The organism is Polaribacter glomeratus (assembly GCF_002954665.1).
Classification (GTDB): domain Bacteria; phylum Bacteroidota; class Bacteroidia; order Flavobacteriales; family Flavobacteriaceae; genus Polaribacter; species Polaribacter glomeratus.
This window is the reverse complement of record NZ_MSCM01000001.1, coordinates 138,526-196,196: the sequence shown is the minus strand read 5'-3', so window position 1 is coordinate 196,196 and position 57,671 is coordinate 138,526. Positions and strand designations below refer to the sequence as shown.

The 57,671-nt window shown below is 31.4% G+C and carries 53 protein-coding genes and 1 tRNA gene (2 of these 54 only partly in view); 36 read left to right on the top strand and 18 right to left on the bottom strand.

Annotated features, from left to right (window positions below):
• Positions 1–277, bottom strand: the beginning of a protein-coding gene (locus tag BTO16_RS00830) for a DUF2851 family protein (RefSeq protein ID WP_105019798.1). Its footprint begins 995 nt before the window's first position; the window shows 277 of its 1,272 coding nt (coding positions 1–277); its start codon is at positions 275–277; its stop codon lies beyond the left edge, outside the window.
• Between the two features lie 109 nt (positions 278–386).
• Between BTO16_RS00830 and BTO16_RS00825 the strand changes: the two genes are divergently transcribed.
• The 10 genes from BTO16_RS00825 to BTO16_RS17755 all read left to right on the top strand — a co-directional run bounded on the left by BTO16_RS00825 (position 387) and on the right by BTO16_RS17755 (position 9,412).
• Positions 387–1,019 carry an NAD(P)H-dependent oxidoreductase gene (locus BTO16_RS00825; RefSeq protein WP_105019797.1) on the top strand — a complete coding sequence of 211 codons (633 nt, stop codon included), beginning with the start codon at positions 387–389 and terminating at the stop codon, positions 1,017–1,019.
• Between the two features lie 99 nt (positions 1,020–1,118).
• Positions 1,119–2,585, top strand: coding sequence for an aminoacyl-histidine dipeptidase (locus BTO16_RS00820; RefSeq protein WP_105019796.1), 1,467 nt, complete (start codon positions 1,119–1,121; stop codon positions 2,583–2,585).
• A gap of 184 nt (positions 2,586–2,769) precedes the next feature.
• Positions 2,770–3,534: a ParA family protein gene (locus BTO16_RS00815; RefSeq protein ID WP_105019795.1), complete on the top strand. Its 765-nt coding sequence runs from the start codon at positions 2,770–2,772 to the stop codon at positions 3,532–3,534.
• On the top strand, positions 3,535–4,419 hold the full coding sequence (locus tag BTO16_RS00810) for a ParB/RepB/Spo0J family partition protein (protein WP_105019794.1): 885 nt from the start codon (positions 3,535–3,537) through the stop codon (positions 4,417–4,419).
• Positions 4,420–5,016, top strand: coding sequence for a DUF5683 domain-containing protein (locus tag BTO16_RS00805; RefSeq protein ID WP_105019793.1), 597 nt, complete (start codon positions 4,420–4,422; stop codon positions 5,014–5,016).
• Position 5,017: 1 nt separating this feature from the next.
• Positions 5,018–5,719 (top strand): 4-hydroxy-tetrahydrodipicolinate reductase, encoded by a 702-nt coding sequence (gene dapB / locus BTO16_RS00800; RefSeq protein ID WP_105019792.1) that lies wholly within the window; start codon positions 5,018–5,020, stop codon positions 5,717–5,719.
• An 81-nt stretch (positions 5,720–5,800) separates the two neighbouring features.
• Entirely contained in the window at positions 5,801–7,501 is a 1,701-nt protein-coding gene (gene lepB / locus BTO16_RS00795; RefSeq protein ID WP_105019791.1) for a signal peptidase I, read from the top strand.
• A gap of 90 nt (positions 7,502–7,591) precedes the next feature.
• The gene (locus BTO16_RS00790) at positions 7,592–8,188 is read left to right on the top strand and encodes a WbqC family protein (protein ID WP_105019790.1); all 597 of its coding nucleotides are present in this window, start codon (positions 7,592–7,594) and stop codon (positions 8,186–8,188) included.
• A gap of 223 nt (positions 8,189–8,411) precedes the next feature.
• Positions 8,412–8,987: a Crp/Fnr family transcriptional regulator gene (locus BTO16_RS00785; protein ID WP_105019789.1), complete on the top strand. Its 576-nt coding sequence runs from the start codon at positions 8,412–8,414 to the stop codon at positions 8,985–8,987.
• A 119-nt stretch (positions 8,988–9,106) separates the two neighbouring features.
• Positions 9,107–9,412 carry a DUF6122 family protein gene (locus BTO16_RS17755; protein ID WP_105019788.1) on the top strand — a complete coding sequence of 102 codons (306 nt, stop codon included), beginning with the start codon at positions 9,107–9,109 and terminating at the stop codon, positions 9,410–9,412.
• On the opposite strand, the gene BTO16_RS00775 is transcribed toward BTO16_RS17755, so the two are convergent.
• From BTO16_RS00775 to BTO16_RS00755, 5 genes are all read right to left on the bottom strand, one after another.
• Positions 9,403–10,890: a lipopolysaccharide biosynthesis protein gene (locus tag BTO16_RS00775; RefSeq protein ID WP_105019787.1), complete on the bottom strand. Its 1,488-nt coding sequence runs from the start codon at positions 10,888–10,890 to the stop codon at positions 9,403–9,405. The genes BTO16_RS17755 and BTO16_RS00775 overlap by 10 nt on opposite strands.
• Before the next feature lie 5 nt (positions 10,891–10,895).
• Positions 10,896–12,155 carry a glycosyltransferase family 4 protein gene (locus BTO16_RS00770; protein ID WP_105019786.1) on the bottom strand — a complete coding sequence of 420 codons (1,260 nt, stop codon included), beginning with the start codon at positions 12,153–12,155 and terminating at the stop codon, positions 10,896–10,898.
• The gene (locus BTO16_RS00765; RefSeq protein WP_105019785.1) at positions 12,152–13,342 is read right to left on the bottom strand and encodes a glycosyltransferase family 4 protein; all 1,191 of its coding nucleotides are present in this window, start codon (positions 13,340–13,342) and stop codon (positions 12,152–12,154) included. Before BTO16_RS00765 ends, BTO16_RS00770 begins: the two co-directional genes overlap by 4 nt.
• Positions 13,339–15,759 carry a YfhO family protein gene (locus BTO16_RS00760; RefSeq protein WP_407675508.1) on the bottom strand — a complete coding sequence of 807 codons (2,421 nt, stop codon included), beginning with the start codon at positions 15,757–15,759 and terminating at the stop codon, positions 13,339–13,341. Before BTO16_RS00760 ends, BTO16_RS00765 begins: the two co-directional genes overlap by 4 nt.
• An 85-nt stretch (positions 15,760–15,844) precedes the next feature.
• Positions 15,845–16,099 (bottom strand): DUF4834 family protein, encoded by a 255-nt coding sequence (locus BTO16_RS00755; protein WP_105019783.1) that lies wholly within the window; start codon positions 16,097–16,099, stop codon positions 15,845–15,847.
• A gap of 175 nt (positions 16,100–16,274) precedes the next feature.
• On the opposite strand from BTO16_RS00755, the gene BTO16_RS00750 reads away from it, so the two are divergent.
• The 6 genes from BTO16_RS00750 to BTO16_RS00725 all read left to right on the top strand — a co-directional run bounded on the left by BTO16_RS00750 (position 16,275) and on the right by BTO16_RS00725 (position 22,190).
• On the top strand, positions 16,275–17,288 hold the full coding sequence (locus tag BTO16_RS00750) for a transporter (protein WP_105019782.1): 1,014 nt from the start codon (positions 16,275–16,277) through the stop codon (positions 17,286–17,288).
• Between the two features lie 15 nt (positions 17,289–17,303).
• Positions 17,304–18,425, top strand: coding sequence for a GTP cyclohydrolase (locus BTO16_RS00745; protein WP_105019781.1), 1,122 nt, complete (start codon positions 17,304–17,306; stop codon positions 18,423–18,425).
• Between the two features lie 58 nt (positions 18,426–18,483).
• Complete coding sequence (locus tag BTO16_RS00740; RefSeq protein ID WP_105019780.1) at positions 18,484–19,212, top strand: 16S rRNA (uracil(1498)-N(3))-methyltransferase; 729 nt, start codon at positions 18,484–18,486, stop codon at positions 19,210–19,212.
• A 43-nt stretch (positions 19,213–19,255) separates the two neighbouring features.
• On the top strand, positions 19,256–19,897 hold the full coding sequence (locus tag BTO16_RS00735) for a DUF4159 domain-containing protein (protein WP_105019779.1): 642 nt from the start codon (positions 19,256–19,258) through the stop codon (positions 19,895–19,897).
• 278 nt (positions 19,898–20,175) lie between these two features.
• The gene (locus tag BTO16_RS00730) at positions 20,176–21,096 is read left to right on the top strand and encodes a bile acid:sodium symporter family protein (RefSeq protein WP_105019778.1); all 921 of its coding nucleotides are present in this window, start codon (positions 20,176–20,178) and stop codon (positions 21,094–21,096) included.
• A gap of 2 nt (positions 21,097–21,098) precedes the next feature.
• Positions 21,099–22,190, top strand: coding sequence for a lysophospholipid acyltransferase family protein (locus BTO16_RS00725; protein WP_105021459.1), 1,092 nt, complete (start codon positions 21,099–21,101; stop codon positions 22,188–22,190).
• Between the two features lie 121 nt (positions 22,191–22,311).
• Here BTO16_RS00725 and BTO16_RS00720 read toward each other — a convergent pair whose 3' ends face one another.
• From BTO16_RS00720 to BTO16_RS00705, 4 genes are all read right to left on the bottom strand, one after another.
• Entirely contained in the window at positions 22,312–25,230 is a 2,919-nt protein-coding gene (locus BTO16_RS00720) for a glycoside hydrolase family 3 N-terminal domain-containing protein (RefSeq protein WP_105021458.1), read from the bottom strand.
• Between the two features lie 132 nt (positions 25,231–25,362).
• Complete coding sequence (locus tag BTO16_RS00715; protein WP_105019777.1) at positions 25,363–25,848, bottom strand: ABC transporter ATPase; 486 nt, start codon at positions 25,846–25,848, stop codon at positions 25,363–25,365.
• Between the two features lie 83 nt (positions 25,849–25,931).
• Positions 25,932–26,759 carry a 3'-5' exonuclease gene (locus BTO16_RS00710; RefSeq protein WP_105019776.1) on the bottom strand — a complete coding sequence of 276 codons (828 nt, stop codon included), beginning with the start codon at positions 26,757–26,759 and terminating at the stop codon, positions 25,932–25,934.
• 66 nt (positions 26,760–26,825) lie between these two features.
• Positions 26,826–27,680, bottom strand: coding sequence for a PPK2 family polyphosphate kinase (locus tag BTO16_RS00705; protein ID WP_105019775.1), 855 nt, complete (start codon positions 27,678–27,680; stop codon positions 26,826–26,828).
• Between the two features lie 164 nt (positions 27,681–27,844).
• Here BTO16_RS00705 and BTO16_RS17520 point away from each other — a divergent pair, with 164 nt between their 5' ends.
• From BTO16_RS17520 to BTO16_RS00690, 4 genes are read left to right on the top strand one after another with little or no spacing between them, the layout of a single operon-like run.
• Complete coding sequence (locus BTO16_RS17520) at positions 27,845–28,018, top strand: hypothetical protein (RefSeq protein ID WP_170064390.1); 174 nt, start codon at positions 27,845–27,847, stop codon at positions 28,016–28,018.
• Positions 28,008–28,784 (top strand): SGNH/GDSL hydrolase family protein, encoded by a 777-nt coding sequence (locus BTO16_RS00700; RefSeq protein WP_105019774.1) that lies wholly within the window; start codon positions 28,008–28,010, stop codon positions 28,782–28,784. The genes BTO16_RS17520 and BTO16_RS00700 overlap by 11 nt, the downstream gene beginning before the upstream one ends.
• On the top strand, positions 28,781–29,281 hold the full coding sequence (locus tag BTO16_RS00695; protein WP_105019773.1) for a cupin domain-containing protein: 501 nt from the start codon (positions 28,781–28,783) through the stop codon (positions 29,279–29,281). The genes BTO16_RS00700 and BTO16_RS00695 overlap by 4 nt, the downstream gene beginning before the upstream one ends.
• A 52-nt stretch (positions 29,282–29,333) precedes the next feature.
• Positions 29,334–30,392 (top strand): flavin monoamine oxidase family protein, encoded by a 1,059-nt coding sequence (locus BTO16_RS00690; protein ID WP_105019772.1) that lies wholly within the window; start codon positions 29,334–29,336, stop codon positions 30,390–30,392.
• A gap of 145 nt (positions 30,393–30,537) precedes the next feature.
• Here BTO16_RS00690 and BTO16_RS00685 read toward each other — a convergent pair whose 3' ends face one another.
• Genes BTO16_RS00685 through BTO16_RS00675 form a run of 3 tightly spaced genes read right to left on the bottom strand, consistent with a single transcriptional unit; the run spans position 30,538 to position 31,763 of the window.
• The gene (locus tag BTO16_RS00685) at positions 30,538–30,795 is read right to left on the bottom strand and encodes a DUF6952 family protein (protein ID WP_105019771.1); all 258 of its coding nucleotides are present in this window, start codon (positions 30,793–30,795) and stop codon (positions 30,538–30,540) included.
• Positions 30,796–30,797: 2 nt separating this feature from the next.
• Positions 30,798–31,106: a thioredoxin family protein gene (locus BTO16_RS00680; RefSeq protein ID WP_105019770.1), complete on the bottom strand. Its 309-nt coding sequence runs from the start codon at positions 31,104–31,106 to the stop codon at positions 30,798–30,800.
• Between the two features lie 9 nt (positions 31,107–31,115).
• Complete coding sequence (locus tag BTO16_RS00675; protein WP_105019769.1) at positions 31,116–31,763, bottom strand: peroxiredoxin; 648 nt, start codon at positions 31,761–31,763, stop codon at positions 31,116–31,118.
• A 293-nt stretch (positions 31,764–32,056) separates the two neighbouring features.
• Between BTO16_RS00675 and katG the strand changes: the two genes are divergently transcribed.
• On the top strand, positions 32,057–34,243 hold the full coding sequence (gene katG / locus BTO16_RS00670; RefSeq protein ID WP_105019768.1) for a catalase/peroxidase HPI: 2,187 nt from the start codon (positions 32,057–32,059) through the stop codon (positions 34,241–34,243).
• Positions 34,244–34,424: 181 nt separating this feature from the next.
• Here the strand turns inward: katG and BTO16_RS00665 are convergent, their stop codons facing one another.
• From BTO16_RS00665 to BTO16_RS00650, 4 genes are all read right to left on the bottom strand, one after another.
• Complete coding sequence (locus BTO16_RS00665) at positions 34,425–35,588, bottom strand: sigma-54-dependent transcriptional regulator (protein ID WP_105019767.1); 1,164 nt, start codon at positions 35,586–35,588, stop codon at positions 34,425–34,427.
• A gap of 80 nt (positions 35,589–35,668) precedes the next feature.
• On the bottom strand, positions 35,669–36,562 hold the full coding sequence (locus tag BTO16_RS00660) for a mechanosensitive ion channel family protein (RefSeq protein ID WP_105019766.1): 894 nt from the start codon (positions 36,560–36,562) through the stop codon (positions 35,669–35,671).
• On the bottom strand, positions 36,563–37,888 hold the full coding sequence (locus BTO16_RS00655) for an ABC transporter permease (RefSeq protein WP_105019765.1): 1,326 nt from the start codon (positions 37,886–37,888) through the stop codon (positions 36,563–36,565). It lies immediately after the preceding gene.
• Positions 37,889–37,890: 2 nt separating this feature from the next.
• Positions 37,891–38,820 carry an ABC transporter ATP-binding protein gene (locus BTO16_RS00650; protein ID WP_105019764.1) on the bottom strand — a complete coding sequence of 310 codons (930 nt, stop codon included), beginning with the start codon at positions 38,818–38,820 and terminating at the stop codon, positions 37,891–37,893.
• A 177-nt stretch (positions 38,821–38,997) separates the two neighbouring features.
• Between BTO16_RS00650 and BTO16_RS00645 the strand changes: the two genes are divergently transcribed.
• The 6 genes from BTO16_RS00645 to BTO16_RS00620 all read left to right on the top strand — a co-directional run bounded on the left by BTO16_RS00645 (position 38,998) and on the right by BTO16_RS00620 (position 46,724).
• On the top strand, positions 38,998–39,453 hold the full coding sequence (locus tag BTO16_RS00645) for a MarR family winged helix-turn-helix transcriptional regulator (RefSeq protein ID WP_105019763.1): 456 nt from the start codon (positions 38,998–39,000) through the stop codon (positions 39,451–39,453).
• 26 nt (positions 39,454–39,479) lie between these two features.
• Positions 39,480–41,885 carry a 3-hydroxyacyl-CoA dehydrogenase/enoyl-CoA hydratase family protein gene (locus BTO16_RS00640; RefSeq protein WP_105019762.1) on the top strand — a complete coding sequence of 802 codons (2,406 nt, stop codon included), beginning with the start codon at positions 39,480–39,482 and terminating at the stop codon, positions 41,883–41,885.
• A gap of 92 nt (positions 41,886–41,977) precedes the next feature.
• Positions 41,978–43,168 (top strand): acetyl-CoA C-acyltransferase, encoded by a 1,191-nt coding sequence (locus tag BTO16_RS00635; protein WP_105019761.1) that lies wholly within the window; start codon positions 41,978–41,980, stop codon positions 43,166–43,168.
• 25 nt (positions 43,169–43,193) lie between these two features.
• Positions 43,194–45,002, top strand: coding sequence for an acyl-CoA dehydrogenase family protein (locus BTO16_RS00630; RefSeq protein ID WP_105019760.1), 1,809 nt, complete (start codon positions 43,194–43,196; stop codon positions 45,000–45,002).
• A gap of 134 nt (positions 45,003–45,136) precedes the next feature.
• The gene (locus BTO16_RS00625) at positions 45,137–46,105 is read left to right on the top strand and encodes a M20/M25/M40 family metallo-hydrolase (RefSeq protein WP_105019759.1); all 969 of its coding nucleotides are present in this window, start codon (positions 45,137–45,139) and stop codon (positions 46,103–46,105) included.
• 172 nt (positions 46,106–46,277) lie between these two features.
• Entirely contained in the window at positions 46,278–46,724 is a 447-nt protein-coding gene (locus BTO16_RS00620) for a KTSC domain-containing protein (protein WP_105019758.1), read from the top strand.
• Positions 46,725–46,858: 134 nt separating this feature from the next.
• On the opposite strand, the gene trxB is transcribed toward BTO16_RS00620, so the two are convergent.
• Positions 46,859–47,806 (bottom strand): thioredoxin-disulfide reductase, encoded by a 948-nt coding sequence (trxB, locus tag BTO16_RS00615; protein WP_105019757.1) that lies wholly within the window; start codon positions 47,804–47,806, stop codon positions 46,859–46,861.
• Positions 47,807–47,999: 193 nt separating this feature from the next.
• Between trxB and BTO16_RS00610 the strand changes: the two genes are divergently transcribed.
• The 9 genes from BTO16_RS00610 to BTO16_RS00570 all read left to right on the top strand — a co-directional run.
• Positions 48,000–48,074, top strand: a tRNA-Pro gene (locus BTO16_RS00610).
• 230 nt (positions 48,075–48,304) lie between these two features.
• Positions 48,305–49,012: a Crp/Fnr family transcriptional regulator gene (locus BTO16_RS00605; RefSeq protein WP_105019756.1), complete on the top strand. Its 708-nt coding sequence runs from the start codon at positions 48,305–48,307 to the stop codon at positions 49,010–49,012.
• Between the two features lie 292 nt (positions 49,013–49,304).
• Positions 49,305–49,712, top strand: a complete 408-nt coding sequence (locus tag BTO16_RS00600; protein ID WP_105019755.1) for a PepSY-like domain-containing protein — start codon at positions 49,305–49,307, stop codon at positions 49,710–49,712.
• 86 nt (positions 49,713–49,798) lie between these two features.
• Positions 49,799–51,106, top strand: coding sequence for an aspartate aminotransferase family protein (locus BTO16_RS00595; RefSeq protein ID WP_105019754.1), 1,308 nt, complete (start codon positions 49,799–49,801; stop codon positions 51,104–51,106).
• A 5-nt stretch (positions 51,107–51,111) separates the two neighbouring features.
• Positions 51,112–52,053, top strand: coding sequence for a carbon-nitrogen hydrolase family protein (locus BTO16_RS00590; RefSeq protein WP_105019753.1), 942 nt, complete (start codon positions 51,112–51,114; stop codon positions 52,051–52,053).
• 15 nt (positions 52,054–52,068) lie between these two features.
• Positions 52,069–52,479, top strand: a complete 411-nt coding sequence (locus BTO16_RS00585; RefSeq protein WP_105019752.1) for a VOC family protein — start codon at positions 52,069–52,071, stop codon at positions 52,477–52,479.
• A 180-nt stretch (positions 52,480–52,659) separates the two neighbouring features.
• Positions 52,660–55,407, top strand: coding sequence for an aminotransferase class I/II-fold pyridoxal phosphate-dependent enzyme (locus BTO16_RS00580; protein ID WP_105019751.1), 2,748 nt, complete (start codon positions 52,660–52,662; stop codon positions 55,405–55,407).
• A 24-nt stretch (positions 55,408–55,431) separates the two neighbouring features.
• A complete protein-coding gene (locus tag BTO16_RS00575; RefSeq protein ID WP_105019750.1) occupies positions 55,432–56,964 on the top strand; it encodes a biotin carboxylase in 1,533 nt (510 codons plus the stop codon).
• Positions 56,965–57,046: 82 nt separating this feature from the next.
• Positions 57,047–57,671 carry the 5' portion of a C45 family autoproteolytic acyltransferase/hydolase gene (locus BTO16_RS00570; RefSeq protein WP_105019749.1) on the top strand. 398 nt of this gene lie beyond the right edge of the window, so the window shows 625 of its 1,023 coding nt (coding positions 1–625); it begins with the start codon at positions 57,047–57,049; its stop codon lies beyond the right edge, outside the window.

Below are 57,671 nucleotides of genomic sequence, written 5' to 3'. Positions count from 1 at the left end.
CATCATGTTCCCAAACCACATGTAAAATTACAGCATCAAAATTTGGGTCCTCTTCATGATTGTGCAAATACCAATCAGAAGATTTAATGTGCATTTCCACATTTCCTATCCAAAGTTGATCTTCTATTTTTAGTTGGGAATTTAAAAAATCAGGTCCAGAATTATTGTTGTGAATTCCTGATTTTAAAATAACTATTTCTTGGTTCTCTGTTGTATATAAATCATTTTTTAAAAATAGTTTATACTGCCAGATATAGTATAAAAATTCTTCTGTCATGCTTTTTTGTTTAAAGTTACAAAAAAATTTATTTCCTCATAAATTTTACCAATACAAATAGAATTTAAGTTGTAATTATTCATTTATTTTTGCAGTCTAAAATAATAAAATGAATTTAATAGAAAGTTTACAATGGCGATATGCAGTTAAAAAGTTTGACGAACATAAAGCACTTTCAAAAACACAAATACATACTTTAAAAGAAGCTTTTAATTTAACAGCTACTTCATACGGTTTACAGCCTTTAAAATTGGTTATCGTAAAGAATAAAGATATTCAAAAAGAGTTAGTTACACATTCTTGGAAACAGCAGCAGGTATTAGGTGCATCTCATCTTTTAATAATTTGTATTCCTACAAAATATTCATCTGTAGAAGTAGAAAATTACTTTAATTTAGTAAAGAAAATTAGAGAAACTCCAGATACTGTAATCAATCCATTTAAAAAGTTTTTAACTGCAGAAATTGATAAAAAAACACAAGAAGAATTATTGGTTTGGAATAAGAATCAAGCTTATTTAGCTATAGGTAATTTATTAACGGTTTGTGCTGCAGAAAAAATAGATTCTTGTCCGATGGAAGGGTTTGTTCCTGAAAAATATGATGAAATATTAAAGCTAGGTGCTCATAATTTAACTTCAACATTGGTTTTACCTGTTGGTTTTAGAGCTGATGATGATTATATGAAAGACCTTAAAAAGGTTCGTAAAAACATCGAAGATGTAGTTATAGAAATTAATTAAGCAACTACTTAAATTTAAAAAGCCTTCTTTTACGAGAAGGCTTTTTTTTGGGCTTCAAAAATTGTACTTTTACACCACTAATTTTAAGAAAAAATCATCATGAGTCAAGATATAAGAAACCAAGAACCAAAAGCAGTTTGGAGCCATTTCGCAGATTTAAATGCAGTTCCGCGTCCTTCAAAAAAAGAAGAAATAGTTATCCAATTTATGGTTGATTTTGGCAAAAAACTACATCTTGAAACTTTTGTTGATAAAGTTGGCAATGTAATCATCAAAAAGCACGCAACTGCCGGAATGGAAGACCGAAAAACAATTGTAATGCAAGGTCATTTAGATATGGTGCATCAAAAAAATTCTGATACCGATTTTGATTTTGATAAAGAAGGAATTAAAATGTTTGTTGATGGTGATTGGATTAAAGCACAAGGCACAACTTTAGGAGCAGATAATGGTTTAGGAGTTGCTGCAATTATGGCAGTTTTATCATCCACAGAAATTGCACACCCAACAATTGAGGCTTTATTTACAATTGATGAAGAAACAGGTATGACTGGCGCAATGGGTTTAGAAGGTGGCGTTTTAGAAGGCGAAATCTTACTAAATTTAGACACCGAAGAAGATGATGAAATAGGAATAGGCTGTGCTGGTGGCGTTGATGTTACTGCAACTAGAACGTATTTAGAAGATGAAACACCAGAAAATTCAACTGCTTTTTTAATAACTGTTAAGGGTTTGAATGGCGGGCATTCTGGAATGGATATTATTAAAGGTTTAGGAAATGCCAACAAAATTATGAACCGTATTTTATTTGACGGTTTTGCTAATTTTGGATTACGAATTGCGGATATAAATGGAGGTAGTTTGCGTAATGCAATTCCTAGAGAAAGTGTTGCAACGGTTGTTATAGACACAATTTCTAAAGAACCATTCCTTTTTGAAACAAACGAACTTATTAACAATATAAAAGAAGAGTTTTTAACACTAGAAGCTAACTTAACTATTGAAATTCAGGAAGTTATATCACCAAAAAAAGTAATGGATTTGGGTGTTCAAGAAGGATTTACAAAAGCAATTTACGCTGCTCTAAATGGCGTTTATAGAATGAGTCCAGATGTTGAAGGCTTAGTTGAAACATCAAATAATATTGCAAGAATTATTGTAAAAGATGGCGCTATTAAAGTGGGTTGTTTAACACGATCCTCATCAGAAACTAATAAATGGGATTTAGCAAACTCTCTACGCGCTTGTTTTGAATTGGCTGGTTTTGATGTTGAATTTTCAGGAACATATCCTGGTTGGTTGCCTAATATGAATTCTGAAATCTTAAAAATTGTTGCTACTATTTATAGCGATTTATTTAAAGAAGATGCAAGAGTTGCAGCATGTCACGCAGGATTAGAATGCGGAATTTTAGGACAAAATTACCCAAAAATAGATATGATTTCCTTTGGACCAACGATTAGAGGAGCACATTCTCCAGACGAAAGAGCACAAATTTCATCAACCCAAAAATTCTGGAAATTATTGCTTGAAATTCTAAAAAACATCCCAAAAAAGAATGCTTAAACAATACCTAAAACCTAGATATAGAGCACAAAGTTTTATAGTATAAAATTGTTTAAAAACTTTAACAGCACTAAGTTACTTTACTTATTTTCAGAATTTTATAAAATTATATTTTTGTTAACATCTTTCACTTTATTAAAAGATAATAAATTGTAATTTTACTCCTTATAAATATCATTTTTTAATGGGGAAAATAATTGCGATTGCAAATCAAAAAGGTGGTGTAGGTAAAACTACAACAAGTATAAATTTAGCAGCTTCTTTAGGTGTTTTAGAAAAGAAAGTGCTTTTAATAGATGCTGATCCTCAGGCAAATGCGTCATCTGGTTTAGGTATAGATGTTGATGGAGTAGAAATTGGAACGTATCAAGTTTTAGAACATACGGCTTCTGCAAAAGATGTTATTGTAAAAACAACCTCGCCTAATGTAGATTTAATTCCGGCTCATATAGATTTAGTTGCTATAGAAATAGAATTGGTAGACAAGCAGGATAGAGAATATATGCTTAGAAAAGCATTGGTAGATATTAAAGATGAATACGATTATATTTTAATTGATTGTGCACCATCATTAGGTTTAATAACATTAAACTCTTTGGTTGCAGCAGATTCTGTAATTATACCTATTCAATGCGAGTATTTTGCCTTAGAAGGTCTAGGAAAATTATTAAATACGATAAAAAGTATTCAAAGAATTCATAATGCAGACTTAGATATTGAAGGTTTGTTGTTAACGATGTTCGATTCGCGTTTGCGTTTATCAAATCAAGTGGTTGACGAAGTTAGAAAACATTTTTCTAGCATGGTTTTTGACACAATTATTAGAAGAAATACACGTTTAGGAGAAGCACCAAGTTATGGTGAAAGCATTATTGCTTACGACGCAACCAGTAAAGGTGCTGTAAACTACCTAAATTTAGCACAAGAAATTATAAAAAAGCATAAGTAAATGGCAAAAGCAACCAAGAAACAAGCTTTAGGAAGAGGATTATCTGCTTTATTACAAGAGTCATCAAATATTAATTCTGCATCAGATAAAAATGCTGATAAAGTTGTAGGTAGTATTATTGAGATTGAATTAAGTTCAATTGATATGAACCCTTTTCAACCAAGAACTTATTTTGATGAAGAGTCTTTGCGCGAATTAGCAAGTTCTATTAAAGAACTAGGTGTAATTCAGCCAATTACAGTAAGAAAATTAGAAGGAAATAAATTTCAATTAGTTTCTGGTGAGCGTCGTTTTAGAGCATCAAAATTAATAGGAAGCACAACAATACCGGCGTATATTAGGCTTGCCAACGACCAAGAAATGCTAGAAATGGCTTTGGTTGAAAACATACAACGTAAAAACTTAGATCCTATTGAAGTGGCACTTTCTTACCAACGTTTAATTGATGAAATTAAGTTAACACAAGAAGATTTAAGCATACGCGTTGGTAAAAAACGTTCTACAGTTACTAATTACTTGCGCTTATTAAAATTAGATCCAATTTTACAAACTGGTATGCGCGATGGTTTTATTTCTATGGGTCATGGACGTGCAATGATAAATGTTGATAATACAGAAGATCAATTAGCAATTTACGAAAAGATTTTACGAGAAAAATTATCTGTTAGACAAACAGAAGATTTAGTAAAAAACTTAAAATCTGGCGCAATTGCAAAACCCAAAAAGAAAATTACACCTGCATACATAAAAGATAGTTTAAAAGATATTGGCGATTACTTTGGCAATAAAATAGATATTAGTGTTGGTGCTAATGGTAAAGGGAAAATATCAATTCCTTTTAATTCCGAAGAAGATTTCAACCGAATAAAAAACTTATTAAAATAAGTGTTTTTAAATAAAAACATATTAATTATTACGCTCGCAATTTATTCTGCGAGTCTTTTTGGGCAAAAAGATTCTACAGACATAACAGTTAAAGACCTTACTATTAAAGGAGATATAAATATTGCTCAAGGAGTTTACGATCCTTTATCGCCTTCTAAAGCTGCATTTTATTCAGCAATTTTTCCAGGAATGGGTCAAGTATATAATAAAAAATACTGGAAAGCGCCTATAGTTTGGGCGGCTTTAGCTGTACCTACTTATTATTATCAAATAAATAATAGCGATTATAAACGTTATAGAACCGCTTACAAATTAAGAAAAAATGGCTTGCAAGACGAGTTTACTTCGGATGCTGGAATATCTTCTGTTTCTATACAAACCTTAGAAACTGCACAAAAGCAATTAAGAGAAAATAGAGATATGTCTTTATTATCTGGCGTTATTATTTACATATTGCAAATTGTTGAAGCAAGCGTAAATGCTCATTTACTTCAATTTAATACAGATGATAATATTTCTTTTAAACCAGCACTAATCATGAATCCAATTAGATATGAAGCTCCTTCTGTTGGATTGGTAATAAAATATAATTTTTAAAATGAAAATTGCACTTTTAGGATACGGAAGAATGGGGAAAGAGATTGAAAAAATTGCAATCTCTAGAGGTCATGAAATAGTAATTAGAAAAGATGTTGATGATGATATTGAGATTTCTTTAGCAGATGTTGCTATCGATTTTAGCGTTCCTACTTCTGCTTTTAAAAACATTTCTAATTGTTTAAACAACAATGTTCCTGTAATTTCTGGAACTACAGGTTGGCTAGATAACTATAAAGAAGCTGTTGCTTTGTGTACAGAAAAAAAAGGTGCTTTTATTTATGCATCCAACTTTAGTTTAGGTGTAAATATCTTTTTTGAATTGAACAAACAACTAGCTAAAATGATGCAAACTATAGAAGGTTATACTATTTCTATGGAAGAAATTCATCATACCTTAAAATTAGATGCGCCAAGCGGAACAGCAATTACTCTAGCAGAGGGAATTATAGAAAATTCGTCTAAAAATAATTGGGAATTAGCAGAAAAAACATCCGAAGAAAATATCGCAATTGTGGCAAAAAGGATTCCAGATGTACCAGGCACACATACTGTTTGGTATGCGTCTGAAGTTGATACTATAGAAATTAAACATACAGCTCACAGCAGAAAAGGATTTGCCCTAGGCGCTGTTATTGCTGCAGAATGGATTGTAAATAAAACAGGTGTTTTTTCGATGAAAGATGTGTTAAACATCCGTTAAATACTGTAACATTTTTTCCTGTTTTACGCCCTATAGAACAGTAAAGACAAATCCTTTTAAAGGATTTTAAAAAATATCATTATGACATATACTCAATGGTTTATCTTTTTTTTAGCAGTTCAAGTACTGCATTTTTTGGGAACTTGGAAACTCTATGTAAAAGCTGGTAGAAAAGCTTGGGAAGCTGCGATACCCATTTACAACGGAATTGTTTTAATGAAAATTATAAACAGACCAAAATGGTGGATTATCCTTTTATTTATTCCGATTGTAAACCTATTAATGTTTCCTGTTATTTGGATAGAAACTATTAGAACTTTTGGCTTTTACAAAAAACTAGATTCCCTTTTGGCAATTGTAACTTTAGGTTTGTATATTTTTTATATCAATTATGCAACAGATGCAGCCTACCATGCAGACAGAAGTACAAAACCACGTTCTGAACTTGGCGAATGGGTTAGTTCTATTGCTTTTGCAATTATTGCTGCAACATTAGTACACACCTATTTTATGCAACCATTTACAATACCAACATCGTCTTTAGAAAAATCTTTACTAGTTGGTGATTACTTGTTTGTAAGCAAATTTCATTACGGCGCAAGAGTGCCATCTACAGTAATTGCTGCGCCAATGGTGCATGATTCTTTGCCTTTTACAGGCACAGCTTCGTATCTTAAAAAACCTCAATTGCCTTATACACGTTTGCCTGGTTTGCAAAAAATTAAAAACAACGATATTGTTTGTTTTAATTGGCCTGCAGATTCTTTAGCAACCATGTGGGGCGATTATTCTGGTAAATTCACGTATAAACCTGTTGATAAAAAAACAAATTACGTAAAACGTTGTGTTGGTATTGCTGGCGATTCTCTTGAAATGAGAAATGGCCATTTTTATATTAATGGTAAAAAGAACGTTTTACCTTACAGAGCTAAATTGCAGTTTTATTATACTTTTGAATGTAAAGAACCAATTGATCAAAGCACCTATCCAAAGTTTTTATTAAGCAAAGAAAGAACAGGAGTTTATAAAATTTTATCTGAATATTGGAACAATGACAAAGTTCAAGAAGCTATAAAGCAGAACGGGAGCTTGTCTAAAATTGGTGAAGACTCTTTATATACAGAAGTTGCAGGTGGCGTAAACCCGCAATTTGCACAACGATTAAAAATGATTAATGTTGATACTAAAATCAATATTAATTTAACCGATGAAGAAGTTGTATTATTAGAAAAATATCCACTTACTGTTTCTGTTAAAAAAATAAATCACGCGCCCGATAATGCTATTTTTCCGCATGTAGAAAAATTAAAATGGAGTCAAGATAATTTTGGACCAATTTATATTCCTAAAAAAGGAGCTACTGTAAAATTAGATGCAGAATCTCTTCCTTTTTACAAGCAAATAATTAAAAATTACGAATACAACGATTTGGTTGCCAACGGCGATGATATTTTTATCAACGGCAAAAAAGTAGATTCATACACTTTTAAACAAGATTATTTTTATTTGATAGGAGATAATAGACACAACTCTTTAGACGCTCGTTATTGGGGTTATGTGCCTTTTGATCATGTTTTAGGGAAACCAGTAATGATTTGGTTTAGTTGGGATGCAAATGCGCCTAGTTTTACTGCTAAGTTAAAATCTATAAGATGGAATAGAATGTTTACAACTGTTGGCGGAGATGGAGAACCTGTTTCTTACAGATATTTCGTTTTAGCAATTATTGCTCTTTATATTGGCTGGAGTTTTTACAAAGGAAAAAAGAAGGTTAAAAAATAGTCTTCAATAACCGTTTTCAGTAGCAGTTAACAATAGTGTTTAGCGGTTAGGTACTGAAAACGGTGATTGTTGACTCAATACTCATAAAAAATGTCATTATTTATACCCACTTTCTTCTCTCCTATTGCTCAATATTCAGAGATTGTAAAAGCAGGTGAAATTGTTTTTGAAATGGACGATAATTTTCAGAAACAAAGCTACAGAAATCGTTGCTACATATATAATAGTAATGGTAAACAACTACTTACTGTTCCTGTAAAACATCTATCAAAAGATAACAGAAAAAAAACTAAAGATGCATTGGTTGAAAACGATTTTCCTTGGCAAGACCAACATTTTAAATCTTTACAAATAGCTTATAGAACTTCGCCTTTTTTTGAGTTTTTTGTAGATGACATTGCGCCTATTTTTGAAAAAAAATATACTTACTTACAAGATTTAAATATAGATACTTTTTTATTTTTAACAGATGCACTGCAGATAGAAACTAGCTTTTCTAAAACTGATGAGTACTTGGTTGAAACAACAGAAAAAGACTTTAGATTCTTAGCCGAAATAAAACAACAACCTAAAAAATTAGTGGATAATTACATACAAATGTTTGATGACAGACATGGTTTTATACCTAATTTGTCAATTTTAGACCTTTTATTTATGGAAGGACCTAATGCGATTAGTTACCTGTAATAATTTCTATTCAGTTAAATCCTTACACAAAAAAGTATTTTAAAGTTATTACTTGTTTTAAAAAATAATATTAAGTGATTTTTTTTAACCTTTTTTGTTTTACAACGGAATACTTTATCAGTTGTATAAAATTATTTTTTTGGTGCTTATTTTTTTTATTGAAAGCTAACAATTTGCTATTCAAAGTTTTTTTTATTATTTTTAAGAAAATTCTCCCTAAATAATGATAATACTAGAATGCTTCATTAATAATTTTCATCCCTTATCAGAACAATCCTATCAAAAAGTCCTTTCGCTCGCTAAACTATTAAAATTTTCTAATAAAGATATTTTAACAAAATATGGTGAAACACCCAAAAATCTCTTTATTCTTAAAAGGGGTGTTGTTAGATCTTATTATACAGATAATAATGGCAAAGAATACATCCGCAGTTTATTTACAACTTTTAGCGCCAGCGGTTCTTTAGGAGCTCTAATAACAAATAAACCATCTGAACTTACCTATGATTGTTTAACGGATTGTGAATTGTATGCTATAAATTATAAAGAATTAAAAAAGCTTGCACTACAAGATAAAGATGTATCCTACATGTATGCAAATGCATTAGAAAGTATCTTTCTTATATTTGAGTCGCGACTCTACGATTTATCCGTTTTAAATGCGACAGAAAGGTATTTAAAGCTTAAAACACAAATACCAGAAATAGAAAATATTATTCCACAGTATCATATTGCTTCGTATTTAAATATTTCTGCAGTACAACTAAGTAGAATTAGAAAAGAAATTTATTCTAAATAAAATTTCTTAACATATGTAAATTTTTAACATTGCAATAAGCGTTAATTTTACTTCAAGAATTTACCCCCATAAATTCAAATTTCCATAAAAAAGGTTTATCTTAGGATAAGCCTTTTTTTATGTCCAAATTTATAGTCCATTATTCACTCCACTTTATCATTCCGTTTTTAATAGCGTATGTCTTTTTTAGAAAAAACTGGAAAACTGTTTATCTAATTTTTATATGCTCTATGTTAGTCGATTTAGATCATTTACTAGCCAATCCTATTTTTCAAAAAAATAGATGTAGTATTAATTTTCATCCGCTTCATTCTTATGTTGCAATAGGCATTTATTTTGCGGGTATTTTATTTAAAAAAACAAGAATACTAGCTTTTGCATTATTGTTTCATATGCTTACAGATTTTATAGATTGCTATTTATAAAACTGATTAAAAAGCTTTGTTATCTCTGTAGAAATATTAAGTTTAATAATTAAAAACAAGTAGATTAAAGTAATTAAAATACTTTTTAAAATGATATTTATAATTGGATGAATTGGCAAATCGTATAAATAAATATTACTTACAGAAAAATCCCAAAAGGTAAATACTAAATACAAAATAGCAATTACTAAAATCATGGTAAATGACTTATCTGTAAAAGGTGTCATTGAGAACTTTCTTTTCACAAAAAATATTTTGCCTGTATTTGCTGCAAATATTACAATTAAAGTAGCTAGTGCCAAACCGTCTGTGCCCATGTCTAACTCATAATAGAAGAGTTTATTTAAGAAATACACAGAAACGGCCATAATTAAACTATACGGCAATGTAATTTTATAGTATTTAGAATTATTAATAATTGCACCGTTATTACCTAAAAAACCATTGTACATTTTAAGTAATGAAATCATAAAAACAACCCAAGCACCACCAGCATATTGAACAGGAAGTAAGCTAAATAACTCATTTATATTTGCATTTATAATCACGAAGAAAAAACCACTAATAATCAATAAATTAATAGAGCTTTTCTTATACAAGGATGCAACTTCTGTGTGATTTTCTTCATTTAAAGTTTTAGAAGTTAACGGTTGTAAAATATTTAACATCGCTCTGCTTGGCGCTTCTATAAAAGACCCAATAAAAACTGCAACCGCATAATAAGCAGCTGTTTCTAATGATTCTTTACCCGGAATCATAAATTTATCGATGTCTAATATAATTGCTCCAGCACTGCCTGCCATAATAATGTATATCGAAAAACGTAAGACTTCTTTAAAATTATTTGGTCTTTGAAAAGTAAATTTTGGTAAATACAATTTAAACGCATAGAACATCATTAATAACATTCTTAAAAAATACGAAGCCGTTAAATAGTATATAAATTCGGCTTTTGTAATCCATTCTAAATAGACAGCAAACAGCAGAATCATTACCGCAACTCTGTTGTATAATTCCTTTAAAATATTACCAAAAACGGTTTGAAAATGCACTTTTGCCCAAGCGTAAAAGACTTCGAAATACGCACAGGTAAAAGCAACTAAATAAATTACAAATGTGTAATCTTTTATTATTGGATTTTTCTCTGATATATAACTGCTTATTTGTTCGTAAAAGAGGTCTCCAAAAAAACCTATCGGAATTGCAATTAATAAAGGCAAAAACAAAACCGACGATAAAAATTTATCTTTATCTATTTTGGTGAAGTAACTTGAGAAAAATTTTACAATTGTATGATGAATTCCTAGTGCAATTAAAGGCATTAATAAATTAGAGGTTGCTAACAAAAAGGTAACCAAACCATAATATTCGTCTTCTAAAAAACGAGTGTATAAAACCAAGGTATTGATACCGCCAACTGCAAAACCTAAATAAATAAAAAGGGTATTTTTAAAAGATTGTTTTAATACAATTCCCATTTAATTTATAGATTTTTAATGATTTCAGACAACCTTTTAGTCAGTTCTTTTCTATGAAATTGTTCAATGTTTTTAGAATTGACCTGTAAATTTCCTGTTTTATATTGCTGATATAAATTACGAATTTCCCTTGTTAATTTCACTTCATTATCAAAACCAATAACAATACCCGCATTTGTATCTTTTAATATTTCTGATAAATCTCCCGTTTCTGGACCCATAGCTAAAATAGGTCTTTTAGCAGTTAAGTATTCAAATAGTTTTCCTGTTAAAATACCTTCGGATTTCTCAACATTCGGAATTAACAGCAACAAAACTTGTGCTTTTTTCTGAAACTCTATCGCCTCTCTGTGAGAAACATAACCAATAAAATCTGTGTTTCCTTCTAAATTATTTAATGTAATTTCTTGTTTTACATCCGCAGAAATATCACCAATAAAATTGAGTTTTAAATCATTTTTAAAATCAGTATTTTCGAAACATAAACTCTTTAGAACTTTAAATAATAACTTTGGATTACTTTGTTTTGGCAGCAGACCAATATACGAAATAGAGAATTTTTTATCTAATGTTATTGAAGCTTCCGTTAGTACTTCATCATCAAAACCATTGGTAATTACCTCTACTCTAGTTGCCTTTTTGTCAAAATCCTTTTTTAAAGAATTACTAACGGTTAAAATACAATCCGCATTTTTAAAAACCAAATTTTCTAACTTTTCGTGCTGCTTTTTAGCAAAAGATAATTGCTTAAACTCTTCATTATAATACAAATTAGACCAAGGATCTCTAAAATCTGCAATCCATTTTATATTATGTTTTTGTTTTAACTTCTGCGCAATTAAGTGCATGCTGTGCGGCGGACCCGTAGAAATTACAACATCAACTTTGTTTTCTTTTAAATACTGATGCAAAAATGTTACAGAAGAATTTACCCAAAATATTTTTGGATCAGGAATGAAAAAATTACCTCTTATAAATGATAAAAAACCATTATTTACAGCATTTGATACATCACTTTTTTGTGCTTCTTTTTTCTTCCAAAAAAACAAATCAGTAGGTTCCCAAATGGGCTGTTTTAGAATTTTTATAGCAGGAGAAACTTCATCTAGTAAGGTTTTATCTTCTTTTGGATACTTTGCATTATCAACCGTATACACTATTGGTTCAACATCAAAATTTTGTAAATATTTTACAAATTTTAACCAACGCTGAACACCAGAACCACCTGCTGGAGGCCAATAATATGTAATTATTAATACTTTCAATTTAGAAGATTATCATATAAATGTAAGAGTTTTTTTGATGTTTGTTCCCAAGAAAATTCATTTCTAACAAAATTCTTTCCGTTTTCGCCTAATTCAGTTCTAAGTTTTTCATCAGAAAATAGTTTTACTATTTTATCAGAAAAATCTTCCACATCCTTTTCTTGATGCACCAAACCCGAGTTAGTTCTTTCTATCAATCTTTTTTGAGCAATTGCATCGCTTACCAGCAACGGTTTTCCTAAACTCATATATTGAAAAATTTTATTTGCATAGGCAACATCATGTTGTAAATTTCTATGCAAAGGAGAAATACAAACAGCACTAGAAAGTATGTAAGACTGAAAAAGAGCAACGTCTTGCCATCCTTCAAAATCTACAAAATCTTGTAATTTTGAATCTTCAACTTGCTGTTTTAAAACAACATCTGTAGTGTTTTTACCAACGATAACTAATTTTATATTCGGAATTTTATCCTTCAATTTTTCTACTGATGAAATTGCAGTTTGCAAGCCTCTTCTAATATGTGTGTCACCCAAATACAAAATCACAAACTTATTTTTGTACTTTTCTATAACTGATACATCAACCGTATATGCTTCAAAAAAAGAGGCTCTAATGGTATTTGGCACTAAAATAAACTTCGCTTTTTCTGATGGTAATCTCGTTTGTAATGTTTCTATAAATTCTGGTGAAACTGAAATAACTTTTGTTGCCTTTTTAATAAATCCCTCTTCTTTCTGTTTCCATTTTTTAGGAGAAATAATATACTTTCCTGGAAACTTTTGCAAGTGAGGATACAATTTCATCACTTCGGGCATATTATCATGCAAATCTAGAACTACAGGCAAATTAAGCTTTTTATTCGCATTAAAAACTGCTTGAGCAATTCTGATATCATGAATATGTAAAGCTTCAATTTTTGTTTCCTTTATAAATTGTTGAATTTTTTGCTGCATCAAAAAAGTATAAAAAGGAACTGTGTACGCGAGCGCCGAAAGTTTGTACTCTAATTTAGTAGAATTGTACCTTTTAACCTGAATTCCGTTTATAATTTCTGATACTTTTTCATCTGCATATTTTAAACAGAAAAGAAAAACTTGATGACCAGCATTTACTAGAGAAACTGCCTCATTTTCCACTCTTGGATCTGGAGGAAAAGGAGCATCAAGTATCATTCCTATTTTCATGCTATTTTTTTCTTCTTCTTTTTACTATAAACAAATGCTACTGACGAAACTAAAATCAAAATAATGTATGAAAACAATGATATAAGGCCGCCTTGCTGAATTACTTTAGGTTCAAATTTAAATGTAATTTTATGATCTCCTGCCGGAATTTTCATTCCTCTTAACACATAATTTACTCTAAAATGTGGTGTTAATTTACCATCAACATAAGCGTTCCAACCGTCTTTATAGTAAATTTCAGAAAAAACAGCAAATTGTTCTTTTGTAGATTTTGATTGATAAATTAATTCTGTGACGTTATATTTTGTTAATTTAATTGTAGCGGTTGAATCCTTCTCAAAAATAAAATTACTATTTTCTGATAATTTACTTTTATCTAAAACAGCGGTTGTTTTTGTATTTAAAGAATCTAACGCTTTCATTTCTTCGTTCGCAGAATTTACTAAATTTATCTGTTCTACAAACCAAGCATTACCATTTGCATCAGGATTTTGCTGTGCTTGCAATTCATTGTTATCATCAGCAATAATAAAATACTTGGTATTTAACATATCTAATGTTTCCAAATTATTGGCTGCAATTTGATAATCGAATAACTCCTGATAACGTCCCATTTTAGCAGCATGATACCCACCAATAGATTGATGAAAATAACTAGTTGCACCATCTTGCATTGGATCTGTCGTAAAATTAACTACTCTAAAATGTGATTTATCCTGTAAGATTAAATTGTCTGCTTTAGATGCTTTAAACGGTTTTTCTACTTTTCTAGATGCTTTAAAGTCTGTAGCATTTACATACCTCTTGTTAATTGGTATTAAATCTAACAAAATAAAAACAGCTAAAATTGTAATTGCATATTTTTGTTTTAATCTATTAAATAAATAGAATCTTAAAGTAATTGCGGCCACTAAAACCAACGCCAATGAACGCAAAGTATCACTCAATAACATTGCTTTTCTATCTGCAATTACGGCATCTACAAGACCTGGAAAATCACGATAATTAGTATCTCTTAAACCTTGAAATGTTGAAAAACTATGCGCCAATAAAAACCCAAGCACTATTAATCCTCCAAAAACAAAAGCTGCTTTTTCTAACGATTTTCTTTTCTTTTTTACAGCAACATTAGTTGAAAAGAATTCTTTTAATGCTAAAATACCTAGAATTGGCACACACAATTCGGCAATAACTTGTATAGAAGAAACTGCTCTAAACTTATTATATAATGGAATATAATCTATAAAAAAATTGGTTAATCCTTCAAAATTTCTGCCCCAACTTAACAAAATTGAAAACACTGTTGCTGCAACTAACCACTGTTTTAATCTTCCTTTTACTAAGAAAATTCCTAAGAAAAAAAGAAAAAACAGGACTGCGCCAATATATGCAGGCGCTTCTACAATTGGTTGATCTCCCCAATATGTTAAAACCTGTTTAGAATAATCATCAGCAACTTTTTTACCTGCTTTTGCTTCTATTAATTTATAAAAATTAGAACTTTTATTTAATTCCTCTACAGTTCCGCCGCCCATAAAACGCGGAATGAATAAATTAAACGTTTCTAATTTTGCGTAACTAAATTGTGTAATATACTCTTTATCGAGACCTTTTGTAGCTATTTTTTCTGTTCCATCTACGTTTATGGTTAATTCAGATTTTCCTCTTGTGCTAAAATCTGTGTACTCTTTCATCGCCATAAGACGAGATGAATTTGCACCAATTCCTAAAATAACGGCCGCTACTATTACAGCAGACTGCTTTAAGAAAACTAGTAATTTCTTTTCTTTTGTAGCATTTATAAATTCTACGATTCCTAAAATTAACAAACAAAAGCCAAGATAATAGGTCATTTGAATATGATTTGCATAGATTTCTAGCGCCATTGCAACACCTGTAACAAAAAAACCAAGCACGTATTTTTTCTGAAAAACCCATAAAACACCTGCTAAAACTAAAGGCATGTATGCAATTGCGTGTGCTTTTGCATTATGACCCGGAATAAAAATGATAATTAAATAGGTAGAAAATCCAAAGGAAAGCGCGCCTAGAATTGCCAATCTCCATTTTACTTTTAAAGCCAACATCAATATAAAAAAACTTAAAAAATACAAAAATGTATAATCGGCTGGTCTTGGTAAAAAACGAAGTGCTTTGTCTAAAACACGCACAAAATCGTTAGGGTAATAAGCACTTATTTGGTAAGCTGGCATTCCACTAAAAGAAGCACCCGTCCAATAAGGTTCTGTGTTTTTATCAGCTCTAAAGTCGTTAATTTCTTTAACCATTCCTTGAAACTGTGTAATATCTGATTGTGCTATTTTTTGTCCTTTTAAAACAGGATAAAAATAAATTAAAGATGCTATAATAAATATCGCTATTGCAATACAATAAGGTAAAATTTTCTTAGCCTTCACTTTTATTATTTTAATTTAAGGAATAAGTTTTAGTATTTTATAGAGAGACATTATTAAACCAAACACATTAAATGCTTGAAAGAGCTTAATCTATCTCTTCAAAATCTACGTATTCGCCTACAGTATCTTTACCCTGTTGGTCTTTTCTTGGTGCTTTATCTATAATTGTTTCACCTTCCCTTACACCGCTTTTAGGTTGCTGATAGCCAAACTGTTGCTCAGCTTTTTTTTGTATCGTTTCGGCTGCCTTTTTAATTAAAAAAGGTGCTAACAAACGTGCTAAAAATGTAAAAACATAATAAAACACTAATAAATAAAGGATAGTCTTTAGTAAACCCATCTGAAATATTTGTTTAAAAAATCAATCAAAAGTAACAATTTGATAACAATTGTAACGATAAGAAACTATAAAACTTTTACAAAAGTAAAAAAGTATGCATTACTTTTAAAAACAGCATTTTTGTTCTATGTTTGTTTAACATATTATTTTTAAATATAAAATATTTTTTTGGCTGATGAAAAACCGTAAACTGACACTTTTCTTTTTGTTATTTCTAATTGGTTTTTCTTCTATTTACAGTCAGTATACAGAAGTTATAAACTCTAACAAACCAGGGTTTTCAGAGAGTCCGTATAGTGTAGGAACTGGTGTTTATCAATTTGAGAGTAATCTGTTTTTAAGAAATACATCCATAGAACCTACTTTTTCGATTCCTGAATCTATGGGGTTTGATCTGCTATTTAGAACTAGTTTTTTGTTAGAAAGACTAGAATTAAATCTGCAAATGAGTTATCAAAAAGACAAAGTTGCCTTTAAAAATGTTTTTACATCAGATTATGCTACAACTGGATTTCGCGATTTTACAATAGGTGCTAAATATTTAGTTTTTCAGCAAGAATATGATGATAAGAGTAAGGAAGTTAGAAGTTGGAAAAAAAGAATGGCTTTTGATACCAAGAGATTAATCCCGTCCGTGGCAATTTACGCAGGACTAAATACCGATTTTGTAAATGATATTTATAAAACAGGTAGCATGTCTCCTAAAGCAGGAATTTTATTGCAAAATAATTTAAGCACCGATTTTAATGTAATTACCAACTTTTACTATGACAAAATTGGCACAGATTTTTCTGAATTCTCATATATAGTAACAGGAACCTATACCTTTAGTGATCGATGGTCTGCCTTTTTTGAAAACCAGACTATATTTCTAAAACATCAAAATAATACAAATTTAGGAACCGGTTTAGCTTATTTATTTACCAAAGATTTACAAATAAACACTTCTGCAAGAGTACTTAGCGAAGGGCAAGCTCAAGGGTTTTATGGCAGTGTTGGGGTTTCTTATAGAATTAATAGACATCAAGATTCTTTTAAAGAAATTAACGAAAGTGGAGATATTGTAAAAGACACACCAATTTCTCGCTACAATAAGAAAGAAAACGGTTTTTTTAAGAGACTTTTTAGTATTTTTACGAAAAAGGGTTCCAAAAATTCTAGTAGAAATCGAAGAAAAAGGAATAATTAACCCCCAAAAAAATTTATGATTACTTTAAAACAAGTTACTACCAAAATAGAAATGAAGCAATTTGTATTGTTTCCTTTTTCGTTATATAAGAAAAATAAATTCTGGGTTCCGCCAATTATAAAGGAAGAAATAGATAATTTTAATCCGAAGAAAAATCCAGTTTTTAAAAGTGCGGATGCTCAATTTTTTTTAGCATACAAAGACAAACAAATTGTTGGCCGCGTAGCTGCAATTATAAACTGGTCTGAAGTTAATACACAACATATTAAAAAAATACGTTTTGGATGGTTTGATATGATTGACGATATAGAGGTTAGTAAAATCTTATTAGATAAAGTATTTGAAATAGGGCAAAAAAATAATCTCGAATTTATAGAAGGCCCTGTTGGATTTAATAATTTAGACAAAACTGGAGTTTTAATTGAAGGTTTTGACCAATTAGGAACCATGATTACATGGTACAATCATCCTTATTACAAAGATCATTTAGAGCAATTAGGTTTTGTTAAAGAAAAAGAATATCTCGAAAATAAGTTTAAATTTCAGAATGTTGATGCCGCATATTATGATCGAGTAAGTAAAATATTAAGAGCACGTTTTAAATTAAAAGCACTTGATTTTAAAAGAACAAAAGATATTTTGCCTCTGGTAGATGAAATGTTTGACGTTTTTGATAAAACCTATTCAAAACTATCTACTTATGTGCCAATTACGCCTGAACAGGTAACTTATTTTAAGAAAAAATATATTTCTTTCATCAACCCTGAATATATAAAATTTGTGATGGACGAAAACAATAAACTTATAGCCTTTGCAATTGTAATGCCCTCTTTTTCAGAAGCTTTACAGAGAGCAAAAGGTAAATTATTTCCACTAGGAATCTTACGGATGTTAAAAGCTAAAAGATACGCAAAAGATGTAACTTTTTATTTAATTGGTGTACATCCAGATTATCAGAACAAAGGAGTTACAGCAATTATTTTTGATCAATACACAAAAACTTTCACTAAAAAAGGAATTGTAAACTGTATTAGGACTCCTGAACTAGAGGACAATGAATCAATTAAGAAGATTTGGGCGGATTTTAATCCTGTAACTCATAAAAGAAGAAGAACGTATCGAAAGGATATTTCATAGATATTAGATACTGAAACTTAACTTTTAACCTTGAACATTCAACTTTTAATATTGAAAAATGCAACTATTTTACAATCCTCAAATTACTAAAGATACCACACAAATTACTTTTGATAAAATTGAGAGCAAACATATTGTGCGTGTTTTAAGAAAAAAAGAAAAGGACATTTTACATATTACCAATGGATTCGGTTTTTTATTTGAAGTAAAAATTATAATTGCCAGTGATAAAAAGTGTGTTGCAGAAATTATTTCAGCCGAAAAAAAGCCAAAACCTTGGCCATACTATGTGCACATTGCAATTGCACCTACAAAAAATAACGACCGAATTGAGTGGTTTCTAGAAAAGGCAACAGAAATTGGTATTGATGAAATTACACCTATTATTTGCAGCAACTCAGAACGTAGATATGTAAAAATAGATCGTTTTGAAAAAATTATTCAGGCTGCAATGAAGCAGTCTTTAAAATTTACACTTCCAAAAATTAATGAACCTGTAAAATTTAATGACTTTATCAATCAAACCTTTGACGGGACGATTTGTATTGCGCATTGCGAACCTTTAGACAAAAGCGCAACCCAAAAAGAAAAGAAAGTATTAAAATCTGTTGTAAATCCATCAGAAAAAACAACCATTCTTATTGGTCCGGAAGGTGATTTTTCTACTCAAGAAATCACAAAGGCTTTAGAAAAAAAATGGATTCCTATTTCTTTAGGTGAAAGTAGATTACGTACAGAAACTGCTGGTTTAGTTGCTATACAAAACATATCTTTTATCAATCAGTAAAATCATTTTTTACTATCTTGCTTAAAATTCTTTTTAAAAATTTATGAAGCAATTTTTAACCTTATTTATATTCTCATTCTTTTTGTTTACACAGGCACAAGACGTTGCCATTTTAAAATACAATGGTGGCGGAGATTGGTACGCAAATCCAACTGCGATTCCTAATTTAGTTGCCTTTGCAAATACCACTATTAAAACTACTATTTCTAAAAACCCACAAACAGTTAGTGCAGAAAGCGAGGATATTTTTAACTTCCCAATGTTGTTTATGACGGGTCACGGAAATGTGTTTTTTTCTGATGAAGAAGCTACAAACCTAAAAAATTATTTAATTTCTGGCGGATTTCTTCATATTTCAGACAATTATGGTTTGGATAAATTTATAAGACCCGAACTTAAAAAAGTGTTTCCTGAATTAGAATTGCAAGAAATACCAAGCAATCATCCTATTTATAACCAGACTTTTAAATTTCCAGAAGGAATGCCTAAAATTCATGAACATGATAAAAAAAATGCGCAAGGTTTTGGGTTGTTTTACGAAGGTAGATTGATTATTTTTTACGATTATGAAACTGATTTAAGTGATGGTTGGGAAGATGAAATAATACATAATAATCCTAAAGAAGTTCGTGAAAAAGCCTTAAAAATGGGCGCAAATATTATTGAATATGCATTTACGAATTAACTTTCTTTGTTTTAAAACAAGATATTTTTGAAACAAGAAACATAAGTGATAAAAGTATCTTTTGAAACAGTAAACAAGATTTGATTTTACGTCGAATTCATGAATTAAAAAAAATAATTTTATGTTGCCTAATAAACTAAATTTATCTGTTTGCAATTTATAGAACTAATATTAGTCTGAGCTTGTCGAACACTTTTTATTAATATTATAAAATAAATTACATAGATTTTTATTGAAAAACAAAATAATCTATACTTTCTAACTTTAAACCACAAACTTTGAACCGAACAGCAAACGAAATAAATATAGACGATATTAAAATAAACTTTGACGAAAGCGGTTTATGGGTTTTAAATATCGCTATTGCTATTATTATGTTTGGTGTGGCTTTAGGTATAACTATAGACGATTTTAAACGCTTATTAAAAAATCCTAAAATATTAATGGTGGGTGTTTTATCGCAATTTATTTTGTTGCCTGCTTTTACTTTTTTAGCGATAATAATTTTAGAACCTCACCCAAGTTTTGCTTTAGGAATGATGATGATTGCTGCTTGTCCTGGTGGAAATGTATCTAACTTTTTTAGTAAAATGGCTGATGGAAATGCAGCGCTTTCTGTTAGCTTAACCGCTTTTGCAACGCTAATTTGTATTTTTATGACGCCTCTTAATTTACAGTTTTGGGGAAGTTTGTATGAACCTACCAACGAAATTTTAAAAACGGTTTCTTTAAATCCTTTTGATTTATTTAAACTAGTTTCTTTAATTTTAGGAATTCCGTTAATAGCAGGAATGCTCATCAAACATTATCATTCAGAAATGGCGATTAAAATTGAAAAATTACTAAAACCAATTTCTATGACTGTTTTTATTGTCCTAATTTTTGTAGCTTTTTCTCAAAATTTAGAAGTATTTGTAAGTTATATTCACCATGTTTTATTCTTAGTTATTTTTCATAATGTTTTTGCTTTTATTCTTGGGTATTACACCGCTAAAAGCTTCGGATTAAACAACCAAGATTGCAAAACAATTTCAATGGAAACCGGAATTCAGAATGGTGGTTTAGGCTTACTTTTAATATTTGGTTTTTTTGACGGATTAGGCGGTATGGCTTTATTAGCTGCTTTTTGGGGTATTTGGGATGTGTTTTCAGGAATGGCGTTAGCTACATATTGGGGACGAAAAACAAAAACAAACTAAATATGTTGCAAAAAATTTGGTACAACTTTTTTCGGCTTTTAGTAAAAACAGGGTTATTTTTTTACAGCAAAAAAATAAAGGTCTCTGGTACCGAAAATATTCCTAAAAAAGGTGCTATTTTATTTTGTGCAAATCATCCTGATGGTATGATAGATCCCTTGATGATTACCACCAATTGCCCAAGAATAAGTTACTATTTAGTTAGAGCAGCCGCTTTTAACAACCCTCTTATTAAGAAATTTTTAGAAAGTTTAAACTTAATGCCTGTTTATAGGATAAGAGATGGTCTTAGCGAAGTAGGAAAAAATAAAGAAATTTTTGAAAACTGTTTTGAGCTATTTAAAAAAGGAAAAACATTACTCATTTATCCTGAAGCAAGTCATAATAGAAAGCGCACAATAAGAACTTTAAGTAAAGGGTTTACTCGAATTGTTTTTGGTACTTTAGACAAATATCCAAACTTAGAAATTACTATAATTCCGGTTGGATTAACCTATCAAAACGCTTCTTTTTATCCGTCTAAAGTGTCTATAAATTATGGAAAACCTATTGCTGCAAAAGAATATTACAATAGTAATGAACTTAATTATTCGGTTAATAAATTAAAAAACGAGGTTAGTAATCAGTTAAAAAAACTAAGCGTTCATATTGCTGATGATGAAAAATATACTTCGATTTTATCAAAATTAAACAGTTTAAATATCGACTTTACAAATGTAGATTTGGTAAATAAAATGATTGCTGAAAATAATTATAGTAATCAGAATAAAAGGAAAAGGAACTTTTTAAAACCTTTGTATTATATCATAATTTTAAATAGTTTTTTACCAATGCTAATTTGGAAAAGAATTGCTAAAAAAATTGATGAAGTTGAATTTGTAGATACTTTTAGGTTCGCAATAAACATCGTTACTTTTCCTGTTTTCTATGGTTTACAAACTTGGATTCTAAGTCTCATTTTCAATTGGGAAATTGCTGTTATTTATTTAATTTCTTCACTTTTATTGATTTTAATATATTCTAAATTATCACCAACAAATACAGAAAATGAGAAATATATGCAAATGATAGCAAGAAGATTTAGCGCTGATTAATAAACGTACTTAAAAAGAACAAAGTAATCTTATTAAATTATAAGATTGCCACAGTTTACAAAAAAGTAAACTTCACAAATACATAGTTAAAATAGATTTGGTAAAAAGCAAAAAACGGCTTCTAATCTAAAATAGCATCTTGTATTGTTTTCTGGATTTTTGTTCGCACATTGCTTCTAATTAACGCTCTGTTATTTGCATTAGGATATACTCTGTTGGATAAAAAAACATAAACAATTCCGCTTTTAGGATCTGCCCAAGTATAGGTGCCTGTAAAACCAGAATGTCCAAAACTTTCATCAGAAACACAACCGCAGGTAGCCGTTGCACCACTATTTAGTTCAGGTTTATCAAAACCTAAACCTCTTCTTACTTTTTGATTAGAATAGTATCGATGATTAAATTTATCTACAGTTTCTTCTTTTAAATAACGTCTGCCACCATAAGATCCTTTTTGCAAATACATTTGCATAATTTTTGCAACATCGTTTGCATTGGCAAATAAACCTGCATGCCCACCAACACCGCCCATCATAGCAGCACCCATATCGTGCACATAACCATGCACTAATTGATTTCTGTAATAGTCGTCTATTTCTGTTGGTACAATTTCAGCTTTATTAAATTTTTCTAAAGGCAGATACGTCATTCTATCTGCTCCTAAAGATTTGTAAAACTCTTCATCTACCAATTTATTTAAAGGTTTATGATACGCAGTTTCTAAAACTTCTTTAAAAATATAATATCCTAAATCGCTATATTTATAGCCTTTTTTGTCTCTTTGATCTGCATCTTTTATGTGCTTATAAATACTGTCTTTATAAGAATTTTTGATATATAAATTATCAGCAACTTTTACATCAAAAACAGTAGATTGCTTATCACCATAAAATAATGGCAAATTTTTATGCGTAGAACTGTCTTGTGTGTCTTTATAAAAAGGAATCCAAGCTTTTAATTTGCCATAATGAGAAAGAATTTCCATTACAGAAACTCCTGATTTATTAGAATTATTAAAACTTGGTAAAATATCTTTTACGCTGGCAGATAATGAGATTACTTTCTCTTCTTCTGCTTTCATAATTAAAGGTAAAGAAGCTAAAATTTTGGTTAAGGAAGCCAAATCGTACACATCAGAATTTTTTACCTTTAACGATTTTTTATCAGTATGATGTCCATAACTTTTTTGATAAACAACCTTACCATTTCTTGCTACTAAGACTTGAAAACCTGGCGCCATTTTATCCTTTAAAATAGTATCTGCATATCGATCTATCTCTGCTAATTTTTTGGATGATAAACCTGCTTCTTCCGGAATTGTATATTCAAACCTACCTAAGCTATTGGTATGAATACCAAAACCTACTCTAAATTCTTTACCAATAGAAACTGGTAATTTCCCTTTGGCTTCGAATGCTCCAAAAATTAGTTGTGCAGACAATTCTTGTGCTAGCTTACTATTCTGATACGAAACAATTACACCTTCTATTTTCGTAAATGTTTTTAATTGCAATAAACTATAAGGACTAGTAAAAACATCTAAAATAACATTATTTTGACGTGCAATTTCTTGCAACCAAACCAGTTCTTTTTCTTTAAATTTATAACTTTTCCAGGGATTTAAATTTGATTTATGAAAACCTATAATTACTTGATTATATGGTTTTAATTTTAAGATTAATTTATCTAAATTATCATCAGAAATGGCATCAACCTTTGTGTAATTTTTAAGCATATCTAAAAAATAGTCTCCAGAATCATCTCCTAAATTAACATAGGCAATTTTTTTGTTTTCTAAATTAGCTAAAGGTATATTTTGCTTATTATCTTTTATAACGGTAAGCGAATTTTTTACCAATTTTCTGTGTAACAATTCATCATCAATCGTGTTTAAATCTTCTTGTAAATTTTTTAGAACAATAGGTTTGTAGGTATTTAAACCCATCCAGTATTTTGCTTTTAAAATTTTACGAACAGAAAAATCTATTTGTGCTATACTTAAAGTGTTTAATTCTATTGCTTTTTTTATCAAATTTGTGGTTGCTGGTACATTTTGCGGAATTAACAACAAATCGTTTCCTGCTTGAATGGCCGCCAAATCAATTTCTGCGGATGTTGCATAATTTGCAGCACCCTTCATGTTTAAACCATCGGTAATTATTAAACCATTAAAACCTAATTCATATTTTAACAAATTGGTTACTACATTTTTGGATAATGAAGTTGGCAAAGCTACGTTTGGCTCTAAACTTGGTATGCTTAAATGCGCCGTCATCACACTCCCTATTCCTGCATCAAAAACCTTTCTGAAAGGATATAATTCAACGGAATCTAAACGTGCCTTATCAAAATTTAAAACAGGTAATGTATGATGCGAATCTGTTGCAGTATCGCCATGACCTGGAAAATGTTTTGCATTTGCCATTACACCATATTTTTGCATACCTTGTGTAAAAGCGATCGCTTTCTGTGTAACATTTTCTTTGTTTTCTCCAAAAGAGCGATTCCCAATAATAGGATTATCAGGATTTGTATTAATATCTACAACGGGCGCAAAATTAATATGAATTCCCAATCGATTGCAATGTTTTCCTAAATGCTCACCAAATTTTTCTATCAAGGTATTATCTTGAATTGCGCCTAAAGTCATGTTCCAAGGAAAACGATAGGTGTTTTGTAAACGCATGTCTAAACCCCATTCACCGTCAAAACCAATCATTAACGGCACTTTAGAAGCCGCTTGATATTTATTTGTGAGTGCTGCTTGCTTTTCTGGAGTTCCTTGCATAAAAATTAAATTACCTACATGATATTTTGTAATCAATTCAGTAATAAAATCTTCGTGTTTTTGATCTAAATTAGAATAGGCTTGCACCATAAATAACTGACCTATTTTTTCATCAATAGTCATTTTATTTAAAATAGTATTTACCCAAATTTCTTGGGCTTCAAAATCTTTTGTAATTAAAGGATCTACTCCTTGAGCCGATATTTTAAAAACAAAACCTATTAAAAAGACAAATAATAACTCTTTCTTCATGTTAATTTTTGAATATTTTTTTGGGCGTTTTAACAGGCTTTCCATTATATCTTTTTTTTCTCAAAAAAAGGATGCCATTTCAATCCCTAACGCAGCTTATTTGTTAACTTATAATTTAATTTAGAACAATTTTTATACCAAGAACCTCTTGTGCCAACTTTGTTTTGCAGGTACTTCCCAGTTGTTTTCAAAATCTTCTTTAGTATTTACCATATTATTAAAAACAATTGTTTCTAAAGAAATCTTCTTGTCTTTTGCAAATTGCTGAAAATCAGATAATTTTACTAAATTAATAGTTTCATTATCTTTAAAGGTGATGTTCATTTTATTCATTAAATCTAGCTGTAATTCTTTTTCTAATTGCTGCACAAAACGTACAGAACTATCAATTGAGCAACCAGAAACTGTATTAAAACTTTCATCTACGGCCAATACTAAAAACTGATTGTATTTAATAGTAAATGAGCCTTTTAAATTATCTCCATGTCGCGTCCAAGAATTGATAAATTCTTCTGCTTTCGCCGAAATAATTTCTATTTCTTTTTGATTAAATTCTCTTTCCGCTTGGTAAATCCAAACGCGAGAATTGTTGGGTAAATTTTTATATTCTGTAAACATATTTTTTAGTTTATGAGATTATTAGGTATTTTTGATTCTTAGACCTCTACTTCTGTACCTCTAATTTACTAACCGTCTCAAATTTATCTTAAATTAAACTTCTGCTGCAAAGCCTGTAATTTTTCTGCATCGGTCATCGTGTCTTTTGGTGCAGACATTCTTTCTTTTATTTCTCTTAACACCTTTTTTGTGTACAATGGAAAATCTGCATTCTGAATCCAATTATTATAACCAGGATTTTCAATAAAGACTTCTTCTACTGTTCTTCCTTTGTATTTACCGAATGAAAAAATTTCTTGTTTTTCGTCATTCATCAGAATAAAACCAGCGAAATCTGCTCTTTCTCCGTGCGTTGAAAATTCACTTAAAGCATCTACAGAATTCTCTAAATCTGGGTATTTATCTAATTGTGCTAACAAAATTTCATACGTCGCATTTGTGTCTGCTTCTGCTCCGTGAGCACCTTCTAATTCTTTTCCGCAATAAAATTGATATCCTGCACCTAAAGTTCGTTGCTCTTTTTTATGAAAAATTACTTGCACATCTATGGCTTTTCTGTTTTTCATATCAAAATCAATTCCTGCGCGCATTAACTCTTCTGCTAATAAAGGAATATCAAATCTATTGGAGTTAAAACCTGCTAAATCGCAACCTGCAACCATTTCATTTACTTTTTGTGCAAGCTCTTTAAAAGTGGGTTCTGTAGCCACTTGTTCGTTTGTAATTCCGTGAATTTCTGAGGATTCTTTCGGAATTTCCATTTCAGGATTTACCAACCAAGTTTTACTTTCTTTATTTCCGTTTGGAAATACCTTTAAAATTGCTATTTCTACAATTCTATCGGTTGCAATATTTACGCCTGTTGTTTCTAAATCGAAAAACACGATTGGTTTACTAAGTTTTAAGTTCATTTTTTTAATTTAACCTCCCAACTGCGCTCGAGGAGACATAATTGTCAATTCGAGCGCAGCCAAGAACTATTCTTTATTCAATTGTGCTTTAAAATCATCTAATTGCGCTACTAATTTTGCTGATAATGTTGGTTCTGTAAAATTATATTTCTCTAATTCTTTTACTAAAATTTTTGCTAAAATAATTCTTGCTGAATCTTTGTCATCCGCAGGAATTATAAACCAAGGCGCATTTTCTTTAGAGGTTCTGTTTAATAAATCTTCATAACAGAATTGATATTTATCCCATAATTTACGCTCTTTTAAGTCATCCTCAGAAAATTTCCAGTTTTTACTTGGCAAATTTAATCTTCTCAACAACCTGTTTTTTTGCGCTGGTTTTGATAAATTTAAAAAGAATTTTAGAATGATAGTTCCGTTTTTAGCCAAATGATTTTCAAAATCATTAATTCTTTCCATTCTGTTTTCATAAAAAGCAGCATCTAAATCATCCAAACTTTTTACAGCTGGGATGTTCTCACCAAAGACATATTCTGGATGCACTCTTGTAACAAGCACATTTTCATAATGCGTTCTGTTAAAAACGCCCATTTTTCCTTTTGCTGGCAAAGCTATATAATGTCTCCACAAAAAATCGTGTTTCAACTCTAAATCTGTTGGTACTTTAAAACTGTGCACCTCTACTCCACGTGCATTTACATCTTTAAAAACCTCTCTAATCAAGCTATCTTTACCCGATGTATCCATTCCTTGCAAACAAATTAATGCAGCATATTTACCCTCTGCATACATGGCATCTTGCAGTTTACTTAACTTCTTTCTACTTTTTTTAAGGTCTTTTTTTGCGTCTTTAATAACTTCTTTGGTCGAAAATTCTTTCAAAGAAATCGCATCCACAACTTTATATTTTTCTAAACTCATCATCAAACTAATTAATCTTTAAAGGTAAAAAAAATAGTCTGGTTTCCATTGGTTTTAGACAAGCATTTCTGATCTAAAATGATAAATTTATCATAATTTTTTAAAATTACTTAATTCCTTTTTTGGGATAAAATTCCTTAATTTTGCGGTATAACAAATATAAAATGCCCAAAAAAGGAAAAGCTAAAAACACGCTAAATAAAGCGAAGCATACAAAGTTAATGACTCAAAAAATCAACAGAGTAAAGTTAGAAAAACAGCAAACTAAAGACCGGTTAAAAGCACTAATAAAAAAAGTAAACGAGCAAAAAAAAGAGCAAAACAGCGATGAACTTTAAGTATTATGCAGGTGTACTTATTTCGATTCCGCTTTTACCTTTGATGTATTTTCAAGGAAAAAATATTAGAAAAAGCGTACCTCAGCTTCCCGAAGCTAAAGAACCTAAAGGTTTTGTAAATGGTAATTTTAATAAAACCATAAACATACTCTCAATTGGCGAAAGTACTATTGCAGGTGTTGGTGTTGATTATCATAAAAACGGATTTACAGGTACTTTAGCAACTACGCTTTCTACTGCATTAAAAAGCAATATAAATTGGCGCGTTTATGCAAAAAGTGGGTACACCGTAAAACAAGTTTGCTCAAAAATTATTCCTAAAATAGAAGAAACTACTGCGGATATTATTGTGATTGGAATGGGTGGAAATGATGCTTTTACATTAAACTCTCCAAAAAAATGGATTTCAGACATCAATAAACTTATTGATTTATTGCAGCATAAATACCCAAAAACGCCTATTATTTTCACAAACATGCCACCTATAAAAGAGTTTCCTGCTTTTACAAAAACTATAAAATTTGTGATTGGTAATTTAGTAGAAATATTAGGTAAAGAACTAAATAACAACATCAAAAATAAAGAAAATGTATTTTATTATGATGAGATTATTACCTTAAAAGAATGGAGCAAAAAGCATTCTGTAACTGATAGTAATCCTAAAACATATTTTAGTGATGGCGTTCATCCATCGTTATTAACGTATCAAATTTGGGGTAAGGAAATTGGAGAATTTATTGTAAACACAAAAGAAATCAAATTATGAAAGCAACAGAAATTATAAATCATTTTAATTTAACTTCACATCCTGAAGGCGGATATTATAAAGAAACCTATAGAAGTAAAGATGAAATTCTATCAGAAGATTTAGGAGAAAAATTTGAAGGAAATAGAAATTATTGCACCAGTATTTATTTTTTACTGACTGCGGATAAATTCTCTGCTTTTCATAAAATAAATCAAGATGAAATTTGGCATTTTTACACAGGAACTACTTTAAAATTACACATGATTTCACCAGAAGGAATTTACAGCTTTATACTGATTGGAAACGATTTTAGTAAAGGAGAAATTCCACAATTTACAGTTCCTGCTCATCATTATTTTGCCGCAGAAGTCTTAGAAAAAAACTCTTTTTCATTTACAGGATGTACCGTTTCTCCTGGTTTTGACTTTAGAGATTTTGTACTTCCTAGTTGCGAAGCTCTTTCAAAAGAGTTTCCAAAACACGCGAAAATTATTGCAAAATTAACGCATCATTAAAATAGAATTTCCCTTTTACAACTATTAATTTTTATCATTAGATTTTGCTAAAATGAAGAAAAAAATACTGATTATTGGCGGTGGCCTTTCTGGAATTTATTTAGGGTATCTGCTTAAAAAAGAAGGCTTTTCAATAAAAATAGTGGAAGCAAATGATAGAATCGGAGGAAGAATTTACACAAAAAACAGTCATACTACAAACGTTGAACTGGGCGCAACTTGGCTCTGGAGGTATAACCCAGAATTGTTAAAGGTATGCAGCAGTTTAGATATTTCTTTATTTGAACAAAACATGAATGGTGATGCTTTATTTGAAGCAATGAGAACCAGCGCACCTCAGCGTTTTCAAGTTCCCAAAAACCAAGAAATTAGCTATCGAATTGTTGGTGGAACCTTTGAAATCTTAAACAAACTAAAGGCAACTTTTACAGAGGATGAACTTGAACTAAACCAAAAAGTAATACAAATTGACGATAAAGAAACTTCTCTAAAAGTAACTACTGAAACTTCAAGTTTTATTGCGGATTTTGTAATTTCTACAATTCCGCCTCAAGTATTAGTAAATAGCGTTCATTTTTCTTCGGATTTAGATTCCGGTTTTAAACAAATTGCAAATAACACACATACTTGGATGAAGGATTCCGTAAAATTTGCACTCGTTTATAAAACTCCTTTTTGGAAAGAAAAAGGATTGTCTGGGGTTGGTTTTAGCAATGTTGGTCCGTTTACAGAAATGTACGATCATTCAGATTTTGAGAACACTCATTTTGCCTTAATGGGATTTTTAAATAGCAGTTTAGCGAATGAAACTAGAGAATACAGAGAAGAAAAAGTTAACGAACAACTCTTTAAATTTTTTGGTGAAGACGGAAAAAAATATCTTTCGTATGAAGAGAAAATTTGGAATGAAGATCGATTGGTAAATTATAAAAATGATCGTTTTATAACTCCGCATTTTAATAATGGGCACGCGATCTATCAGCAAGAATTTTTAAACGGAAAATTAATAGTTGCTGGTTCAGAAACTTCACCAAAATATGGTGGTTATATGGAAGGCGCCATTTATAGAGGAAACCAAGTTTTAGAACAATTGAAAAACAAATTTCTATAAAATTAATTTTAAGTATCCTTAAGTTTTGTCTTCTCGAGCAAAGTTAAGTAGTTAAAAAAATCAACTTTTCTCAAAAAGACATTATTCGTAAATAAAAAAATCCTAAGCTTTCACTTAGGATTTAAATATACTATTTGTAAAGAAACTATTTATCAATAGAACCTAAAACACGTTTCATAAAAAGATTTAATGCTTCTTTTTTAGGTGTACCTTCTTTAATCATTTTATCAACTTCTAAAGCACCATACATATTAGAAATTAGCTCACCAATAACATCTAATTCTTCATCTTTTAAAGACGGAACTTCCGTTAATGCTTCTAGCGTTTCTATGGTTTCTAAAAGATAATCTTGATCATTTTCTTCAATAAAAGAAGTTAAATGTTTTATAACTGGTAATTTCATGATTAAATAACTTCTTTTACTAAATCGATTAAAACATCAAACTTATTGGTTTGCGTTTGATTTACTAATTTACCATCTACAAAAGTTGCAAAAGTTGGCAAATTACTAACATCAGCAAATTTTCTGCTTTCAGGAAATTTCTCTGCATCCGCAATAACAAAAGATACTCCTTCATTTTCTGAAGCCAATTTTTTAAATTTTGGTTTCATAATTCGGCAGTTTCCACACCAAGTAGCAGAATATTGCACCACTACTGTTTTGTTATCAGAAATTATTTGTGCTAAATTATCTTGACTTAATTCTTGAACCATCCTTACTAATTAGTTTAAATGAGCAGCTAAATATTCAGCTGTTCCTTTGGCATTTGGCGCCATTGCTGTTTTTCCTTCTTCCCAATTTGCAGGACAAACTTCTCCATGAGTTTGCACATGTGCATACGCATCAATTAAACGTAAAAATTCGTTTACATTTCTACCTACTGGCATATGATTAATTCCTTCATGAAAAACAGTTCCTTCTTCATCAATTAAATATGTAGCTCTATACGTTACATTATCACCTTCAACTAAAACAGTTCCTGTTTCTTCATCGTACGTTTCATCTGTAATATCTAAAATACCTAAAATTGAAGATAAGTTTCTATTGCTATCTGCTAAAATAGGATACGTTACACCTTCAATTCCGCCATTTTCTTTAGCGGTACTTAACCATGCAAAATGCACTTCTGCAGTATCACAAGAAGCACCGATTACAACCGTATTTCTTTTTTCAAATTCGCCTAGTGCTGCTTGAAAAGCATGTAATTCTGTAGGACATACAAATGTAAAATCTTTAGGGTACCAGAATAATAACACTTTCTTTTTGTTATTAATTGCTTCTTCTAACACATTTAATTTAAATGTATCGCCCATTTCATTCATTGCATTTACATTTAAATTTGGAAATTTTTTACCAACTGCTGTTGCCATTTTATATAAATTTTATAATTATTAATATTCTGCTTTCACTGATGCAAAGATAAAACGAATCAAAAAAAAAAGTAAAAATGTTTATGATAACTTTTTATATTATTATCAACTTTACTTATAGCTAAGGTCCGTAAAAATAGATACACACTATTTATTCTAATTGATCCAAAAAAGACGTAACTTTAAAAACAATTCAATAATAAGTTTTAACTATTTTATAATAAAAACTATAGATAAAAATTATTCAATAAGTAGTTGTAGGTTTGTACTTCAATCATTAAAATCAATTTATCATGGAAAAACACAGCGATAGCAATAAATGCCCATTTATGGGAGGAACTCAAAAACATACAGCCGGTAACGGAACAAAAAACCGAGATTGGTGGCCAAATGAATTAAAGTTGAATATTCTTCGTCAAAATGGTGCAGCATCAAACCCAATGGATAAAGATTTTGAGTATGCAACTGCTTTTAATAGCATCAATTTTGCCGAATTAAAACAAGATGTCATCGACTTAATGACAACATCTCAAGATTGGTGGCCAGCAGATTATGGAAATTACGGCCCTTTTATGGTTCGTATGGCTTGGCATAGTGCAGGAACTTATAGAGTTGGAGATGGGCGTGGAGGCGCAGCTTCTGGTTCGCAACGTTTTGCGCCAATAAATAGTTGGCCAGATAATGGTAATTTAGATAAAGCGCGTTTATTACTTTGGCCTGTTAAAAAGAAATACGGTGCTAAATTATCTTGGGCAGATTTAATGATTCTTGCCGGTACTTATGCTATGGAATCTATGGGATTGAAAACGTTTGGTTTTGCTGGCGGACGTGAAGATGTTTGGGAACCAGAACAAGATATTTATTGGGGTTCTGAAACAGAATGGTTAGGAAATGATGCACGTTATGAAGACGGAAATTTAGAAAGCGATTTAGGTGCTGCTCATATGGGATTAATTTATGTAAATCCCGAAGGGCCAAACGGAAATCCAGACCCGATGGGTTCTGCAAAAGATATTAGAGAAACATTTGGCAGAATGGCTATGAATGATGAAGAAACAGTAGCTCTAACCGCTGGAGGACATACTTTTGGTAAAGCACACGGTGCTGCAAATCCTGATAAATTTGTTGGGGTAGAACCTGCTGGTGCTCCTATTGAACAAATGAGTATGGGTTGGAAAAACGCATATAAATCTGGTGTTTTAGATGATGCAATTACAAGCGGAATTGAAGGTGCTTGGACGCCAAACCCAACCACTTGGGATGCTGATTATTTTGATGTTTTACTAAATTATGACTGGGAATTAACTAAAAGCCCTGCTGGCGCACATCAATGGAAACCAACAGCAGCTTCTAACGCTAAAAAAGCACCGAAAGCTGGTGATGCAAATGGTACACAAGATTTAATGATGACTACCGCGGATATGGCTTTAAAAGTAGATCCTGAATATTTAAAAATTTCTAAACGTTTTCATAAAGACCATAAAGCTTTTGAAGATGCTTTTGCAAGAGCATGGTACAAATTAACACATAGAGATATGGGACCCATTTCTCGTTATTTAGGTCCAGAAGTTGCGAAAGAAGAATTGCTTTGGCAAGATCCAATTCCTGCAGGAACAGCGCTTTCTGATAAAGAAGTTTCTATTTTAAAAGAAGCTATTTCGAATTCTAACTTATCAATTTCTCAATTAGTAACTACTGCTTGGGCTTCTGCTTCTACATTTAGAGGATCTGATATGAGAGGTGGCGCAAATGGAGGAAGAATACGTTTAGAACCACAAAAAAAATGGGCAGTAAATAATCCGTATGAATTAAATAAAGTAATCACTATTTTTGAAGGAATTCAGAAAGATTTTAATGGCACCGTTTCTATGGCCGATTTAATTGTTTTAGGCGGATCTGTTGGCGTTGAAAAAGCTGTAAAAAATGCAGGTTATTCTATTTCTGTTCCGTTTACTTCTGGCAGAGGAGATGCTTCTCAAGAGCAAACAGATTTAGTTTCTTTTGGCTATTTAGAACCAAGAGCCGATGGTTTTAGAAATTTTATTAAGAAAGATTTAAAATTAGCTGCAGAAGAATTATTAATTGACAAAGCGCAATTATTAACACTTTCTATTCCTGAAATGACTGTTTTAGTTGGTGGATTAAGAATGCTAGGAGCAAATTATGATGCTTCTAAATATGGTGTTTTTACAGAGAATGTTGGCACGCTATCGAATGACTTTTTTACAAATATTCTAGACCTTGGTATCACCTGGAAAGCAACTTCTACCGATGATGCTTTATTTGAAGGAACGGATAGAAAAACAGGTGAAATTAAGTTTAGAGGAACTAGAGCCGATTTAATTTTTGGTTCAAACACAGAACTTAGAGCAATAGCAGAAGTCTATGCCGCAGATGATGCAAAAGAACGCTTTGTATACGATTTTGTCTCTGCTTGGACAAAAGTAATGAACCTTGATCGCTTTGATCTTAAAAAATAAGTAACACTATTTTATATAGAAAAAGGGAATCAACGGATGTTGATTCCCTTTTTTAGTTTCTAATTTTCAGCGTTTTATCCAAAGAAAAATAAACAATTTTGGCTTTTTACTTTTTGCGATACATTGCAATCACTTGCCTCTTTTATCTTGTTTCTTTTTTCTATTTCTTCTTTAAAAAAACCTATTTACTCGCAAATAACTTTATATCGTTTGCAGACACTTCTTTTTCACCTAAAATTATTAAACGTTCTACAACATTTCTTAATTCACGAATATTTCCTGTCCAATCATACTTTTGTAAAAGAGTAATTGCTTCTGATGAAAAGGTTTTTTTAGGCGTTCCTTGTTCTTGAGATATTTTTGCAGTAAAAAAATCGACCAATAAAGGGATGTCTTCTCGCCTGTCATTTAATGCAGGAACATTAATTAAAATAACTGCTAATCTGTGATACAAATCCTCTCTAAAACGTCCTTCTTCAATTTCTACTTTTAGGTTTTTATTTGTTGCAGCTACTACCCTAACATTTACCTTAATATCTTTATCAGAACCAACTCTAGAAATTCTACTTTCTTGCAAAGCACGTAATACTTTTGCTTGCGCAGAAAGGCTCATATCACCAATTTCATCCAAGAAAATAGTTCCTGTATTTGCAGCTTCAAACTTACCCGCTCTGTCTTTATTTGCCCCCGTAAAAGAACCTTTAACATGACCAAAAAGTTCGCTTTCTATTAATTCAGACGGGATTGCAGCACAATTTACTTCAATCATTGGTGCTTTAGAACGATCAGATTTTTCATGCAACCAATGCGCAACCAATTCTTTTCCTGTTCCGTTTGGCCCAGTAATTAAAACTCTTGCATCGGTAGCGGCTACTTTTTCTATAATGTCTTTAATATGAGAAATAGCAGCACTCTCGCCAATCATTTCGTAGTTTTTACTAACCTTTTTCTTTAGACGCTTATTTTCGACCAATAAAACTTTGGTTTCTAAAGCATTTCTAACCGTATTTAAAAGTCGGTTTAAGTCTGGTGGTTTTGAAATATAATCAAAAGCTCCTAAACGCATTGTGTTTACTGCAGTATCCAAATCGCCATGACCAGAAATCATTACAATTGGTATTTCTGGTTTTATTTTTTTAGCTTTTTCTAGCACTTCAACACCATCCATTTTTGGCATTTTAATATCGCATAAAACCAAATCATAATCGTTATTTTTAATCATTTCTAAACCTAACAAACCATCTTCTGCTTCTTCTACGTGGTAGGCTTCATTTTCTTCAGAAATTATTTTTGTAAGCACTCTTCTAATGGATGCTTCGTCTTCTATAACTAATATTTTACTCATTGTTTTAGTTTCTAAATTTTAAAGTTTCAAGTTTTTGGCTGATAAAAAATCAGTAGCTAACTATTGAACTTTACAATCATTTATATACTTTTTTCTTTCATCATTTCGTATCCATTCGTTGGATAAACGTGCACATCTCTCTGTGGAAACGGAATTGTTATATTATTTTGTTTAAATGCTTTATCAATTTCAAAACGAATATTACTTTGTGTAAATCGAACGTCAAAACTATCAATTAGAGTAAATGCGACTCTAAAATTTAAAGAACTATCTGCAAAATCTCTAAACAAAACCATTGGTGCCGGATTTTTTAATACAGTAGGTTGTTCTTTTGCAATATCTAATAAAATAGTTTTTACCAGCTCAACATCAGAACCATAAGCAACACCAACATCTACAAATTCTCTTGTTTCCGTTCCGTTTTCTGTCCAATTAAATAAAATATTTGTTAGATACAAATGATTTGGAATTACCAAAACTTTATTATCTACCGTTACGGCTCTGGTGGTTCTTAAACGTATATCTAAAACCCTGCCAACTTTACCTTCAAGCTCAATAATATCGCCAACATGTACAGACTGATCTACCAGAATAAAGATTCCAGAAATAATATCTTGAAAAAGTGTTTGTAGTGCCAAACCTACACCAATTAAAAGAGCAGCTGATGCAGCAAAAACAGCAGTAACATTTACACCGGAAGTATGCATACCAACTAAAAAGATGACTAAATACACAAACCATTTTAAATAACTAAAAACCCCAACAAATTTAAGTTGATCATTTTTAGGCATGTTTCTAGTAGTAACTCTTCTTACCAGTTTTAATAAAAATGTAGAAAGTATTAAAGCAACAACCACAAATATCAAACCTTTTACAGAAATGCTTATTTCTTTACTAAAAGTAAACGAATAATCTAAAATCGATACTGCTTCTTCTACAATATCGTTTGCAACTTTTTCTATTTTATCTTGCATTTATCCTTTGTATTTTATCCATTTATATAAATCTTTGTAGGTTGGTTTTTTACCATACATTAAAATTCCAACTCTATATATTTTGGCAGCTAACCAAACCATAAAAACAAATGTAATTAATAATAAGGTCATCGAAATTGCCAATTCGTACCAAGAAACGCCAAAAGGAACTCTCATTAGCATTACAATAGGACTCGTAAACGGAATGTATGAAAACAGCACAGCTATAGATCCATGAGGATCATTCATAACCGTTGCAAAACCTACATAAACACCTAAAACTAAAGGTGCCATAATTGGCAACATAAATTGCTGTGTATCCGTTTCATTATCTACCGCAGCACCAACAGCTGCAAATAGTGAGCTATACAACATAAAACCGCCTAAAAAGTAAAAAATAAACAAGACAAACATTTTTAAAATAGGCAGTCTTAAAATTTCTTGAATTATCAATTGCATTTTATCGATTCCTACTGCTTGTTTTGCTGCTTCTAATTGTTCTGCCGGTAAATTTGCTGTTTGCATTTCTACCATATTAACACCAAAAACAGCTGATGCAAGTGTAGATATTATAAAAATTAAAATTCCCCAAATTAAGAATTGTAATAATCCTGCGGATGCATTACCTATAATTTTACCCAACATTAATTGAAACGGTTTTACGGATGACACTATAATCTCTACAATTCTACTTGTTTTTTCTTCAATAACACTTCTCATTACTGATGTGCCATAAATAATCACAAACATCATTAATAGGTAACCAGCAATTGCGCCTACTCCTATTTTTAACCCATTTATTAATTTGGATGATTCTTCGCCCGAAAAATTATACATCTTGATGTTTGATGGAATTTTTGAAGCATTTATTTGGGCCAAATCAATTCCAAAATCATTTAATTTTTCATTTCTGATTTTCGTTTCAATTTTAGTTTCTAAAGAATTTATGACAGACATTCCTGGAGAATCTTTAGAATAAAATTCAATGGATTTGGCTAAAACCTCTAAACTGTCTTGTTTAGGGATAATTAGTGCTCCATAATAATCGCCTGCTTCTACTTTTTTCTTTGTTTCTTCAATCCCTAATGAAGTATAATCTTGATAATGTATAGATTCTGAATCTACAAAATCGTCTTTAGAAAACAATCCCGAATTATCTACATAAACGATTTCTTTAACTTTTTCGTCATTCTTTTTCATCAGAAAAAATACCAAAGCCCCCATGGCTACTAATAACAACGGACTTAAAAAAGTCATCATTATAAAAGATTTATTACGCACTTTAGCAATAAACTCTCTATGTATAATTAGTTTTAACTTGCTCATTTTTAGTTGTTTTTATTTACTGCTTGAATAAAAATATCGTTTGCACTTGGTATCAATTCAACAAAATGTTGCACTTGACCTCGGCTTGTTAAAAATGACAACAATTCATTTGCCGAGTTATTTTGATTTAACTTTACATTTAAGGTTAATTCATTTCCTAACAATTTAAAATCCGCAGGAAAAACCTCGAAAATTTCTTTCAATTTTGCTTCCACTTCTTTTGGATAATCTGTATGAAGACCAACTTGAAAAGTATTTGTTCTAAACTGACGCTTTATGTCTGATAGTTTTCCGTCTAAGATTTTATTAGATTTATGAATCAACGCAATTTCATCACACATTTCTTCAACAGACTCCATTCTGTGTGTAGAAAAAATAATCGTTGCACCTTCATCACGCAGTTGTAAAATTTCTTTGGCGATTAATTGGGCATTTATAGGATCAAAACCAGAGAAAGGTTCATCAAAAATTAATAATTTAGGATTGTGCATCACCGTAACAATAAATTGTACTTTTTGTGCCATTCCTTTGGAGAGTTCCTCAATTTTCTTGCCCCACCAAGCAGAAATATCAAACTTTTCAAACCAATATTGTAACCGTTTTTTTGCTTCAGACTTACTTAAACCCTTTAATTGTGCAAGATATAAAGCTTGTTCGCCAACTTTCATTGATTTATACAAACCACGTTCTTCTGGTAAATAGCCAATATATGCAGTGTGTTTTGGCGATAAAGGCTCACCATCTAAAATAATATTGCCAGAGTCTGGCATTGTAATTTGATTAATAATTCTAATTAATGAAGTTTTGCCTGCGCCATTAGGGCCTAATAAACCATAAACACTTCCTTTAGGTATATGGATAGAAACATCATTTAATGCTCTAAAATCTCCATAATTTTTTACTACATTATTTATTTCTAGTAAGTTTTTCATTGACAATTTTTGATTTTTGTAAAAGTTCTATTGCAACAAATTTAGGTATTTTATAAACACTACTACTAATAACTTATAAATGGTTACTTTTTTAAAAAATGTTAAAATTTACTATGCATGCATAACTTTTTTTAAATTTACTATGCGTGCATAATAAATTTTTATATCTTTGAAGCAATGGATAAAGATAAATCTATAGATCATCAATTAAGAGCAACTTGGCAAGCTGTTGCAAAAATGTATAATGAACAGGCCGCAAACTATGGTAGTACTATGGCAATGGCGTTCGTTTTATTAACAATAGACAAAGAAAACGGCACGCCTTCAACAGCTTTGGGTCCTTTAATGGGAATGGAACCTACAAGTCTTTCAAGAATTTTAAAATCTATGGAAGATAAAGGAGCAATTTCTAGAGAAAAAAACCCTGAAGATGGTAGAAGTGTAATTATTAAATTAACAGCATACGGGTTAGAAATGCGTAAGTTCTCTAAAAGTCATGTGTACCAATTTAATAATGTTGTAAGAGAATATGTTACAGAAAAAGAATTAGACAGTTTTTTTAAAGTAACCTCAACTATAAATAAATTAATTGCAGATAAAGAAATTTACAATGCTATTAGCCAAGATAAATAAGAAGCAGTATAATAAACAATAAACAAATGACAAGAAGAATTAAAAAAGTAGCAATTATTGGATCTGGTATTATGGGTTCTGGTATTGCGTGTCACTTTGCGAATATTGGTGTTGAAGTTCTTTTATTGGACATTGTTCCAAGAGAATTAAACGACAAAGAAGCAGCAATGGGACTTACGTTAAAAGACAAAGTAGTTCGCAATCGTTTAGTAAATGATGCTTTAACAACTTCTTTAAAATCAAAACCCTCTCCTATTTATAAGCAAGAATTTGCAAGTAGAATTACAACGGGTAATTTAGAAGATGATATTGCTAAAGTTGCTGGTGTAGATTGGATCATGGAAGTGGTTGTAGAACGATTAGACATTAAAAAAGTTGTTTTCGAAAAATTAGAAAAGTATAGAACTCCAGGAACTTTAATTACTTCTAATACATCCGGAATACCTATTAAATTCATGAATGAAGGCAGGAGTGATGACTTCCAAAAGCATTTTGCAGTTACTCACTTTTTTAATCCACCAAGATATTTAAAACTTTTTGAAGTGGTTCCTGGACCAAACTGTAAACAAGAAGTTACCGATTTCTTAATGATGTATGGCGATAAATTCTTAGGTAAAACATCGGTTTTAGCAAAAGATACGCCTGCATTTATTGGAAACAGAATCGGTATTTTTGGCATCATGAGTTTGTTTCATGTTGTAAAAGAAATGAATTTAACTATTGAAGAAGTAGATAAATTAACCGGCCCAGTTATTGGTCGTCCAAAATCTGCAACTTTTAGAACGATTGATGTTGTTGGTTTAGATACCCTTGTGCATACAGCAAACGGTGTAAAAGATAATTGCCCTAATGACGAAATGAAAGACCAATTTGTAATTCCTGATTTTGTAAACAAAATGATGGAAAAAAAATGGTTAGGAAGTAAAACGGGTCAAGGTTTTTATAAAATGACAAAAGCTGCGGATGGTAGCCGAGAAATTTTATCGCTAGATTTAAATACATTAGAATATAGAACAAAAAAATCTGCAAAATTTGCAACTTTAGAACTTACGAAAACGATTGATAACGTTGTTGATAGATTTAAAGTCTTAGTTGCAGGAAAAGACAAAGCTGGTGAATTTTATAGAAAAAGTTTCGCTGCAATGTTTGCATACGTTCAAAATAGAATTCCAGAAATTTCTGATGAAGTTTATAGAATTGATGATGGTTTAAGAGCTGGATTTGGTTGGGAACACGGACCTTTTCAAATTTGGGATGCCATTGGTGTTGCCAAAGGTGTTGAGTTAATGAAAGCAGAAGGTCATGAAATTGCTTCTTGGGTAACAGAAATGTTAGTAAAAGGAGAAACTTCTTTCTACTCAATTAAAGAAGGAGCAACTCATTATTATGATATTCCAACAAAATCACAAGTTAAAAAACCGGGTCAAGATTCTTTTATCATTTTAGATAATATTAGAAAATCGAACGAAGTTTGGAAAAACTCGGGTGCAGTAATTGAAGATTTAGGTGACGGAATTTTAAACTTAGAATTCCAGTCTAAAATGAATACCATTGGTGGCGATGTTTTAGCTGCTGTAAATAAAGCAATTGATTTAGCTGAAACAAATTATCAAGGTTTAGTAATTGGTAATCAAGCAGCAAACTTTTCTGTAGGTGCAAATATCGGTATGATATTTATGATGGCTGCAGAGCAAGAATATGATGAGTTAAACATGGCTATCAAGTATTTTCAAGATACAATGATGCGTATGCGATATTCATCAATACCAACAATTTCTGCTCCTCACGGAATGGCTTTAGGCGGTGGATGTGAAATATCATTACACGCAGATAAAGTAGTTGCAGCAGCAGAAACGTATATGGGATTAGTAGAATTTGGAGTTGGCGTAATTCCTGGTGGTGGTGGTTCTAAAGAAATGGCTTTAAGAGCATCCGATTTATTTAGCAAAGGCGATGTACAATTAAACGTTTTACAAGAGCATTTCTTAACAATTGGTATGGCAAAAGTAGCAACTTCTGCGTATGAAGCGTTCGATTTAGGTTTATTACAAAAAGGAAAAGATGTAGTTGTAGTAAATAAAGACCGTCAAATTGCTGAGGCTAAAAAACACGCTTTAATAATGGCAGAAGCTGGTTATACACAACCTGTTAAACGTGATGATGTTTTAGTTCTTGGTAAACAAGCCTTGGGTATGTTTTTAGTAGGAACAGATTCTATGCATGATAGCAAATATATTTCTGCTCACGATCAAAAAATTGCAAATAAACTTGCTTACGTAATGGCCGGAGGAGATTTATCGGAACCAACCAAAGTTACAGAACAGTATTTATTAGATCTTGAACGCGAAGCTTTTTTAAGTTTATGTACAGAACGTAAAACTTTAGAACGTATTCAACACATGTTAAAAACTGGTAAACCGCTTCGCAATTAAAATTGCTCAAGTGGTTAGTTTCAGGTTTTTAGTTTTTAGTGATTTTTTTTCACTGACTAACAACCAAACACTAACAACTAAACACTAAAATTATGAAAACAGCATACATAGTAAAAGGATATAGAACAGCAGTTGCAAAAGCACCTAAAGGATTGTTCAGATTTAAAAGAGCGGATGAATTGGCGGCAGAAACCATCGAATATATGATGAAAGAATTGCCAGATTTCGACAAAAAGAGAATTGATGATGTTATTGTAGGAAATGCAATGCCAGAAGGTGCTCAAGGATTAAACATGGCAAGATTGATCTCTTTAATGGGGTTAAAAATTGAAGAAGTTCCTGGAGTTACTGTTAATCGTTTCTGTTCATCAGGATTAGAAACTATTGGTATGGCGGTTGCTAAAATTCAATCTGGAATGGCAGATTGTATTATTGCGGGTGGTGCAGAAAGCATGAGCTCTGTTCCAATGACCGGTTTTAAACCAGAATTAAATTATGATACAGTTGCCGCTGGTCATGAAGAGTATTATTGGGGAATGGGAAATACTGCAGAAGCAGTTGCGAATGAATTCAATATATCAAGAAAAGACCAAGATGAGTTTGCATTAAATTCTCATTTAAAAGCATTAAAAGCACAAGCAGAAGGTCGTTTTGATTCTCAAATTGTACCTATTACGGTAAATCAAACGTATGTAGATGCGAATGGAAAAAAAGCAACAAAATCATATGTTGTAAACAAAGATGAAGGACCACGTTTAGGTTCTAACATTGAAGGTTTAGCAAGATTACGCCCTGTTTTTGCCGCTGACGGAAGTGTAACTGCGGGTAATTCATCACAAATGAGTGATGGTGCAGCTTTTGTAATGGTGATGAGTGAAGATATGGTAAAAGAATTAAATCTTGAACCAATTGCAAGAATGGTAAGTTATGCTGCTGCAGGTGTACCGCCTAGAATTATGGGCATCGGACCAGTTGCTGCAATTCCGAAAGCATTAAAACAAGCAGGTTTGCATCAAAAAGATGTTGGGTTAATTGAATTAAATGAGGCTTTTGCTTCTCAATCTTTAGCGGTTATTCGTGAGTTAGGTTTAAATCCTGATATCATTAATGTAAATGGTGGTGCTATCGCTTTAGGACATCCGTTAGGTTGTACAGGTGCAAAATTATCTGTTCAATTATTTGATGAAATGCGCAAACGTGATATGCAAAATAAATACGGAATGGTAACGATGTGTGTTGGTACAGGTCAAGGTGCTGCAGGTATTTTCGAATTTTTAAATTAACAAAACAAGATTAAAAAATAGTAGAATGGAAACAACAAATAAAGAGATATTAAGAGGCGGTCAATTTTTAGTAAAAGAAACTGCTTGTGAAGACATATTTACTCCTGAAGATTTTTCGGAAGAACAAACAATGATGAAAGAAGCCGTTAAAGAATTTAACGAGCGTGAAATTATTGCACACAGAGATCGTTTTGAAGCTAAAGATTATGCACTAACCGAAGAGGTTATGAAAAAAGCAGGTGAACTTGGCTTTTTAGGCGTTGCGGTTCCTGAAGAATATGGAGGAATGGGAATGGGTTTCGTTTCTACAATGATTACTTGCGAATATATTTCTAGTGGAAATGGTTCTTTAAGTACTGCTTTTGGCGCGCATACAGGAATTGGTACCATGCCAATTACCTTATACGGAACTGAAGAACAAAAACAAAAATACGTTCCAAAATTAGCTTCTGGAGAATGGATGGGCGCTTACTGTTTAACAGAACCAGGTGCAGGATCTGATGCAAATTCTGGTAAAACAATGGCAGAACTTTCTGCAGATGGAAAATCGTATAAAATTAACGGACAAAAAATGTGGATTTCAAATGCAGGCTTCTGTAATTTGATGATCGTTTTTGCGCGTATAGAAAAAGATAAAAATATTACTGGTTTTATTGTAGAGTATGATGCTGCAAATCCTAACGGAATTTCTTTAGGCGAAGAGGAACATAAATTAGGTATCCGTGCAAGTTCTACACGTCAAGTATTTTTTAATGACACTGTTGTACCTGCTGATAATATGTTATCTGTAAGAGGTGGTGGATTTAAAATTGCTGTAAACGCATTAAATGTTGGTCGTATTAAATTAGCTGCAGCTTGTTTAGATTCTCAAAGAAGAGTTTTAGATACTGCTCTAAAATATGCAACGGAGCGTAAACAATTTAAAACTCCCATTGCAGATTTTGGTGCTATCAAATCAAAATTAGCCGAAATGGCAACAAATACGTATGCTGGTGAATCTGCTAGCTATAGAGCCGCAAAAAATATTGAGGATAGAATCGCTATGAGAATAGCTGAAGGAAACTCTCATCAAGAAGCAGAATTAAAAGGTGTAGAGGAATATGCTATTGAATGTTCTATTTTAAAAGTAACAGTTTCTGAAGATGTACAAGCTTGTGCCGATGAAGGAATTCAAATTTTTGGAGGAATGGGCTTTTCTGAAGAAACACCTATGGAAGCGGCTTGGAGAGATGCACGTATTGCGCGTATTTACGAAGGAACTAACGAAATTAACAGAATGCTTTCTGTAGGAATGTTAATTAAAAAAGCAATGAAAGGACATGTAGATTTATTAGGTCCTGCAACTGCTGTTGCTGATGAGTTAATGGGAATCCCTTCTTTTGATACTCCAGATTATTCTCAATTATTTGCTGAAGAAAAAGAAATGATTGCCAAATTGAAAAAAGTATTCTTGTTGGTAGCAGGTTCTGCAATTCAAAAATATGGCGCAGAGTTAGATTCTCATCAACAATTACTAATGACTGCTGCAAACATTTTAAATGAAGTTTACATGGCTGAATCTACTCTTTTACGTGCAGAGAAAAACACAAAACGTTTTGGCGAAAAAGCGCAAGAAGGACAAATTGCAATGGCTAAACTATATTTATATAATGCTGTAGAAATTATAAACAAAAATGGTAAAGAAGGTATTATTTCTTTCGCTGAAGGTGATGAACAAAGAATGTTATTAATGGGATTAAAACGTTTTACTAAATATGCAAATTACCCTAATGTAATTGAATTAAGAAACTTTATTGCAGAAAAATTAAAAGCAGAAAATAAATACTGTTTTTAACCCTATTTAATACTTCTTTAAACCTTAAACGTTTAAAATTAGTTGTTTGTTTAAAAAGACCATTTTAATTAATGGTCTTTTTTTTATATATTTGAAATAGGTCTGGTTAAATTTCATGATAAAAAAAAACAACTATGAAAATTCGTTATTTAATTTTTACAGCATCACTATTAATAATATGGAGCTGTAGCAAACCAAAAGAAATCAATATTGACAGCAAAAAGTTGTTAAAAAACCTTCAAATACTTTCTAATGACTCATTAGAAGGACGATTTTTCTCCAAACCAGGAAACTATAAAACTCAAAAATTTATAATTAAAAAATTTAAAGATGTTGGTTTACAGACTATGTATCAAAACAATTACCTTCAAGAATTTTCTTATACGTTTAAGGGACAAAAGAGGCAAGATGTTTTTCCAATAGAAAAACCAACAGAAAACTTATCTAACGTGTCAGATACTACCGCAATTGGTGGTAATATTATTGGTATGTTAAAAGGAGAAACAAATAAAACTATTGTTATAACCGCACATTTTGATCATTTAGGTATTAAAAATGGAAAAATTTTTAACGGAGCAGATGACAATGCTTCAGGTACAGCAGCGTTATTTACAATTGCGGAATATTTCAAAAATAAACCAATACACCATAATCTAATTTTTGCAGCGGTTGATGCTGAAGAAATTGGCTCTTTAGGTGCTGAATATTTCTTACAGAACTTTAAAAACAAAGAAAACATTGTTTTAAATATTAATCTTGATATGATTTCTCATAGCGATTACGATCCAGAACTTTTTGCAGCTGGCCTTTACCATTATCCAAATTTAAGAAAACCTTTAGAAAAAATAAAGTCAGATAAATTAAAGTTATTATTTGGTCATGATGCGCCTGAAAATAAAGAACAATCTGATTGGACTTTTTCTTCTGATCATAGAGTTTTTCATCGCGAGAAAATACCTTTTATTTATTTTGGCGTACCAGACCACAAGGATTATCACAGAAGCACAGACACCTATGCTACTATAAATAAAGGTTTTTATATAGAATCTGTAAAGGTAATTATCCAAGCAATAGAAAATTTTGATGTATATTTAACTGATTAGATTACGAAAAGAATATTCTTTTTTGACGCTAGCCAAACCTTAGCAATCGTTCATTTTTAGTATTTCATAAAAGACTGACCATCAGATTAAAAAAACAATAATTATTTGTGTGTGCATATTTATTTATTCAAATAAATAGTACTACTTTTGCACGCAATTTGAAAACAACGAAATGAAGCGTATTAAAGAATATAAAAAGCTATTTAAAATAGAAGGTGCTATTGATTTAAAAGAATTAAAGACAACCTACAGAAATTTAGTTAAAGAATGGCATCCTGATAAATTTCAAGATGATGCTAAAAAAATAGAAGCAGACTTAGTAAGTACTCAAATTATAGATGGCTATCATTTTTTGGTAAGTATTGCGCCAGAAACAAAAGCTGCGAATTTAGAAGAGTATAAAAAAACAATTACAGAATTTCAAGTTTCAGATTGGCATCATAAAAGCATGTTACTAGAGGTTACTTTTACAGACGGTAATAAATATGAATACTTTGGGGTTAGTAAAATTCTTTTCGGAAAATTTGTTAATGCAAAGTCTATGAATAATTTTGGTAAGAGAAATATTTTTAATTCTTTTATCTACAGAAAATCAATGAAAGCTTCTGTAGCTGTTTAAGTTTTAACATTTTAGCGAAAGCAATAATTTATAGATAAAACGATAAAATTTGCTTTTCCTTTTTAATAAAGCAATAAAAAAAAGAGATTACTTTTACAGTAATCTCTTTTTTTTATAAGAGCGCAACTTTGTCGCTATTCTAAAGCGCCTAAATAACGTTCTGCATCTAGAGCAGCCATACAACCAGTTCCTGCAGCGGTTACAGCCTGCCTATACTCTTTATCTTGAATGTCTCCTGCAGCAAAAACCCCTGGTAAATTTGTTTTTGTAGTTTTGCCTTTTGTTATCAGATACCCTGTTTTATCCATATCTAAAACACCTTTGAATAAATCTGAATTTGGTGTATGACCTATTGCTATAAACAGACCTGTTACTGGTATTACAGTAATTTCTTTTGTTTGATTATTGATTGCTCTAACACCTTCAACAACATTAGCTCCTAAAACCTCTTCAACTTCTGTGTTATATAAAACTTCAATATTTTTAGTTTTACTTACTCTATGTTGCATTGCTTTAGATGCTCTCATAAAATCTTTACGCACTAAAATTGTAACTTTTTTACAAATATTAGCTAAATAGGTAGCCTCTTCTGCAGCAGTATCGCCTGCTCCAACAACAACAACATCTTGACCTTTATAGAAAAAACCATCACATGTAGCACAAGCCGAAACACCGCCACCAATTAAACGTTGCTCACTTTCTATTCCTAAATATTTGGCAGTTGCTCCAGTGCTTATTATTATGGTTTCTGCTTCTATATGTTTTGTTTCATCAACAATTACTTTATGAATTCCGCCAACTTTATCACTTAAATCAACTTTAGTAACCATTCCAAAACGAACTTGTGTACCAAAACGTTCTGCTTGTTTCTTTAAATCTTCCATCATTGCAGGGCCATCTGTACCTTCTGCGTAACCAGGAAAATTATCAACTTCTGTTGTAGTTGTCAACTGCCCTCCCATTTGCAATCCTGTATACATTATTGGTTTCATATCTGCTCTAGCTGCATAAATAGCTGCGGTGTAACCAGCAGGCCCGGATCCTATAATTAAACATTTAATTTTTTCTATTGTATCAGACATATTTATTGTGTATCAATTTAGAAGCGTAAAAGTATTGTTTTTTGATTCTCATAAGATCGAATGTTTATAAGTTTTTATAATGAAAACATAAGCAGATGTAATTAATGCTTTTTAATGATGAATAATAAAAACAATTAATTGCATTTGTATAAAAAGGATGTATATTTGCACTCCTTAAATGAATGATCATTTTCGGGGTGTAGCGTAGCCCGGTCATCGCGCCTCGTTTGGGACGAGGAGGTCGCAGGTTCGAATCCTGCCACCCCGACTAAAACTTCAGATTAACTCTGAAGTTTTTTTTATTTTATAATATCTATACTTTTTATCTTCTTTTTTAAAATCATTCTCCATAATTATCGTAAAAACAACATTATTAGCTTATTGGAATTAATTTTAATAAAAGTGTCTTACAATCGTGTTCCTATATTTAGAATTATACTACGATTGGTTGTCAATTGTCTAATAAAATTTTAGTAACTTTACTGTTAACCCTAATTAATGACACCCAATAACCCTAGTTACCAAAGATATCTATCAACTCTTAAACAGTCTCCTTTTTTAAAAGATTCTAGCATTGAATCTTTAGAGGCGCTTTTAAGTCAAATGACAGAAGAGCGTTGGATTTCAAAAAATTTTAAAAGTAGTTTAGAAGTTTCAACTACCTTTCATTTTATAATTTCAGGCAGACTAAAAGTGTTTAAATCAAATCCAGATACTGGTAGAGAACATACCGTTTTTGTTTTATCTAACGGAGACGTTTTTGATGTATTATCCCTTTTAGACGCAGAACCACATGATGTATATTGGGAAGCTTTGGATGTCTTAGAGGTCTTAAAAATTCCTATGGATCAAATGCGATTATGGATTAACAAATATCCTATAATTCATAAAGCAATTTTATACTATTTAGGAGAACGCATGCGACAATTAATGGATGTTGCTACAGACGTTACACTTCATAGCACGCTTGTGCGTCTTGCAACTTTACTTCTTAAAAATGTTAATGGAGAAACCCAAGAATTGGAATTAATTAATAATTTACCAAATGACGAAATTGCAGGTCTTATAGGTACAACTAGATCTGTGGTTAGTAGGCATATTCAAGAATTAAAACGCTGTGGAGCAATTACAGTTAGTCGCAAAAAAATAAACGTTAAGAACCTACAAATGCTTTTATCGGTTGCCGAAGAAAAGCACGTTCCTTAGTCCTTTTTTAACAAGTAATCTTCAATTTTTAAACTAATAGTTTAAAATTAACATCAAGTGGTACCTAGGTGGTTGTTTTGTTGATTCTAAACATTTATCTTTATAAAATAACAAATTTAGCTTTCCTTTTTTCCATACGGAATACCTTCATGGCTAAAACTTTCGTTTTTTAAATAACAATAATGGTAGTTAACTACCACTTGTAATATCGTTTTAAATTTAAACGAATCCTAGAAATAATTAAGGTAGAATTAATACTAAATCTACCCCTTTAAAAAATTAAAATAGAACTATGACATTATCAATTGGACGTTTTTTTAGAAGTGAAAAATCTAATATAAACTCCTTGGTTCTGTCTTCTTTTAATTCTAAATTTCCAAGAGCAAGCAATATATTATGGCAACAAATAGATGTGTTTAAATGGAATGTAAGTTTTACATTAAAGAAAAAAAAACATATCGCATTATTTAATAGCAGAGGTAAATGGCTAGAAACCGTTGAATTTATACCATTTAATAAAATACCTAAACAGTTACAACTAACTATCGAAAAAGAATACACAATTAATAAACTTCAACAGATATGTTATGTGCAAAATCCTTCTAAAAGGATCTATGAAGTTAATTTAAATAAAGATGTATTTAACATTAAAGTATTATTCGATAATTCTGGAAAAACTTTAGGTAGGATATTGTTATAAATAGGTTGGTTTTATTTTAAGAGCAACAGCATCCTAATCATTAAAATTTATTGAATCGAACTAACTTAAAAACGAAATTTTTTAAAATGAATAAAAAAAATACTACATCTCAAGAACTCTTCGAAAGAAGAAAAAATGTTGTGGCAAATGGCGTTGGTGTTTTTAATACGGCAACCGTAAAAGAAGCAAAAGGAGCTATTATTACAGATGTTGATGGACGAGAACTAATAGATTTTGCCGGAGGTATTGGAGTTGTAAATGCAGGACATTGCCCAGAGCCTGTTGTTAATGCTATTCGTGAGCAAGCAGGAAAATACATACATACAAGTTTTAATGTAGTTACTTACGAACCCTACATTGCCTTGTGTGAAGAACTTGCAGAGATATTACCACATGGCGATAAAACCAAAGTAATGTTGGTTAGTACGGGAGCCGAAGCTGTAGAGAACGCAATAAAAATAGCGCGACAAGCAACAAAAAGACAAGCTATACTTTGTTTTACAGGTGCATATCATGGTCGTTCTATGATGGCGATGTCATTAACTAGTAAAGTAAGTTATAAATATGATTGTGGTCCGTTTGCACCAGAAGTATATCGTCTTCCTTTTCCTAATTTTTACAGGTATCGAGGAACACGAGATATGGATAAATTTGTTGAAGATGAATTAAAACGTCTTCATGAAAGTGCACTAAATCTTGTGGATGTAAAAAGTGTTGCTGCAGTAATTATTGAACCAATACAAGGTGAAGGTGGTTTTAATGCTGTTCCTCAAAAATATTTAGAAGGATTGCGAAACTTTTGCGATGTGCATGGAATCGTCTTAATTATGGATGAAGTTCAGAGTGGTTTTTGCCGAACAGGCCATTGGGCAAGTTGGCAACATTACGGTGTACAGCCAGATATTAGCACCTATGCAAAATCGATGGGTTCTGGTTTGCCAATTGGTGCTGTTGTTGGAAAAGCAGAAGTTATGGATGCTGCCGCAATTGGATCTATTGGAGGAACCTATATTGGAAGTCCTATATGCTGCGTCGCTGCATCTGCCACCATTAAATATATGAAGCAAATTAACTTAAACGAAAAAGCCGTTAAAGTAGGTCATGTTATCAAAACGAGATTAGAGAATTTAATGAAACAATATCCAGAAATAGGTGATGTAAGAGGTATTGGAGCTATGATAGCTATCGAGTTTGTTAAAAATGGAGATCCTCGACAACCTGATTCAGAAATATGTCCGAAAATTGTAAAAGGGTGTATTGAAAATGGCTTAATAGTGCTAAGTGCAGGAACTTATAAAAATGTACTACGAATTTTATCACCCTTAGTTATTACCGATACAGAATTAGAAAAAGGATTATCCATTTTGGAAACCGAAATTAAAAAAGCAATATAAAATATATGAAACCATTCGCAATCGCAGGAATACAAATGAAAGTATCAGCAGTCGCATCAAACGTTGAAATGATGAAACTGAAAATTGACATTACCATGAACCTTTATCCATGGGTTGAGATGATTATGTTTAGTGAATTATGTGCTTTTGGACCGTTAACCCATACTGCACAAGTAATACCAAATAATTTTGAAGCAGAAATGCAAGCAAAAGCAAAACAATATGGAATTTGGTTACTACCTGGATCTATATTCGAAAAAAGTGAGGGTAAAATTTATAACACAGCATCTGTTATTAATCCAGCTGGAGAAATTGTAACCAGATATCGTAAAATGTTTCCGTTTTATCCTTACGAAACAGGCGTAACACCAGGGCAAGATTACTGTGTATTTGATGTGCCAGGAGTGGCTAGATTTGGCGTGTCTATTTGTTATGATATGTGGTTTCCAGAAACCATTCGTACGTTAACTACAATGGGCGCAGAAGTAATTATGCATCCAACATTATCAGGAACTATCGATAGAGATATAGAATTGTCTATTGTACGAGCAATGGCGTCTGTGAATCAATGTTATTTCTTTGACATTAATGGTTTAGATACAGGAGGTTGTGGAAAATCTATTATTTGTGGTCCAGATGGTAGAGTAATATATCAATCTGAAGGAACAGAAGAAATTATTCCGTTAGAATTAAACATAGAACGTGTAAAAAGAAGTCGCGAATTAGGAATTTTACGTCTTGGACAGCCGCTTAAAAGTTTTCGTGAACATATTAAAAATAGCCAGTTTGCTATTTATCAACCAGGAATTGCAACTCCGTATTTAGACTCTTTAGGTCCGTTGATAAAACCAACACGCTTAGATGACTTAGCAGAATTAAAAATTAAAGAAACTACGCTAGAAAAGCAAAATGCAGCAATAAATTATAAAAGAGATACAATCATATAAAAAAAAGAAAAAAAGATGGGTGGAATAAAATCAGGAAAAAAAAATAAAAAAATAGAAGCAAGAAAAGATTATGTGAGTTGGTTTGAGATACCAGCCATAGACTTTCAACAAGCGGTTGAATTTTATCAATATATTTTTGGTATTACCATGCAACAAAATATTACGGAAGCAAACGCAATGGCCTATTTCCCTACAAACACCGGTATCGGTGGGGCTGTTGTGGCTGGTTCTGGCTATGTACCAAGCGATTCTGGATCCTTAATTTATTTAAATGGTGGCGATAACTTAAGTCTTGTTCTTGATAAAATAGAGCCGGCTGGAGGCCGCATCATTATGCCAAAAACATTAATATCCGAAGAGTCTGGGTATTTTGCTGTTTTCATTGATTCGCAAGGAAATAAATTGGCTTTACATTCATTAAATTAAACTCAACACCCTTAGAATGAAAAAGTTTACAACACTTTTTACGGTCTTTTTAACGTACACAAAAGAAACAAACAAGGTTCCTTTTGTATATGATTTTTGCTGACTTTTCTAACTTTTACGATACCCTTAATCTTTTCGTGATTAACTTTTTTAAAACTAAAATAACTTATAAAATCTTAAATGTCTGATATCTCTAAAAAAGCAAATAACAAATCTAAAAGTTCTACTTATTACAATATTGGTCAATTACGAGTAGACTATTGGAATAAATTAAAAATCGAAAGTTCAGAGTTGGCAAGGTGTAACCATGGTTCTGAAAATGAAAAAACACACAAAAAAGTAGTAAAAAATTTAATTACAGATTTAAAAGGTGTGGAGCGTTATTTTGCTTCACCCGGTATTGGTCGTATGTTAAAGTTAGAGAATACACTTTCTAATTATGAATATACTTCCTTATCTAATCTAATAGCCGAAACCACCAAAGATTTGGTTGGTGATAGCTACAGAAGTAATCCTGATTATATAGATTATGACGAACATAGTATAGAATCTGTTGAAGATCATGAACAGCATAATAGCATCAGAAAAAATCATTTTGAAGTATTATTTATAGACGCCATTTCCGATAAGGAAGAGAGCAGTCTAAAAAATAGCTTGATGTCATTTAGATCATCAAATGATAAATTTACATACGGCGTAATTGTACAAAGATCTTTTCAGGATGCAATGATTGCTTTGCATTTTAATCATAATATTCAAGCAGTTGTAGTAAGATACGCTCCACCCTATCATTCAAAAGAAATTTCGCCGCTTATAAAACCCTATATTCAACCAGTTACAAAACTTGATTTTTCATCAAAATCTGAAACGGATTTAGGGCCTTTAATAGGCGAATTAATTGATAAGTTTAGACCTGAATTAGATGCTTATTACGTTACAGACACATCACTAGGGCACTTAAAAGACAGTACTATTAAACGTTTTAGACGAATCTTCTATCAAACAGAAGATATGCAAGAACTTCACTTAACTATTTTAAGAGGAATTGCAGAACGTTTTGAAACACCTTTCTTTTCTGCTTTAGTTGAATATAGTAAAAAACCTACAGGTGTTTTTCATGCGATGCCAATATCTAGAGGAAACTCGGTTTTTAAATCAAGATGGATAAATGACTTTGGTGATTTTTATGGTAGAAACATGTTTTTAGCAGAAACATCTGCAACAACAGGTGGTTTAGACTCCTTATTACAACCAACAGGTCCGCTTAAAAAAGCCCAAGAAATGGCAAGAGATGCGTATGGCTCTCAATACACATATTTTGTTACTAATGGAACTTCCACCGCAAATAAAATTGTAATGCAAGCATTAGTAGAACCTGGTAATGTGGTACTTATAGATAGAGATTGTCATAAATCTCACCACTACGGTTTGGTTTTAGTTGGTGCATATCCGGTTTATTTAGATTCTTATCCCATAGAAAAATATTCAATGTATGGCGCTGTGCCTTTAGAGCAAATAAAAGGCAGATTATTAGAGTTAAAAAAAGCAGGAAGATTAGACAAAGTAAGAATGTTATTACTTACTAATTGCACGTTTGATGGCATGGTTTACAACGTAGAACGCGTTATGGAAGAAGTTTTAGCCATAAAACCAGACATGATATTTTTATGGGATGAAGCTTGGTTTGCCTTTGCAGGTTTTGCCAATAATTACAAGCAACGTACAGGAATGTATGTAGCCAAAAAATTATATGACAAGTACAACAGTAACGGCTACAAGAAGAAGTACAAAGCATATCGTAAAGAATTAAAAGAAGGTGAAGTTTCTCTAATGCCAGATCCAGAACAGGTTCGTATACGTGTGTATGCTACTCAAAGTACGCACAAAACATTAAGTAGTTTTAGACAAGGTTCTATGATTCATATTTGGGATCAAGACTTTCGTAGAAAAAGTGAAAGCACATTTTCTGAAGCGTATATGACGCATACCTCTACTTCACCAAATTATCAAATGTTAGCTTCTTTAGATGTTGGAAGACGCCAAGTACAGTTAGAAGGTTTTGAATTGGTAGAAAAAAGCATTGAAATGGCGATGGTTTTGCGTGCAAAAATTAATGACAACCCACAATTAAGTAAATACTTTGATATTTTAACAGTAAAAGATTTTATACCTAATAAATACCGTCAAACAGGTTTAAAGGAATATTATACAAAAAATGAAGGTTGGAATTTAATGGATGATGCTTGGGAACAAGACGAATTTGTTTTAGATCCTACAAAAATAACCTTGCATATTGGTAAAACGGGTGTTGATGGCGATACGTTTAAAAACAAATATTTGATGGATAAATTTAATATCCAAATTAATAAAACATCAAGAAACACGGTATTATTTTTAACCAATATTGGTACCACTAGAGGTAGTATTACGTATTTAACAAATGCACTGTTAAAAATTGCTGATGAACTAGACGAAGAGCTTAAATCATTGAATGATAAAGAAATGGAGATCAGACAAAAGAGAATTCATTCTTTAACTGAAGAAGTACCTCCTCTTCCAGATTTCAGCTATTTTCATCACTCATTTCAAGCAGTTCCTGGTGTTCCTGGTGGCGATTTACGTGCTGCTTATTTTCTTGCTTATAAAGAAGAAAACTACGAATACATTCCTTTAAACGAATGTTTGGGTGCTATGCAAAAAGGCAAAGTTTTAGTGGCTTCTACTTTTGTAATTCCGTATCCACCAGGTTTTCCTGTTTTGGTTCCTGGTCAAGTGGTTAGCGAAGAAATTATCAACTTTATGAACGCTTTAGATGTAAGTGAAATTCATGGTTATCGTGCAGATTTAGGCTTACGAATCTTTAACGAAAGTGTTTTAAACAGACATAAAACAACAACGTCTATTGGCGGAATGAACATCAAAAAATAATTAATTAAAAATAAAATAAATAGTATGACTACTAAAAAAACAACACCTATTAAAAAAGCTACTCCGACTAAAAAAGTGGCAATTGCAAAAAAAAACAACACCGTTGAAGTACTTGATGGCGTTCCTGATATTAGACGTTTCTTCTACAAAAATGAAGTTCCGTTGTATTTTATAAGTGCTACGAACTTTAACATGTTAGGCGCAGATGAGTGGATTAAAGGATTTAAATTTATTTGTCATATTGAATGTTTTGATGGTTTACATCCAAATGTTTTTTCTCCGAAAGAAGAAATGCCTCACGATGAATTTACAAGTATCGAAGACATTAACAACTACTTACTACAACATCCAGAGGTTCAAAATTACTTAAAAACAAGAGGTACAGACAAAAATGCTGGTAAGGCAATGTTTTTAATGTTTGATGAAACAACCGAAATGTTAGCTAAAAAATTAGGCTTACAAATTATGTTTCCAAGTGCAAAAATGCGAACTTTTATGGACAATAAGGTAAATACAAACCGTATTGCCGAAAAAGCTGGCGTGCCTTGTGTACCTTACGTATTATCTCAAGTTAAAGATTATGAACATTTAAATAAAGTTTCTAAAGCCTTAGGCACTGATCTAGTAATTCAAACACCTTTTGGAGATTCTGGTCACACTACTTTTTTCATATCAAATGAAGAAGAATATAATAAATATGCTGAAGAAATTGAAAAAGAAAAAGAGGTTAAAGTAATGAAACGTATCAATTGTAAAGGTTCTGCAATTGAAGCTTGTGTTACAAGACACGGTACAATCGTTGCGCCTTTAATGACAGAGTTGGTTGGGTTTAAAGAATTGACGCCTTACAAAGGTGGTTGGTGTGGTAATGAAATTTATCCGGATGCATTTAGTCCTGAATTAAGAGAAAAAGCAGCAAAATACACACAACTATTTGGAAATCAACTAAGAGAAGAAGGTTACAAAGGATACTTTGAATTAGATTTTTTAATTGATCAAGATAATGGCGAAATTTATTTAGGTGAATTAAATCCACGAGTTACTGGTGCAAGTTCAATTACCAATCATGCAGTTTTTGCTTTGGCAGATGCGCCTCTTTTTATCTTCCATATTATGGAATGGATGGATGTGGAATATGAATTAGATGTAAAAGCAATTAACAAGCGTTGGGCAAAACAAGCTAATATTGATGGTTGGAGCCAATTAATTATCAAACATACAGAAGAAACTGTTGAATATATTTCTGAAGCACCAAAATCTGGAATTTATAAAATGTTTGATAATGGACACATTCAATTTGACCGTTTAGATACCCACAGAAGAGCCGTTGAAACAGAAAATGAAGCTTTCTTTTTACACATTTCTAAAAAAGGTGATTATTTATACGAAGGTGCAGATATTGGTATTTTAGTTTCTAGAGGTCGTATGATGACCGATGAATTTCAATTAAACAGTCGTGCAAAACAATGGATAAAATCGATAAGAGGCAAGTATACATCTCAAATAGTTGAAGATAATAGAGAACAAATAGAACTTACAGGAACCTTAACCAAGTAAGGTTTAATATTTTCTAAAACCAAATAGTAGGTCAAAATGAAAAGCGTAAAAAAGTGTATTTATACGAATTTAAAAATGATAAATGCAACTTAATTTTAAATCCATTTTAGAATATGGTACTCCAGGATTAAAGTTCCAGAAATTATTCTATTCGTTTTGGCCTATATATCGCGGTATGCTTCATACAGATGAAGCTACCTATATTCCAGATTTAGCAACCTCACAAGCGGCTTTAAAGAAATATATGCCAAAAATGCTGCCAACATACAAACGTCTTTGTCTTTTGATGAATGCAGATGATGAAATGGCGCGTTTTCTTACAGGATTTCAACCGCCTGCGCATGTAAATGCCTGTTCGCAAGCAGTTATTTCTGGTGAAGAAATTCAATTAGTTCGTAATTATGATTACCATCCAGATTTATTTGAAAGTACTCTTTTATTAAGTTCTTGGAACGGTAAAAAAGTAATTGCTACCACCGACTATAGTATTGGTTTGGTAGACGGAATGAATGAAGATGGTTTAGCTGTTTCCTTAACATTTGGTGGTAGAAAAGAAGTTGGAGAAGGTTTTGGAATTTCGTTTATTCTGCGGTACGTGCTCGAGTTTTGCTGCAATGTAACAGAAGCTATTGAGGTATTAACTAAGGTTCCGTCGCACATGTCTTATAACGTAACGGTTGTAGACAAAAGTGGCGTTTATAAAACAG

Excerpts from the sequence above, each read along its gene's own strand:
- BTO16_RS00825 (WP_105019797.1), top strand. The coding sequence starts at position 387 with ATGAATTTAATAGAAAGTTTACAATGGCGATATGCAGTTAAAAAGTTT.
- BTO16_RS00820 (WP_105019796.1), top strand. The coding sequence starts at position 1,119 with ATGAGTCAAGATATAAGAAACCAAGAACCAAAAGCAGTTTGGAGCCAT.
- BTO16_RS00815 (WP_105019795.1), top strand. The coding sequence starts at position 2,770 with ATGGGGAAAATAATTGCGATTGCAAATCAAAAAGGTGGTGTAGGTAAA.
- BTO16_RS00810 (WP_105019794.1), top strand. The coding sequence starts at position 3,535 with ATGGCAAAAGCAACCAAGAAACAAGCTTTAGGAAGAGGATTATCTGCT.
- dapB (WP_105019792.1), top strand. The coding sequence starts at position 5,018 with ATGAAAATTGCACTTTTAGGATACGGAAGAATGGGGAAAGAGATTGAA.
- lepB (WP_105019791.1), top strand. The coding sequence starts at position 5,801 with ATGACATATACTCAATGGTTTATCTTTTTTTTAGCAGTTCAAGTACTG.
- BTO16_RS00790 (WP_105019790.1), top strand. The coding sequence starts at position 7,592 with ATGTCATTATTTATACCCACTTTCTTCTCTCCTATTGCTCAATATTCA.
- BTO16_RS00785 (WP_105019789.1), top strand. The coding sequence starts at position 8,412 with ATGATAATACTAGAATGCTTCATTAATAATTTTCATCCCTTATCAGAA.
- BTO16_RS17755 (WP_105019788.1), top strand. The coding sequence starts at position 9,107 with ATGTCCAAATTTATAGTCCATTATTCACTCCACTTTATCATTCCGTTT.
- BTO16_RS00775 (WP_105019787.1), bottom strand. The coding sequence starts at position 10,890 with ATGGGAATTGTATTAAAACAATCTTTTAAAAATACCCTTTTTATTTAT.
- BTO16_RS00765 (WP_105019785.1), bottom strand. The coding sequence starts at position 13,342 with ATGAAAATAGGAATGATACTTGATGCTCCTTTTCCTCCAGATCCAAGA.
- BTO16_RS00755 (WP_105019783.1), bottom strand. The coding sequence starts at position 16,099 with ATGGGTTTACTAAAGACTATCCTTTATTTATTAGTGTTTTATTATGTT.
- BTO16_RS00750 (WP_105019782.1), top strand. The coding sequence starts at position 16,275 with ATGAAAAACCGTAAACTGACACTTTTCTTTTTGTTATTTCTAATTGGT.
- BTO16_RS00745 (WP_105019781.1), top strand. The coding sequence starts at position 17,304 with ATGATTACTTTAAAACAAGTTACTACCAAAATAGAAATGAAGCAATTT.
- BTO16_RS00740 (WP_105019780.1), top strand. The coding sequence starts at position 18,484 with ATGCAACTATTTTACAATCCTCAAATTACTAAAGATACCACACAAATT.
- BTO16_RS00735 (WP_105019779.1), top strand. The coding sequence starts at position 19,256 with ATGAAGCAATTTTTAACCTTATTTATATTCTCATTCTTTTTGTTTACA.
- BTO16_RS00725 (WP_105021459.1), top strand. The coding sequence starts at position 21,099 with ATGTTGCAAAAAATTTGGTACAACTTTTTTCGGCTTTTAGTAAAAACA.
- BTO16_RS00720 (WP_105021458.1), bottom strand. The coding sequence starts at position 25,230 with ATGAAGAAAGAGTTATTATTTGTCTTTTTAATAGGTTTTGTTTTTAAA.
- BTO16_RS00715 (WP_105019777.1), bottom strand. The coding sequence starts at position 25,848 with ATGTTTACAGAATATAAAAATTTACCCAACAATTCTCGCGTTTGGATT.
- BTO16_RS00710 (WP_105019776.1), bottom strand. The coding sequence starts at position 26,759 with ATGAACTTAAAACTTAGTAAACCAATCGTGTTTTTCGATTTAGAAACA.
- BTO16_RS00705 (WP_105019775.1), bottom strand. The coding sequence starts at position 27,680 with ATGAGTTTAGAAAAATATAAAGTTGTGGATGCGATTTCTTTGAAAGAA.
- BTO16_RS17520 (WP_170064390.1), top strand. The coding sequence starts at position 27,845 with ATGCCCAAAAAAGGAAAAGCTAAAAACACGCTAAATAAAGCGAAGCAT.
- BTO16_RS00700 (WP_105019774.1), top strand. The coding sequence starts at position 28,008 with ATGAACTTTAAGTATTATGCAGGTGTACTTATTTCGATTCCGCTTTTA.
- BTO16_RS00695 (WP_105019773.1), top strand. The coding sequence starts at position 28,781 with ATGAAAGCAACAGAAATTATAAATCATTTTAATTTAACTTCACATCCT.
- BTO16_RS00690 (WP_105019772.1), top strand. The coding sequence starts at position 29,334 with ATGAAGAAAAAAATACTGATTATTGGCGGTGGCCTTTCTGGAATTTAT.
- BTO16_RS00685 (WP_105019771.1), bottom strand. The coding sequence starts at position 30,795 with ATGAAATTACCAGTTATAAAACATTTAACTTCTTTTATTGAAGAAAAT.
- BTO16_RS00680 (WP_105019770.1), bottom strand. The coding sequence starts at position 31,106 with ATGGTTCAAGAATTAAGTCAAGATAATTTAGCACAAATAATTTCTGAT.
- BTO16_RS00675 (WP_105019769.1), bottom strand. The coding sequence starts at position 31,763 with ATGGCAACAGCAGTTGGTAAAAAATTTCCAAATTTAAATGTAAATGCA.
- katG (WP_105019768.1), top strand. The coding sequence starts at position 32,057 with ATGGAAAAACACAGCGATAGCAATAAATGCCCATTTATGGGAGGAACT.
- BTO16_RS00665 (WP_105019767.1), bottom strand. The coding sequence starts at position 35,588 with ATGAGTAAAATATTAGTTATAGAAGACGAAGCATCCATTAGAAGAGTG.
- BTO16_RS00660 (WP_105019766.1), bottom strand. The coding sequence starts at position 36,562 with ATGCAAGATAAAATAGAAAAAGTTGCAAACGATATTGTAGAAGAAGCA.
- BTO16_RS00655 (WP_105019765.1), bottom strand. The coding sequence starts at position 37,888 with ATGAGCAAGTTAAAACTAATTATACATAGAGAGTTTATTGCTAAAGTG.
- BTO16_RS00650 (WP_105019764.1), bottom strand. The coding sequence starts at position 38,820 with ATGAAAAACTTACTAGAAATAAATAATGTAGTAAAAAATTATGGAGAT.
- BTO16_RS00645 (WP_105019763.1), top strand. The coding sequence starts at position 38,998 with ATGGATAAAGATAAATCTATAGATCATCAATTAAGAGCAACTTGGCAA.
- BTO16_RS00640 (WP_105019762.1), top strand. The coding sequence starts at position 39,480 with ATGACAAGAAGAATTAAAAAAGTAGCAATTATTGGATCTGGTATTATG.
- BTO16_RS00635 (WP_105019761.1), top strand. The coding sequence starts at position 41,978 with ATGAAAACAGCATACATAGTAAAAGGATATAGAACAGCAGTTGCAAAA.
- BTO16_RS00630 (WP_105019760.1), top strand. The coding sequence starts at position 43,194 with ATGGAAACAACAAATAAAGAGATATTAAGAGGCGGTCAATTTTTAGTA.
- BTO16_RS00625 (WP_105019759.1), top strand. The coding sequence starts at position 45,137 with ATGAAAATTCGTTATTTAATTTTTACAGCATCACTATTAATAATATGG.
- BTO16_RS00620 (WP_105019758.1), top strand. The coding sequence starts at position 46,278 with ATGAAGCGTATTAAAGAATATAAAAAGCTATTTAAAATAGAAGGTGCT.
- trxB (WP_105019757.1), bottom strand. The coding sequence starts at position 47,806 with ATGTCTGATACAATAGAAAAAATTAAATGTTTAATTATAGGATCCGGG.
- BTO16_RS00605 (WP_105019756.1), top strand. The coding sequence starts at position 48,305 with ATGACACCCAATAACCCTAGTTACCAAAGATATCTATCAACTCTTAAA.
- BTO16_RS00600 (WP_105019755.1), top strand. The coding sequence starts at position 49,305 with ATGACATTATCAATTGGACGTTTTTTTAGAAGTGAAAAATCTAATATA.
- BTO16_RS00595 (WP_105019754.1), top strand. The coding sequence starts at position 49,799 with ATGAATAAAAAAAATACTACATCTCAAGAACTCTTCGAAAGAAGAAAA.
- BTO16_RS00590 (WP_105019753.1), top strand. The coding sequence starts at position 51,112 with ATGAAACCATTCGCAATCGCAGGAATACAAATGAAAGTATCAGCAGTC.
- BTO16_RS00585 (WP_105019752.1), top strand. The coding sequence starts at position 52,069 with ATGGGTGGAATAAAATCAGGAAAAAAAAATAAAAAAATAGAAGCAAGA.
- BTO16_RS00580 (WP_105019751.1), top strand. The coding sequence starts at position 52,660 with ATGTCTGATATCTCTAAAAAAGCAAATAACAAATCTAAAAGTTCTACT.
- BTO16_RS00575 (WP_105019750.1), top strand. The coding sequence starts at position 55,432 with ATGACTACTAAAAAAACAACACCTATTAAAAAAGCTACTCCGACTAAA.